General features: G+C 53.5%; 49 protein-coding genes, 1 pseudogene and 1 riboswitch (2 of these 51 only partly in view). Of the genes and pseudogenes, 24 read left to right on the top strand and 26 right to left on the bottom strand.

Translation table 11 applies throughout. The features are described from left to right. The 7 genes and pseudogenes from HHI26_RS25510 to HHI26_RS13600 form a co-directional block, all read right to left on the bottom strand. Positions 1–208 (bottom strand): annotated as a pseudogene (locus HHI26_RS25510) (HNH endonuclease); its annotated part reaches 17 nt to the left of the window's first position; the annotation flags it as partial. A 991-nt stretch (positions 209–1199) separates the two neighbouring features. After that, entirely contained in the window at positions 1200–1448 is a 249-nt protein-coding gene (locus HHI26_RS13625; RefSeq protein WP_133842365.1) for a hypothetical protein, read from the bottom strand. A gap of 2 nt (positions 1449–1450) precedes the next feature. After that, positions 1451–2551 (bottom strand): hypothetical protein, encoded by a 1101-nt coding sequence (locus tag HHI26_RS25505; protein ID WP_241008281.1) that lies wholly within the window; start codon positions 2549–2551, stop codon positions 1451–1453. Positions 2552–2630: 79 nt separating this feature from the next. Next, complete coding sequence (locus HHI26_RS25680; protein WP_159336871.1) at positions 2631–3617, bottom strand: fimbrial protein; 987 nt, start codon at positions 3615–3617, stop codon at positions 2631–2633. Between the two features lie 129 nt (positions 3618–3746). After that, on the bottom strand, positions 3747–6155 hold the full coding sequence (locus HHI26_RS13610) for a fimbria/pilus outer membrane usher protein (RefSeq protein ID WP_227535097.1): 2409 nt from the start codon (positions 6153–6155) through the stop codon (positions 3747–3749). Positions 6156–6202: 47 nt separating this feature from the next. Next, complete coding sequence (locus tag HHI26_RS13605) at positions 6203–6892, bottom strand: molecular chaperone (RefSeq protein WP_133842359.1); 690 nt, start codon at positions 6890–6892, stop codon at positions 6203–6205. A 34-nt stretch (positions 6893–6926) separates the two neighbouring features. After that, complete coding sequence (locus HHI26_RS13600; RefSeq protein WP_133842358.1) at positions 6927–7523, bottom strand: fimbrial protein; 597 nt, start codon at positions 7521–7523, stop codon at positions 6927–6929. Between the two features lie 434 nt (positions 7524–7957). Between HHI26_RS13600 and mog the strand changes: the two genes are divergently transcribed. From mog to nhaA, 6 genes are all read left to right on the top strand, one after another. Then, positions 7958–8545: a molybdopterin adenylyltransferase gene (mog, locus tag HHI26_RS13595; RefSeq protein ID WP_133842723.1), complete on the top strand. Its 588-nt coding sequence runs from the start codon at positions 7958–7960 to the stop codon at positions 8543–8545. A gap of 128 nt (positions 8546–8673) precedes the next feature. Continuing rightward, positions 8674–9978: an MFS transporter gene (locus HHI26_RS13590; RefSeq protein ID WP_133842357.1), complete on the top strand. Its 1305-nt coding sequence runs from the start codon at positions 8674–8676 to the stop codon at positions 9976–9978. A 237-nt stretch (positions 9979–10215) separates the two neighbouring features. Continuing rightward, complete coding sequence (gene dnaK, locus HHI26_RS13585) at positions 10216–12129, top strand: molecular chaperone DnaK (protein ID WP_133842356.1); 1914 nt, start codon at positions 10216–10218, stop codon at positions 12127–12129. 107 nt (positions 12130–12236) lie between these two features. Further along, a complete protein-coding gene (gene dnaJ, locus HHI26_RS13580) occupies positions 12237–13379 on the top strand; it encodes a molecular chaperone DnaJ (RefSeq protein ID WP_133842355.1) in 1143 nt (380 codons plus the stop codon). Positions 13380–13580: 201 nt separating this feature from the next. Next, complete coding sequence (locus tag HHI26_RS13575) at positions 13581–13871, top strand: Bor family protein (RefSeq protein WP_133842354.1); 291 nt, start codon at positions 13581–13583, stop codon at positions 13869–13871. Positions 13872–14092: 221 nt separating this feature from the next. Continuing rightward, entirely contained in the window at positions 14093–15268 is a 1176-nt protein-coding gene (nhaA, locus tag HHI26_RS13570; protein ID WP_159336873.1) for a Na+/H+ antiporter NhaA, read from the top strand. Between the two features lie 135 nt (positions 15269–15403). Here nhaA and rpsT read toward each other — a convergent pair whose 3' ends face one another. Then, positions 15404–15667 carry a 30S ribosomal protein S20 gene (gene rpsT, locus HHI26_RS13565; RefSeq protein WP_133842352.1) on the bottom strand — a complete coding sequence of 88 codons (264 nt, stop codon included), beginning with the start codon at positions 15665–15667 and terminating at the stop codon, positions 15404–15406. Between the two features lie 316 nt (positions 15668–15983). Here rpsT and ribF point away from each other — a divergent pair, with 316 nt between their 5' ends. From ribF to ispH, 5 genes are read left to right on the top strand one after another with little or no spacing between them, the layout of a single operon-like run. After that, a complete protein-coding gene (gene ribF, locus HHI26_RS13555) occupies positions 15984–16922 on the top strand; it encodes a bifunctional riboflavin kinase/FAD synthetase (RefSeq protein ID WP_133842351.1) in 939 nt (312 codons plus the stop codon). A gap of 36 nt (positions 16923–16958) precedes the next feature. Beyond that, positions 16959–19775 carry an isoleucine--tRNA ligase gene (gene ileS, locus HHI26_RS13550; protein WP_171149237.1) on the top strand — a complete coding sequence of 939 codons (2817 nt, stop codon included), beginning with the start codon at positions 16959–16961 and terminating at the stop codon, positions 19773–19775. Next, entirely contained in the window at positions 19775–20281 is a 507-nt protein-coding gene (gene lspA / locus HHI26_RS13545; protein WP_171149331.1) for a signal peptidase II, read from the top strand. The genes ileS and lspA overlap by 1 nt, the downstream gene beginning before the upstream one ends. 3 nt (positions 20282–20284) lie before the next feature. Next, the gene (fkpB, locus tag HHI26_RS13540) at positions 20285–20755 is read left to right on the top strand and encodes an FKBP-type peptidyl-prolyl cis-trans isomerase (RefSeq protein ID WP_159336875.1); all 471 of its coding nucleotides are present in this window, start codon (positions 20285–20287) and stop codon (positions 20753–20755) included. Then, positions 20736–21689: a 4-hydroxy-3-methylbut-2-enyl diphosphate reductase gene (gene ispH / locus HHI26_RS13535; RefSeq protein ID WP_133842347.1), complete on the top strand. Its 954-nt coding sequence runs from the start codon at positions 20736–20738 to the stop codon at positions 21687–21689. Before fkpB ends, ispH begins: the two co-directional genes overlap by 20 nt. A 79-nt stretch (positions 21690–21768) precedes the next feature. Here ispH and HHI26_RS13530 read toward each other — a convergent pair whose 3' ends face one another. Next, entirely contained in the window at positions 21769–22188 is a 420-nt protein-coding gene (locus tag HHI26_RS13530) for a hypothetical protein (RefSeq protein WP_133842346.1), read from the bottom strand. Then, on the bottom strand, positions 22182–22802 hold the full coding sequence (locus HHI26_RS13525; protein ID WP_167863354.1) for a peptidoglycan recognition family protein: 621 nt from the start codon (positions 22800–22802) through the stop codon (positions 22182–22184). The genes HHI26_RS13530 and HHI26_RS13525 overlap by 7 nt, the downstream gene beginning before the upstream one ends. A 269-nt stretch (positions 22803–23071) precedes the next feature. On the opposite strand from HHI26_RS13525, the gene dapB reads away from it, so the two are divergent. From dapB to HHI26_RS13505, 4 genes are all read left to right on the top strand, one after another. Next, on the top strand, positions 23072–23893 hold the full coding sequence (gene dapB / locus HHI26_RS13520) for a 4-hydroxy-tetrahydrodipicolinate reductase (protein ID WP_133842345.1): 822 nt from the start codon (positions 23072–23074) through the stop codon (positions 23891–23893). A 467-nt stretch (positions 23894–24360) separates the two neighbouring features. Then, positions 24361–25497, top strand: coding sequence for a glutamine-hydrolyzing carbamoyl-phosphate synthase small subunit (gene carA / locus HHI26_RS13515; protein ID WP_171149236.1), 1137 nt, complete (start codon positions 24361–24363; stop codon positions 25495–25497). 18 nt (positions 25498–25515) lie between these two features. Further along, the gene (carB, locus tag HHI26_RS13510) at positions 25516–28740 is read left to right on the top strand and encodes a carbamoyl-phosphate synthase large subunit (protein ID WP_167863355.1); all 3225 of its coding nucleotides are present in this window, start codon (positions 25516–25518) and stop codon (positions 28738–28740) included. Between the two features lie 205 nt (positions 28741–28945). Next, complete coding sequence (locus HHI26_RS13505; protein WP_133842342.1) at positions 28946–29689, top strand: phosphatase PAP2 family protein; 744 nt, start codon at positions 28946–28948, stop codon at positions 29687–29689. A 74-nt stretch (positions 29690–29763) separates the two neighbouring features. On the opposite strand, the gene HHI26_RS13500 is transcribed toward HHI26_RS13505, so the two are convergent. Continuing rightward, positions 29764–30081 (bottom strand): type II toxin-antitoxin system MqsA family antitoxin, encoded by a 318-nt coding sequence (locus HHI26_RS13500; protein ID WP_159336876.1) that lies wholly within the window; start codon positions 30079–30081, stop codon positions 29764–29766. 4 nt (positions 30082–30085) lie between these two features. Continuing rightward, positions 30086–30421, bottom strand: coding sequence for a toxin (locus tag HHI26_RS13495; RefSeq protein ID WP_133842340.1), 336 nt, complete (start codon positions 30419–30421; stop codon positions 30086–30088). Positions 30422–30701: 280 nt separating this feature from the next. On the opposite strand from HHI26_RS13495, the gene HHI26_RS13490 reads away from it, so the two are divergent. The 6 genes from HHI26_RS13490 to ugpC all read left to right on the top strand — a co-directional run bounded on the left by HHI26_RS13490 (position 30702) and on the right by ugpC (position 36777). Beyond that, complete coding sequence (locus tag HHI26_RS13490) at positions 30702–31421, top strand: FadR/GntR family transcriptional regulator (protein ID WP_133842339.1); 720 nt, start codon at positions 30702–30704, stop codon at positions 31419–31421. Further along, the gene (locus HHI26_RS13485; protein WP_133842338.1) at positions 31402–32559 is read left to right on the top strand and encodes a PLP-dependent transferase; all 1158 of its coding nucleotides are present in this window, start codon (positions 31402–31404) and stop codon (positions 32557–32559) included. The genes HHI26_RS13490 and HHI26_RS13485 overlap by 20 nt, the downstream gene beginning before the upstream one ends. Positions 32560–32581: 22 nt before the next feature. After that, the gene (locus tag HHI26_RS13480) at positions 32582–33868 is read left to right on the top strand and encodes a sugar ABC transporter substrate-binding protein (protein ID WP_241008280.1); all 1287 of its coding nucleotides are present in this window, start codon (positions 32582–32584) and stop codon (positions 33866–33868) included. 65 nt (positions 33869–33933) lie between these two features. After that, positions 33934–34857, top strand: coding sequence for a sugar ABC transporter permease (locus HHI26_RS13475; RefSeq protein ID WP_133842337.1), 924 nt, complete (start codon positions 33934–33936; stop codon positions 34855–34857). Between the two features lie 10 nt (positions 34858–34867). Further along, positions 34868–35695, top strand: coding sequence for a carbohydrate ABC transporter permease (locus HHI26_RS13470; protein WP_133842336.1), 828 nt, complete (start codon positions 34868–34870; stop codon positions 35693–35695). A gap of 5 nt (positions 35696–35700) precedes the next feature. Further along, positions 35701–36777 (top strand): sn-glycerol-3-phosphate ABC transporter ATP-binding protein UgpC, encoded by a 1077-nt coding sequence (ugpC, locus tag HHI26_RS13465; RefSeq protein ID WP_133842335.1) that lies wholly within the window; start codon positions 35701–35703, stop codon positions 36775–36777. A gap of 45 nt (positions 36778–36822) precedes the next feature. Here ugpC and HHI26_RS13460 read toward each other — a convergent pair whose 3' ends face one another. Further along, positions 36823–37437, bottom strand: coding sequence for a LysE family translocator (locus HHI26_RS13460; RefSeq protein ID WP_159336879.1), 615 nt, complete (start codon positions 37435–37437; stop codon positions 36823–36825). Between the two features lie 189 nt (positions 37438–37626). Between HHI26_RS13460 and folA the strand changes: the two genes are divergently transcribed. Next, a complete protein-coding gene (gene folA / locus HHI26_RS13455) occupies positions 37627–38109 on the top strand; it encodes a type 3 dihydrofolate reductase (RefSeq protein WP_171149235.1) in 483 nt (160 codons plus the stop codon). Between the two features lie 43 nt (positions 38110–38152). On the opposite strand, the gene apaH is transcribed toward folA, so the two are convergent. The 6 genes from apaH to lptD are packed head-to-tail and all read right to left on the bottom strand — an operon-like array spanning position 38153 to position 44899. Further along, positions 38153–38980, bottom strand: a complete 828-nt coding sequence (gene apaH, locus HHI26_RS13450) for a bis(5'-nucleosyl)-tetraphosphatase (symmetrical) ApaH (RefSeq protein WP_133842333.1) — start codon at positions 38978–38980, stop codon at positions 38153–38155. Positions 38981–38994: 14 nt separating this feature from the next. After that, on the bottom strand, positions 38995–39372 hold the full coding sequence (gene apaG / locus HHI26_RS13445; RefSeq protein WP_133842332.1) for a Co2+/Mg2+ efflux protein ApaG: 378 nt from the start codon (positions 39370–39372) through the stop codon (positions 38995–38997). Positions 39373–39374: 2 nt separating this feature from the next. Then, positions 39375–40196: a 16S rRNA (adenine(1518)-N(6)/adenine(1519)-N(6))-dimethyltransferase RsmA gene (gene rsmA / locus HHI26_RS13440; protein ID WP_133842331.1), complete on the bottom strand. Its 822-nt coding sequence runs from the start codon at positions 40194–40196 to the stop codon at positions 39375–39377. Further along, complete coding sequence (gene pdxA / locus HHI26_RS13435) at positions 40189–41181, bottom strand: 4-hydroxythreonine-4-phosphate dehydrogenase PdxA (protein ID WP_167863358.1); 993 nt, start codon at positions 41179–41181, stop codon at positions 40189–40191. The genes rsmA and pdxA overlap by 8 nt, the downstream gene beginning before the upstream one ends. Next, on the bottom strand, positions 41171–42466 hold the full coding sequence (surA, locus tag HHI26_RS13430; protein WP_133842329.1) for a peptidylprolyl isomerase SurA: 1296 nt from the start codon (positions 42464–42466) through the stop codon (positions 41171–41173). The genes pdxA and surA overlap by 11 nt, the downstream gene beginning before the upstream one ends. Positions 42467–42520: 54 nt before the next feature. Next, the gene (lptD, locus tag HHI26_RS13425) at positions 42521–44899 is read right to left on the bottom strand and encodes an LPS assembly protein LptD (RefSeq protein ID WP_171149234.1); all 2379 of its coding nucleotides are present in this window, start codon (positions 44897–44899) and stop codon (positions 42521–42523) included. A 172-nt stretch (positions 44900–45071) separates the two neighbouring features. Between lptD and djlA the strand changes: the two genes are divergently transcribed. Further along, positions 45072–45893: a co-chaperone DjlA gene (gene djlA, locus HHI26_RS13420; protein ID WP_133842327.1), complete on the top strand. Its 822-nt coding sequence runs from the start codon at positions 45072–45074 to the stop codon at positions 45891–45893. A gap of 94 nt (positions 45894–45987) precedes the next feature. Here djlA and rluA read toward each other — a convergent pair whose 3' ends face one another. The 3 genes from rluA to polB form a co-directional block, all read right to left on the bottom strand. Beyond that, complete coding sequence (gene rluA, locus HHI26_RS13415; RefSeq protein ID WP_171149233.1) at positions 45988–46641, bottom strand: bifunctional tRNA pseudouridine(32) synthase/23S rRNA pseudouridine(746) synthase RluA; 654 nt, start codon at positions 46639–46641, stop codon at positions 45988–45990. 40 nt (positions 46642–46681) lie between these two features. Continuing rightward, on the bottom strand, positions 46682–49588 hold the full coding sequence (gene rapA, locus HHI26_RS13410) for an RNA polymerase-associated protein RapA (protein WP_133842325.1): 2907 nt from the start codon (positions 49586–49588) through the stop codon (positions 46682–46684). A 141-nt stretch (positions 49589–49729) separates the two neighbouring features. Beyond that, positions 49730–52093, bottom strand: a complete 2364-nt coding sequence (gene polB, locus HHI26_RS13405; RefSeq protein WP_171149232.1) for a DNA polymerase II — start codon at positions 52091–52093, stop codon at positions 49730–49732. A gap of 170 nt (positions 52094–52263) precedes the next feature. Between polB and HHI26_RS13400 the strand changes: the two genes are divergently transcribed. Beyond that, on the top strand, positions 52264–53025 hold the full coding sequence (locus HHI26_RS13400; RefSeq protein WP_171149231.1) for a DedA family protein: 762 nt from the start codon (positions 52264–52266) through the stop codon (positions 53023–53025). Here the strand turns inward: HHI26_RS13400 and thiQ are convergent. The 4 genes from thiQ to sgrR form a co-directional block, all read right to left on the bottom strand. Beyond that, positions 53002–53718, bottom strand: a complete 717-nt coding sequence (gene thiQ / locus HHI26_RS13395) for a thiamine ABC transporter ATP-binding protein ThiQ (RefSeq protein ID WP_133842322.1) — start codon at positions 53716–53718, stop codon at positions 53002–53004. The two genes, HHI26_RS13400 and thiQ, sit on opposite strands and share 24 nt — an antisense overlap. Further along, positions 53702–55312 carry a thiamine/thiamine pyrophosphate ABC transporter permease ThiP gene (thiP, locus tag HHI26_RS13390; RefSeq protein WP_133842321.1) on the bottom strand — a complete coding sequence of 537 codons (1611 nt, stop codon included), beginning with the start codon at positions 55310–55312 and terminating at the stop codon, positions 53702–53704. Before thiP ends, thiQ begins: the two co-directional genes overlap by 17 nt. Continuing rightward, complete coding sequence (thiB, locus tag HHI26_RS13385) at positions 55288–56274, bottom strand: thiamine ABC transporter substrate binding subunit (RefSeq protein WP_133842320.1); 987 nt, start codon at positions 56272–56274, stop codon at positions 55288–55290. The genes thiP and thiB overlap by 25 nt, the downstream gene beginning before the upstream one ends. A gap of 35 nt (positions 56275–56309) precedes the next feature. Further along, positions 56310–56559: riboswitch (TPP riboswitch) on the bottom strand. Between the two features lie 35 nt (positions 56560–56594). Beyond that, positions 56595–57671 carry the 3' portion of an HTH-type transcriptional regulator SgrR gene (sgrR, locus tag HHI26_RS13380; protein WP_159336884.1) on the bottom strand. It continues 585 nt past the right edge of the window, so 1077 of the gene's 1662 nt are visible here — the last part of the coding sequence; its start codon lies beyond the right edge, outside the window; the stop codon is at positions 56595–56597.

Genomic DNA, 57671 nt, shown 5'->3' with positions numbered 1-57671 from the left:
CCCCTCGTGTTAGTGGGTTACGGGCCGTTTTAGCGAAAAGGACCGCCGCAGCTGCAATCATTGAACCTGACGTTTTTTCGTTCAGTATCTGGTCATATCCCTTAACCGCATCGCCCCCCAGCTGCTCTGCGGTTTTCCTGAATCCTGCGACATTTCCATTATACACACCACCGGCGGCCAGCAGTCGCCCGGCTGCTTTGCTGTTGAGCATTTTCCCCGGTGGGGATTGCTGGCCGGAGTCACCGATATAATGCTTTTTCAGGGTGGGGGCGGGTTTTGTGCCGTGATGACGTTTCAGACATTCTTCATAGGCTCTCCTGACTGCCTGCTCGAACGGTGAGTCGCGGAGATCCCTGGAACCGCCATAAACCAGATTGCTGTCTGCATCGAAATAAAATGGATGGTGAAAAGGATCCCAGCGTTCTGAAGTATCAATGCCGATAATCCGACCCCTTTCGAGGCTCTGCTCAGTGGCATCATAAATGGGATATACCCGTCATACTTCAAGTTGCAGGTGCGTTGGCTGCACTCAGTCACCCGAATCACTTACTCGAGTAAGTGATTCGGGATTCCTTCCCTTGCCGCCTTCCTGCAACTCGAATTATTTTGGGTATAGTAGCGACTATTGCCTGAGTACTTATTGGATGGGTTAAAGCGATCGTTATTGGCGGATTTTCGTTGCGGGAGATCGCCTGATACGTCTTGCCTCGCATAGCGCCGATAATCCATTTCATAATAAATCCGGGCATTGTCGAATGCTACACGGGGCGTCTGAACGAACTGAAAATCCCGTGGAGAAAGTCGCCTTCCGGCATCCTGTGCCTGATATAAACAGAACATGCATCCTCGCTTGTTTATCCATAAACAATGCAGGAATGTTCATCTATTTTGTGTACGAAAAGCAATCGCCTTTTATCCATAACGTTGCTATCTAATCATAAACAAAATTCACTACCGCACTTGTCCTGACGATCCCACAGGAGAGTGCGCTTCGGTTATAGATGTAGTACCAGGCATTCATCGGAATCGACAGTTTCTGATCTAATGGCTGATAGACTGGTAAGAAAACAGCGGGGTGGCAGTGCCCTGAGCGGTGGGTCAAAGGCTAAAAGCGTGAAGTTAGTTCCTGTGTCGGCAAACAATTTACTGTAGGCCAGACGGTAGCTCTGGCCACTATTTAAGGATTTTGCAATGTAATTTTACGATGTGGAATCGGATTTATTATACTCATCGCCGACAAGTTTTTGTTCAGCCTTTGATATTGCATCTCGAACCCATTCGACGTCCAGGACCTTTATCGTTGGAGAGAACTCAATTTTGAGCTTATCCTTCCCCTCTTCTTGTTGGACAAGAGCAATATATTCATCATCGCAATATATCTCAGCAATCAGATGCTCGTAGTCAACATCACTGGCAATAATGATTTTCAATCTACTGTTGTTTTCCATGATCATGGCTCCAAAAAACCTCTAAAACTTCCGTTTGAATCGAAGCGGCTTCCCTTCCCATCGGCTGATATAATATCAAAGCCACCAAAGCGATTACCTTCTTTTACAGTTGTACTAGGTGATTTTATGATTGAGTCTAGTATTTTCTTTCCCTGCTCATTCATTTTAGCGGGAGCGCCCCGGGCTACAGGAAATGCGCTATCTGGACGACTTCCGTGCTTCTGAAGCGCTCTACCTGCTACCGTCAGGTTACCCGACTTAACTGATGGATCAATTCGGCTTCCTGATTGAGATAATGCTTCAATAGAGAACTCTTTCCCATTGACCAAATATGCGAGTTTAGACGAGTAATTTTCTGTTTTAACAGCTTTTTCAGTTTTTACTGTTCCTTTTAAAGAATTTAATCTCGCTTTACCCAAGCCCCCTGCAATCGAAGCAACAGCAATCGCAGCGCCTTTGGTCGTCTCGTTCAGTACCTGGTCATATCCCTTAACCGCATCGCCCCCCAGCTGCTCTGCCGTTTTCCTGAATCCTGCGACATTTCCATTATACACACCACCGGCGGCCAGCAGTCGCCCGGCTGCTTTGCTGTTGAGCATTTTCCCCGGTGGGGATTGCTGGCCGGAGTCACCGATATAATGCTTTTTCAGGGTGGGAGCGGGTTTTTTGCCGTGATGACGTTTCAGACACTGTTCATAGGCTCTCCTGACTGCCTGCTCGAACGGTGAGTCGCGGAGATCCCTGGAACCGCCATAAACCAGATTGCTCTCTGCATCGAAATAGAATGGATGGTAAAAAGCATCCCAGCGTTCTGAAGTATCAATGCCGATAATACGACCCCTATTGAGGTCGCACTCTGTGGCATTATAAATAGGATCGTAGCCACTTATGCCTGAGTATTTGTCGGAAGGGTTAAAGCGATCGTTATTGGCGGATTTTCGTTGCGGGAGATAGCCTGATACGTCTTGCCTCGCATAGCGCCGATAATCCATTTCATAATAAATCCGGGCATTGTCGAATGCTACACGGGGCGTCTGAACGAACTGAAAATCCCGTGGAGAAAGCCGCCTTCCGGCATCCTGCGTCTGATATAAACAGAACATACATCCTCGCGTGTTTATCCATAAACAACACAGGGATATTTATCTATTTAGTGTACGAAAAGCAATCGCCTTTTATCCATTAGTCATAGACAAAATTCACCACGGCCGTGGTTCTGACGGAACCGCTGGAGAGCATCTGCTTGTTGTAGACGTAGTACCACGCATTCATCGGTAGCGATAGTTGCGAAGGTAATGCCTGGCTGGCGGTGTATGAGAACAGCGTGGTGGCATTTCCCTGCGTGGTTTCCGACGAACTAAAGGTGAGCGGGATATTATCGCTGGCTTTTGCCACCCGGATACCCACCCCTTTTGCACCGCCGGTGACGGGGGAGGTCAGCGTGGTACTATCGGATGCAAGAAGGTTATTGCTGCTCATAAATGCCCGAAGATTACGCCCGGCGATACCATTTTTCATGCCGTCACAGCTGAAATTAAGGGTAAACGCCTTTTTCCCATTCATTGCCCCGCTGGCGAGTGAGGCGATATCGATATTGTTTAGCACCACGGTTTTATTATCATCATCGAAGCTGCAGGTGGTCACGCGCTTCACGAACCTTATCTGCAGGGCTTTGTAGTAAATATCATAATTATGTTTTGGCCAACTCCAGTGGAAAATAAAATAGGCGAAGTCGCTGAGCATCCGGGCAATATTCTGCAGGAAAGTCAGCCCGGTACTGTCCTGAGCAAGTACAATCGGATTGATAGTGGCGATGTCACCATTAATGACCATCACGTTTTTGGTGGGAATATTGGCCAACAGCTTCAGGTTAACGGTAAAGGTGGAATCAATAGCTGAACCGTTGTTGGTACCCACTTTGGGATGAAACTCTTGCGGTGTGGGCTGCGTGACATTGACGCTGACATAAGCATCGCCGGGAAATTTTAAGTAGAGCGTGTTCTGGGAGTAGGGCGTTGAGTTATCAACCGTGTTCTTGCCACCAATAATCCCCCATGCCGGCATGCTACAGCTAAAAGTACCCGGATAAGCCGTTGTGGATGAAAACGATGCCCTGCCCGAGAGGTTTAACGCGCTGGTAGCATCGTAATACAAAAAGGGAGCATCCACGGGGGCATTCTGTATACAGTTAGCTCCTGCCCAGGAGGGTAAGAACAGTATCAAACTCAGGGTAACCACCTTGCCCGCTCTCTTGATACATCGGATGTGCGGTAGCATTTTCATTATTCTCTTCCCTGATTAGTGACAGTGATTCACATCACTGCCCAGATTGGTTTTCGGCTGGGTAATGCTGCATGTACTGTTGTCTTCCCCGGAAAAATGAACGATTACCCTGTCGGGTAGTTTTTCACTGTGGACAAACACCACGCTGCCCTGCCCGACATAACCAATTTCATTATTTTTGCTATCAGTGACCAGAGCCCCAAAGGGTAGGGGGGCGCTGTTACGATCTACCGCATGGAAAATGAAGCTTTTGCGCTGATCTGTTTCAAATTTCACATAGCTGATGGACCCGGCGTAAGGCACAACATCTTTACGGTTGCCCAGCAGCTGCACGTTATCACCGAGATTGGTGGTATCCAGCGTCATCGCATTCTTACGATAAGGTGACATGTAGGGAACCAGTGCTTTCCCCTGACGGTTAGTGATGATGGTCGCATCGCTATTAACCGCTGCATTGGCCACACCAGGAGCATCAATAATGGCAAAGGTGCTACCAACTTGATTGGCAAACAGCACGCCGCCCTGGTATGCCACCAGACTTCCCGTCATCCCCAGCCCTTCCTGGCTAAAGTTCGACGACTGGCTCCATGAGGCATTCATGGTAGTGGCCGAGGCACGATAGCCGACATTGGCATTGGTTGTGGTATTGCCGCCCCGACTGTTAGCCACGTCAACGTTATAGTTCCACTGGTTGGCCTTGCCTGCGGTTCCACTCAACCCGATATCACTGTTGCTATAGTGATTCTGTGTGAAGGATGAGTTAGTCGACAGATAGATAGGGGAGTCGAATACGCTGAAGGGGACGGAGAAACCAAGGTAGTAACGCATCTCTTCACGGTTATCATTATTTCGGGTACGGCTGGCAGAAACGTTGAAGGTGACGTTAGAGAGGGTATTCGAATAGCCTACTTGATACTCCTTGTTGCTGTTTGCCTCTCCCCAATAGTTCCTTAATGTACCAGATAGGAACAGCGATCCTGCCGAGCCACCGAGGTTCTGATTCACATTGAAGTTAAAGCTGTTTTTCTGATTAATGGTACCGCTATTGGCAATCGTGTTTTTCCCGCCGTTACTTTCCCTCTGCGCCGAATCTTCCATAGTCAAAAAGCCGCTGGTTGAGTAACGGTAAGCTGCCAGCGCAAAGTTGGTTCCGGTATCGGTGAAAAATTTGCTATAAGCAAGCCGATAACTCTGCCCGCTGCTGCTATCCACGTGTCTGTATGAAGCCTGACGTGCCTGAGTAACATCAAAGGACAATGCCCCTACAGGCAGGTTCAGCCCGGTCCCTACCAGTACTGAACCGTAGTGGCTGCTCCAGATCCCTCCTGCATAGGCAGTAAAGAGATTTGTCATCCCCCTGCGCCAGGTCCCCTGTATAAAGTCGGGGTGAACGCTGATCTGAGGTATCCGCACCTGGCCCATCGCCAGGTTATAGACGTTAACGCCGGGTTTCAGCATGCCGGGAACGGAGGAATAAGGTACGGTAAAGCGTTGAATGCGCCCATCGGCCTCGTCAACTTCAACGTTAAGATCGCCCCCGGAGCCGGTTGGTAAAATATCATTAATCGCAAAGGGTCCCGGGGAGACGTTTTGCTGATAAATCGTCACGCCATTCTGAATGATTTTAACCAGGGCGTTGGTCTGCGCCACGCCGTGAACGATGGGGGCGAATCCCTGCATCGCGTCAGGAAACATCCGGATATCTGTCCCCATGCTCACGCCACGAAAGCGATAAGAGTCAAAGAGGTCAGAAGGGGTATAGCTGTCGCCGATACGTAACTGGGAGTTGATGGTGCTGATATTTCGTTGCAAATAGCGGGTGTTATTTTGCCAGTCAGACTTACCCGTTCGTGAATAGTTATAGGAGCTGTTATCACGCAGCTGCCAGTTGAGCAGATTCAGTCCGGTATTTAATGAAATATAACCATTATCTTCATTCTGATGATTGTTAGAGGCCGAATGATAGTAGTTTGCCTGATAGGAGAGTGTCAGGCCTGGGATGCCTTCACTCCAGAATTTAGGATCGATATACCCCTGCCATTTTGTGTCCATCTCCTGCTGTGGAACACTCAAATCCAGTCTCATCTGACTGGCATCAAAACTGCTTTTTATTCCCGTTGAAAGAGCATAAACGTTAAGGAATTCATTCTTTACATTTTTCGGGTTATCAATAACTTTTCTTAATCCCATTCGAGTGAATTCCTTAACGTTTATACGGATGTCTGTTAGGCTGCTAACTACTTTTGCATCATACTTCCCCTTCCAGTCGCCATTGACGTAAATGTCAATGTCATAGTTGCCTGACGGTAAATCACTGTTTGTATAAAATCGTGACAAATCAGCATGGCTGGATTTCCCTGCCAAAAAATCAGTGTTAAACGTGAGTGCATAAGAGATGTGTTGCTTTAACAGGAGGGAGCACATTAACATCAAGTGTAATGTGACCCGGTTTATTTTAAATTTAGGCATTTTTACTGAATTTTTTTCCGCGATTCAATGCTGGCGCCATAATCATTGATATAGACGATGGAGACGGAGTTTTCGCTGGAAATAGGTGCGTTTGCTTTCAGTGATTTCTGAGAAAAGGGTTCCATCATCAGACCTTTTTTTAATATATTTCCTCCCTGGTTAACTCGTACGCCTGATAATGTTAAGTAATAGGGGCTGGCATTATGAAGCGTGATGCTATCCTTCTCATGAGTAAATGTCAGTTTATCTATTATGTTTTTAGGCTTTACTTTCAGTCCGGTGGGCCGGAAAAAAAGCTTAATACGGGACCGTATTGCCAGTTGCATTACGCTTTTTCCCTTAAGGTTCTCAGGGACGGGGGGAATATCCAGTATATTAAGATAAAAAACCGACTCGCGATCGACTGGCAAATTCCCACCCATATAGCGCACCTTTAGCTGTTGCCCGCTATGCGCGGACACCTTTACCACCGGTGGCATTAACAGAAACGGTACTTTTGCTGTCTCAGGGGTTGAGTCAGGATCGCCATTATCAATCCATGCCTGTACCAGTGAGGGGTCAGAACCGTTATTGAGCAATTGAACTGAGATCTCTTTCCTGTCGGAAGGGTAGATCTCACGCGTCGCACTGATAATGACATTCGCGTGACACAAAAAAGGTAATAATGCAGTTAACAGTAAAATTATTCTCATGAAACAATCGCTCAATAATAGGACTTATTGAAAATTAAAGATAAGTGACGCTATACGTTACCATCGTTCTGACCGTGCCGGCCTCCGCAGGCTGAGTTCCTACTTTGTAATATTTAGCATAGAAGTTCAGCGTTTCTGGTGATGATGATGTGCCTCCCAGTTTGGTATCCAGTATCTGATTAAGTGGGATAGGCTGCGTTTCCGTATTTTGTAAAACAATAGCGACACCCACATTTCGAGGATTACCCTGAGGATCATTTTCCTGGTTGATCAGGTATTTCCCATCATTAGATATGGTGTTAGGTGATGAGAACTGCATTTGAAGATTGGGCGTCGTTGGTGTTTCCCCATTGCCCGTATTCACTATATTTGCTGATGAACAGTTGGAGAAGTCCAGTGAAAATGCTTTCTTACCAACATCAATTAACCCTTCTGACGTTCCTGCCTGTTCGGTACTTATCGGATTGAGCACGACGGAAAGGTCGGCAGAATTATTACCATTGATAGTACAGGTTGCATCTGTCACTGCACCTGTAAAATTAATGGTTCCGCCTGAAACGCTGGTTTCGGAATAGCACATTGAACTGAATATTAACGTGGGTAGTACAGTGCCAATAATGACCTTTTTCATTTTTCCCTCTGTAAGTTTTCTATTGATAAATAATCGGGTTTTTTAATTGCACAGGCCGTCCATCCTCGATTTTTCTCGTGGCTGTCGGTTGGCGATAGTTAATGCAGGGGGCGTTTATAGCAGGTGTTTAACGATAATTACTTCCTTGTGCCTGATGAGATTTCGCGAATTCTAGTGGTTTTTACTAGTTATAAATTCACAAAAAAAGCGAAATAAAATGAGTCCTGTTTTTTCTTAAATATGATGAGCCTGTGATTTTTAATCTATAGTGTGTGATTGTTCTGTTTTATTTTTCATTCTATTTCCGTTGTCATCATTAGCAAAATGTCTGTTTGCCTCTTTGCCAATATTCCTGAATTCAGTGTATTCTTGTGAAAACACGCTTACCCCCACCGGCCGTACTGATGTTGCCGGGTATGAATGGCGAGAACATGATGAATACATTACGCATAGGTTTGATTTCCGTTTCGGATCGCGCCGCAAATGGCATCTATCAGGATCAGGGATTACCGGCCCTTGAGGCGTGGCTGTCTGAGGCGTTAACTACGCCATTTGAAATTGAAAAACGTCTGGTGCCTGATGAGCAGCCGATGATTGAGCAGGCGATCTGTGAACTGGTCGATGAGTTGTTCTGCCATTTGGTGCTTACCACCGGGGGAACCGGCCCGGCCCGGCGCGATGTCACACCGGATGCGACGCTGGCGATTGCTGACCGGGAAATGCCGGGGTTTGGTGAACAGATGCGACAGATTAGCCTTAACTTTGTACCCACCGCGATCCTTTCACGCCAGACGGCAGTAATCCGTAAACAGTCGCTGGTGATCAACCTGCCGGGACAACCTAAGTCGATTCAGGAGACGCTGGAAGGTCTGAAAGACAGCGAGGGTAATACGCAGGTACATGGCATCTTTGCCAGTGTCCCGTACTGTATTCAGCTGCTGGAGGGGCCCTACATGGAGACTGATCCGAAGGTCGTAGCAGCATTTCGTCCTAAAAGCGCACGGCGCGAAACAAACAACTAAAAAATCGTTTTTTCAGGCATAAGATCCAGCGTCCACTGCTGTGGCAGAAAATTGACGGTATAGTCATCTCAGCTTTACAAACGTTAACTATACGGCTTTCTTCTGACTCTGGATTTTCGTGAATAATTATGTCCCATGATCATGCGCGTCACCTCAACCGGCACGACTACAAGACGTTAACTCTGGCTGCGCTGGGTGGCGCACTCGAATTTTACGACTTTATTATCTTCATTTTTTTCGCCAGCGTGATCGGCGACCTGTTTTTCCCTTTAGGTCTCCCTGACTGGTTGCGTCAGTTTCAGGCCTATGCGATTTTTGCTGCCGGTTATCTTGCCCGCCCGCTGGGCGGCCTGATTATGGCGCACTTCGGGGATAGCCAGGGACGCAAGAAAATGTTCAGCCTGAGCATCTTGATGATGGCATTGCCCACGCTGGCGATGGGGTTGCTGCCCACCTACGCCTCCATCGGTATTGCTGCGCCGATACTCCTGCTACTGCTGCGTGTGTTGCAGGGGGCTGCCATTGGCGGTGAAGTACCGGGTGCCTGGGTGTTTGTCGCCGAACACGTGCCGGAGAAACGGATTGGTTTTGCCTGCGGAACGCTGACCGCCGGCCTGACCTTCGGTATTCTGTTGGGGTCGCTGGTGGCAACATTGATTACCACCACCATGAGTGCGCAGGCCGTCGCTGAAACCGGCTGGCGTATTCCCTTCCTGCTGGGCGGCGGCTTTGGCCTGCTGGCGATGTACCTGCGCCGCTGGCTGCATGAAACGCCGGTCTTTCTCCAGATGAAGCAGCGTAAAACGCTTTCAGCCGAGCTGCCGTTGATCACGGTGTTATTCCGTCATAGCCATGGCGTGGTGGTGTCGATGCTGCTGACCTGGCTATTGTCGGCCTGTATTGTCGTGGTCTTGCTGATGGCACCCGCATTACTGCAAAAGTTACATGGCCTGCCCGCCGCGTTGACGCTTCAGGCGAACAGCCTGGCAACGGTGATGCTGATTTTTGGCTGTATTATTGCCGGGGCCTTGGTGGACCGTATCGGTGCTGCCACTACCCTGATAGTGGGAAGCCTGTTAATGGCCGCTTCCAGTTGGGCGTTTTTCCATGTGGCTGCGCAGTCGCCGGAATATCTCTTTATTGCCTATGCGGTCGCCGGGTTGTGTGTCGGTGTGGTGGGCGTGGTGCCGTTCGTGATGGTGAGTGCGTTCCCGGCAAAAGTGCGTTTTACCGGTATCTCCTTTTCTTATAATTTCGCCTACGCCTTTTTCGGCGGACTGACGCCGATGGCGCTGACGCTGATGCTGAAGCTGTCACCAATGTCACCTGCTTACTATGTGCTGGCACTGGCGGGGATAGGCGTTCTGGTCGGCTGCTGGCTGCGAGGTGAAGCCGGGCAACAGGCGCTATTAAAGCAGATCAGCGCACAATAACGCGCAATCATAGCGTTTTACGGGTCAGCTCAGGCTGGCCCGTTGTCTTTTTAGGGCAAAGTGAAAATTTTTTTCTCTCTCCCCCTTGATGCCGCGTTGCCCGGCCCCATCTTAGTTGGCATCCGAAGCTACGGACCTGGAAAAAAAAGCGTAGGGCGAGCAGTTGAAACTGTAAAAAATGCCCGCATTAATGGTTCATAAGCTGATTTGAATTGAATTTAAGTGGGAGATGTTTAAATGGGTAAGATTATTGGTATTGACCTGGGCACAACGAACTCTTGTGTAGCTATCATGGATGGCGGCAAAGCGCGTGTACTGGAGAATGCAGAAGGCGATCGTACAACACCTTCGATTATTGCTTACACCCAGGATGGTGAAACGCTGGTAGGTCAGCCTGCTAAACGTCAGGCCGTGACTAACCCGCAGAATACTCTGTTTGCGATTAAGCGCCTGATTGGCCGTCGCTTCCAGGATGAAGAAGTGCAGCGTGACCTGAAAATCATGCCATTCAAAATCGTGGGTTCTGAAAACGGTGATGCATGGCTGGACGTGAAAGGCCAGCGCGTGGCTCCGCCACAGATCTCAGCAGAAGTGCTGAAAAAAATGAAGAAAACGGCTGAAGACTATCTGGGTGAACCAGTGACTGAAGCGGTTATCACTGTACCGGCATACTTCAACGATGCACAGCGTCAGGCAACTAAAGATGCCGGTCGTATCGCTGGTCTGGAAGTAAAACGTATCATCAACGAACCAACCGCAGCGGCTCTGGCCTACGGTCTGGATAAAGGTCAGGGTAACCGCACTATCGCGGTATATGACCTGGGTGGTGGTACTTTCGATATCTCTATCATCGAAATCGATGAAGTTGATGGCGAAAAAACCTTCGAAGTTCTGGCAACCAACGGTGATACCCACCTGGGTGGTGAAGACTTCGACAGCCGTATGATCAACTACCTGGTGGCTGAGTTTAAGAAAGATCAGGGCATCGATCTGCACAACGATCCACTGGCGATGCAGCGTCTGAAAGAAGCGGCAGAAAAAGCGAAGATCGAGCTGTCTTCTGCCCAGCAAACTGACGTAAACCTGCCGTACATCACTGCTGATGCGACAGGTCCTAAACACCTGAACATCAAAGTGACCCGTGCGAAGCTGGAATCACTGGTAGAAGATCTGGTTGCTCGTTCTATCGAGCCGTTGAAAGTGGCTCTGCAAGATGCAGGTCTGTCCGTCTCTGAGATCAACGATGTGATCCTCGTTGGTGGCCAGACACGTATGCCAATGGTTCAGGCGAAAGTGACCGAGTTCTTCGGTAAAGAGCCACGTAAAGACGTGAACCCGGACGAAGCTGTTGCTGTTGGTGCAGCGGTTCAGGGTGGCGTATTGGCGGGTGAAGTAAAAGACGTTCTGCTGCTGGACGTTACCCCGCTGTCGCTGGGTATCGAAACCATGGGCGGTGTGATGACGTCGCTGATCACTAAGAACACCACTATCCCAACCAAGCACAGCCAGGTGTTCTCAACCGCTGAAGACAACCAGTCTGCCGTGACCATCCATGTTGTGCAGGGTGAGCGTAAACGTGCAGCGGATAACAAATCTCTGGGTCAGTTCAACCTGGACGGTATCCAGAGCGCACCACGTGGTATGCCTCAGATCGAAGTGACTTTCGACATCGATGCCGATGGTATCCTGCATGTGTCAGCGAAAGACAAGAACAGCGGTAAAGAGCAGAAAATCACCATCAAGGCCTCTTCCGGTCTGAACGACGAAGAGATCGAAAAAATGGTGCGTGATGCGGAAGCAAATGCTGAATCTGACCGTAAGTTCGAAGAACTGGTTCAGGTACGCAACCAGGGCGATCAGCTGTCACACAGCACACGTAAGCAGCTGGACGAAGCGGGCGACAAACTGCCAGCGGATGACAAAGCGCCTATCGAAGCCGCATTGACCGAACTGAACGCGGCGCTGAAAGGCGAAGATAAAGCGGATATCGAAGCCAAGATCCAGGCTCTGATGGAAGTGTCCAGCAAGCTGATGGAGTTCGCTCAACAGCAGCAGGCCGCTGGCGGCGCAGCAGATGCGACCGATGGTGCGAAGAAAGACGATGATGTTGTCGACGCTGAATTTGAAGAAGTGAAAGACAACAAAAAATAATCGCCCTTGAGCGGGCAAGGTGGCGCGTCATGCGCCATTGATTACCAGCACGGGCGTCGGAGAAATCCTACGCCCGTGCATGCATGTTAAGGGCAGGATCAATAACAATGGCGAAGAGAGACTATTACGAGGTTTTAGGCGTTTCCAAATCAGCGGAAGAGCGTGAAATCAAAAAGGCTTATAAACGCCTGGCAATGAAGTTTCACCCCGATCGTAACCAGGGTGAAGGTGCCGAAGAACAATTTAAAGAGGTCAAAGAAGCCTACGAAATTCTGACCGATGCGCAGAAACGTGCGGCTTACGATCAGTACGGCCATGCAGCCTTTGAACAGGGCGGTATGGGCGGTGGCGGTCATGGCGGCTTCGGCGGCGGTGGCGGTGCTGACTTCAGTGATATCTTTGGCGACGTATTCGGCGATATCTTTGGCGGAGGCCGCCGTCAACAGCGTGCTGCACGCGGCGCAGATTTACGCTACAACATGGAGCTGTCGCTGGAAGAAGCGGTACGCGGCGTGACCAAAGAGATCCGCATTCCAACGCTGGAAGAGTGTGATGTTTGCCACGGTAGTGGCGCGAAAGTCGGTACCAAACCGCAAACCTGTTCAACCTGTCACGGTGCTGGCCAGGTACAGATGCGTCAGGGCTTCTTCACCGTACAGCAAGCTTGTCCGACCTGTCATGGTCGTGGCTCGGTGATTAAAGATCCGTGTAACGCCTGCCGCGGTCATGGCCGGGTTGAGCGTTCGAAAACCCTGTCGGTGAAAATTCCGGCGGGTGTGGATACCGGTGACCGCATTCGTCTGACCGGCGAAGGGGAGGCGGGTGAGCACGGCGCGCCATCAGGCGATTTGTATGTTCAGGTTCAGGTGCGTAAGCACAATATCTTTGAGCGTGAAGAGAACAATCTGTACTGCGAAGTCCCGATCAACTTTGTGATGGCTGCGCTGGGTGGAGAGATTGAAGTACCGACGCTGGACGGCCGCGTGAAGTTGAAAGTGCCTGCGGAAACGCAGACGGGCAAACTGTTCCGTATGCGCGGTAAGGGTGTGAAATCAGTACGTGGTGGTGCGCAGGGTGACCTGTTATGCCGCGTGGTGGTGGAAACGCCAGTCAGCCTGAGTGAGAAGCAGAAATCGCTGTTACGCGAACTGGAAGAGAGCTTCGGCGGCCCATCCGGTGAGAAGAACAGCCCGCGTTCTAAAAGCTTCTTCGATGGCGTGAAGAAGTTCTTTGACGATCTGACCCGTTAATCGCAACGGCTCCCTGGTCATTCAGGGAGCCGAAACATCAATAAATCCCCTGTATTTTTCCATTTTTCAGCTCTTTTATCTCTCTTTCAGGAAAATTTTTGGTGGAATCTCTTTGAAAGTATCAATGTTGTTTCTTAATATTGCATTGAGTATCTGATTGTTATTAGATGTCGCTTCAATTTATCTAATGGAATTGGGTTCATGAAAAAGATTCTGGCAATTGCCGCCTTCGCTGTTCTGCTTTCTGGTTGTGCTCAACAAACTTTCCAACTGAAACATAATCAGGTTGCTGCGCCTAAGCAGGTGACCACTCACCACTTCTTCGTGTCGGGTATCGGCCAGAAAAAAACACTGGATGCTGCGGCAATTTGTGGTGGTGAGGATAAAGTCGATCGCGTTGAAGTTCAGCAGACTTTCGTCAACGGCCTGCTGGCTGTAGTGACTTTCGGTATTTATACCCCACGTGAAGCACGCGTTTACTGCGCACTGTAAGTTGTTATCAATGTGCCAAGAAAGCCGCTTCGTGCGGCTTTTTTTACGTCCTTAGCCTGCCTGATATTCGCATTTTCCTGCTCCTTATTTTTCATTTCATCTCAATAACTCGTCAATATCGAGGTGTCGTGAGGGCATAAACTGTTTTTTTCCAGCGGTTTAAACACGTATGCTATCGGTCATCTGAAGCTTATTTACTGAGATTAACAGCGGAGTCTGTCATGAACCTCTTTTTCAAAAAACTCTTAAAAAACGATGCCACGGGCGGTGTGGTGCTGATTATCGCCGCTGCCGTCGCTATGTTCCTCGCCAATAATGCCAGTACTCAGCAGGCTTATCAGGCCGTTCTGGCAATGCCGGTGCAGTTCCGTTTCGGTGCCCTGGATATCAATAAAGATCTGCTGTTATGGATCAATGATGCATTAATGGCACTGTTTTTCCTGATGATTGGCCTGGAAGTGAAACGCGAACTGATGATGGGGTCGCTGAAGGGCCGGGAGCGCGCGATGTTCCCGTTGATTGCCGCCTTAGGCGGTATGTTGGCCCCGGGACTGATCTATGCGGCTCTGAATCATAATGACGCGCTGGCGATCCACGGCTGGGCGATACCTGCTGCCACCGATATTGCTTTTGCGCTGGGTATTCTGGCGCTACTGGGTAGCCGCGTGCCACCGGCGTTGAAAATGTTCCTGATGGCATTGGCCGTCATCGATGATTTGGGTGCCATTGTCATTATCGCTTTCTTCTACACCAGCGATCTGTCATTGGTCTCACTGGGGGTTGCTGCAGCGTCTATCGTTGCTCTGGCCCTGTTGAACCTGTGTGGTGTGCGTAAAACCTCAGTCTATCTGCTGGTCGGAATGGTGCTGTGGGTGGCAGTGCTGAAGTCGGGCGTGCATGCCACGTTGGCGGGGGTGATTGTCGGTCTGTTTATTCCGCTGAAAAAACAGGATGGACACTCGCCGTCGATTGAACTGGCGCATGGTCTGCACCCCTGGGTGAGCTGGCTTATCCTGCCGCTGTTTGCCTTTGCCAATGCCGGTGTTTCCCTGACGGGTGTCTCAGTTGAAGGATTGTTCTCGATGGTACCGCTGGGGATTATTCTGGGTCTGCTGGTGGGTAAACCGTTGGGGATCACGCTGATTTGCTGGCTGTCGGTGAAGCTGAAGATTGCCGTGTTGCCGGAAAACACCAAGATGGTGGATATTGCCGCTGTGGGTGTGCTGTGTGGCATCGGCTTTACCATGTCTATCTTTATCGCTTCACTGGCATTTGACGCCGCGCATGAGGAGATGGTCACGCTGGCCAAGCTGGGGATTCTCACCGGATCTGTACTGTCTGCTGTGGTGGGATATAGTCTTCTGCGGGTTAAATTGCCTGCACAATCATCGCATTAATGACGTAGTGATTGATGGAAAGGTAGGGGCGGCCTTTTTCAGGTCGCACCTGCTTGCGGGGTGTACCCTCAAAAAAAAGACATAAAAAAACCGCCGGAGCGGTTTCTTTATCAAAGCTCGATTAACACGCTGACATTAAGCCAGTTTGCTGATCTGTGCAGCCAGATTTGCTTTATGACGTGCAGCTTTGTTTTTGTGGATCAGGCCTTTAGCTGCCTGACGGTCCACAATTGGTTGCATGTCATTAAATGCATTCTGCGCAGCTGCTTTATCGCCAGTAGCGATAGCCGCGTAAACTTTCTTGATGAAAGTACGCAACATTGAGCGACGGCTAGCGTTGTGCTTGCGACGGTTCTCAGATGTTACGGCGCGTTTCTTAGCTGATTTGATATTAGCCAAGGTCCAACTCCCAAATAGTTCTATGAGGACAATTCAAAGGCCGAGGAATATGCCCTTTTCGCCTTCGGTTGTCAATGGATTTGTGCAAATAAGCGCCGGTCAAACAGTGGCACTTGATTACGTTTCGATGGCGCAAGATTCTACCAGCTTCATCCAGGCGAATACAGCTTATTCACAAGAAAAATATCATACCACGCTGGATCAGCACCCTACAGAGCGAAATGGGGAGAAGAAAGCATGAAAGCCCGAATTCGTGGGTTAACCTTCACGGCTGTACAAGGTATAATCCGCCGATTTCCACAAATTTGAGCCAGCCATGAAGTTTATCCGCGGCATACATAACCTTAGAGAGCAGCATCGCGGCTGCGTACTGACTATCGGGAATTTCGATGGCGTACATCGCGGTCATCAGGCGCTGCTGGCGCAACTGTGCAAAGAAGGGCGTCAGCGCAATTTGCCAGTGATGGTCATGCTGTTTGAACCTCAGCCGCTGGAACTGTTTGCGGCGGAAAAAGCCCCTGCGCGGCTGACACGCCTGCGGGAGAAAGTGCGTTACCTCGAACAGGCCGGCGTCGATGCCGTGCTGTGCGTGCGTTTTGATCGCCGTTTTGCGGCCAGGACGGCACAGAGTTTTGTCGCCGATCTTCTGGTCGATAAGCTGGGCGTTGAGTTCCTGGCTGTTGGGGATGATTTCCGCTTTGGCGCTGGTCGCCAGGGCGATTTCCTGTTATTACAGAATGCGGGTGTCGAATATGGCTTTGATGTCATCAGTACCCAGACATTCTGCGATGACGGAAAACGCATCAGCAGCACGGCGATTCGCCAGGCGCTGGCAGAAGATAACCTGTCGATGGCCAATGCCCTGCTGGGGCGTCCTTTCAGCATTTCTGGCCGTGTAGTGCATGGCGATGCGCTGGGCCGCACCATTGGTTTCCCTACGGCTAACCTGCCGCTGCGGCGCACCGTCTCCCCGGTCAAAGGGGTGTATGCCGTGGAGGTTTTGGGGCTGGGTTCACATCCGTTAGCCGGTGTGGCAAATATCGGCACCCGACCTACCGTTGCAGGGCTGCGTCAGCAGCTGGAAGTACATCTGCTGGATGTCTCTATCGACCTTTACGGGCGCCATATTGAAGTGGTACTGCGTGATAAAATACGTAACGAGCAGCGCTTTGCCTCGCTCGACGCACTGAAAGAACAAATTGCAAACGATGTGGTGACTGCCCGAACTTTTTTTGGGCTGAAGACATCGGTTTAAGTTTACATAGAACCGACATACGGAACCGAGAATCTGATGAGTGACTATAAATCTACCCTGAATTTGCCGGAAACGGGGTTCCCGATGCGTGGCGATCTGGCCAAACGCGAACCGGGCATGCTGCAACGTTGGTATGATGACAAGCTGTACGGCATCATTCGCGAAGCCAAGAAAGGGAAAAAAACCTTTATTCTGCATGATGGCCCTCCCTACGCGAACGGCAGCATTCATATTGGTCACTCCGTTAACAAGATTCTGAAAGACATTATCGTTAAGTCGAAAGGCATGGCGGGCTATGATTCGCCGTACGTTCCAGGCTGGGACTGTCACGGTCTGCCTATCGAGCATAAAGTTGAGCAGATGATCGGTAAGCCGGGCGAGAAAGTCAGCGCATCCGAATTCCGTGCTGCCTGCCGTAAATATGCCGCCGAGCAGGTGGAAGGGCAGAAAGCCGACTTTATCCGCCTCGGAGTGCTGGGTGACTGGGATCGTCCGTATCTGACGATGAACTTCCAAACCGAAGCCAACATCATCCGTGCCCTGGGTAAGATCATCGGCAACGGTCACCTGCACAAGGGCGCAAAGCCGGTGCACTGGTGCCTGGACTGCCGCTCTGCGCTGGCTGAAGCGGAAGTGGAGTATTACGACAAAACCTCCCCGTCTATCGATGTGATGTTCAATGCCGTCGATAAAGACGCGGTGCAGGCGAAATTTGGCGCAGGCCACGTTGATGGCCCGATTGCCCTGGTGATCTGGACTACCACGCCGTGGACGATGCCGGCTAACCGCGCCATCTCTCTGCATCCTGAATTTGACTACCAGCTAGTGCAGATTGAGGGCCGTGCCCTGATCCTCGCTAAAGACATGGTCGAGAGTGTGATGAAGCGTGTTGGCGTGGCTGCATGGACCGTGCTGGGTGAAGCGAAAGGCGCTGACCTCGAACTGATGGGCTTCCAGCATCCTTTCCTCAGCCACACCTCTCCGGTGGTGCTGGGTGAGCACGTGACGCTGGAAGCCGGTACCGGTGCCGTTCACACTGCGCCTGGCCACGGCCCGGACGACTATGTGATTGGCCAGAAGTACGGTATTGAAGTCGCTAACCCGGTCGGCCCGGACGGCAGCTTCCTGCCAGGCACATACCCGACGCTGGACGGCGTTAACGTATTTAAAGCCAACGATATGATCGTTGAGTTGCTGCGCGAGAAGGGCGCTCTGCTGCATGTTGAGAAACTGCATCACAGCTACCCACACTGCTGGCGTCACAAAACGCCGATCATCTTCCGTGCAACTCCGCAGTGGTTTATCAGCATGGATCAGAAAGGCCTTCGTGCGCAGTCGCTAAAAGAGATCAAAGGCGTGCAGTGGATCCCGGACTGGGGCCAGGCGCGTATTGAGTCGATGGTGGCTAACCGCCCTGACTGGTGTATCTCCCGTCAGCGTACCTGGGGCGTGCCGATGGCGCTGTTCGTCCACAAAGACACTGAGCAGCTGCACCCGGATTCTCTGGAACTGATGGAGAAGGTAGCGAAGCGGGTTGAGCAGGACGGTATCCAGGCATGGTGGGATCTCGATGCCCACGATCTGATGGGTGCTGATGCTGACAACTACGTTAAAGTGCCGGATACCCTGGACGTATGGTTCGATTCAGGATCGACCAGTTACTCGGTGGTTGATGCGCGCCCTGAGTTTGGCGGTAACGAACCTGATTTATATCTGGAAGGTTCGGATCAGCACCGTGGCTGGTTTATGTCCTCGCTGATGATCTCCACTGCGATGAAAGGCAAAGCGCCATACCGCCAGGTACTGACGCACGGCTTCACCGTCGATGGTCAGGGCCGCAAGATGTCCAAATCCTTGGGCAACACCGTCAGCCCACAGGACGTGATGAACAAGTTGGGTGCCGATATCCTGCGTCTGTGGGTGGCATCGACCGATTACTCCGGTGAAATTGCTGTCTCTGACGAAATCCTTAAGCGTTCTGCCGACAGCTATCGTCGCATCCGTAACACCGCGCGTTTCCTGCTGGCGAACCTCGCCGGTTTCAACCCGGAAACCGATCTGGTGAAACCGGAAGAGATGGTCATCGTTGACCGTTGGGCTGTGGGCCGCGCACTGGCCGCACAGAATGATATCGTCGCTTCTTACGAAGCCTACGATTTCCATGAAGTGGTACAGCGTCTGATGCAGTTCTGCTCGGTTGAGATGGGTTCATTCTATCTGGATATCATCAAAGATCGTCAGTACACCGCGAAGTCAGATGGCCTGGCGCGTCGTAGCTGCCAGACCGCGCTGTGGTACATCGTGGAAGCGCTGGTGCGTTGGATGGCACCAATCATGTCCTTTACCGCCGATGAAATCTGGGGCTATCTGCCGGGCAAACGCAGCCAGTACGTGTTTACCGAGGAGTGGTTCGACGGGTTGTTCAGCCTGGAAGACAACCAGCCAATGAATGACAGCTACTGGGCTGAACTGCTGAAAGTACGCGGTGAAGTCAATAAGGTGATCGAGCAGGCGCGTGCTGATAAGCGTATCGGTGGTTCTCTGGAAGCCAGCGTAACGCTGTACGCTGATGCTGACCTGGCAACCAAGCTGACAAGCCTGGGTGAGGAACTGCGCTTTGTGCTGCTGACCTCAGGGGCTAAGGTCGCTGACTATGCACAGGCAACCGACGATGCGCAGCAGAGTGATGTGGTGAAAGGTCTGAAAATTGCTCTGCAGAAAGCAGAAGGTGAGAAATGCCCACGCTGCTGGCATTACACTAGCGATATCGGCCAGAACGCCGAACACGCTGATGTCTGCGGTCGTTGTGTCTCTAACGTCGCGGGCAGCGGCGAACAGCGTAAGTTTGCATGATGAGCAGACCTGTTCTCTCAACCGGATTGCGCTGGCTGTGGCTGGTGCTGGTGGTGATTGTCATTGATTTCGGCAGCAAGCAGTGGATTATGAATAATCTGATGCTGCACGAATCGATGCCAGTGATGCCGTACTTTAACTTCTTTTATGCTCACAACTACGGCGCGGCGTTCAGCTTCCTCGCCGATAAAGGTGGCTGGCAGCGCTGGTTCTTTGCCGGTATTGCCATTGCCATTGTTGTGGTGCTGCTGGTGATGATGTACCGCACCAGCGCGAGCAATAAACTGAATAACATCGCCTATGCGCTGATTGTGGGTGGCGCAGTGGGCAACCTGTTTGACCGGTCATATCATGGCTTTGTGGTGGACTTCATCGATTTCTATGTCGGTGACTGGCACTTTGCCACGTTTAATATTGCCGACTGCGGTATCTGTATTGGTGCCGCGCTGATCGTGCTGGAAGGGTTCCTGAGCCCGAACGGCAAACAGGCTAAGAATAAAGGGTAAGGCATGACCGATTCTGTACAGCGTGACAGCGAAGTGCTGGTGCATTTCACCTTAAAACTGGCGGATGGTTCCACAGCGGAATCCACGCGCAGTCACGGTAAACCGGCGTTGTTTTGCCTCGGCGATGGTAGCCTGTCAGAAGGGCTGGAAAGTCATCTTCTCGGACTAAAAACGGGTGAAGCGTGTGCTTTTTCGCTGGACGCAGACGATGCGTTCGGCGGTATCAGCCCGGACCTGATCCAGTATTTTTCGCGCCGTGACTTTGTGCAGGCAGGAGAACCGGAAATTGGTGCCATCATGCTGTTCAGCGGCATGGATGGTAACGAGATGCCTGGTGTGATCCGTGAAATCTCTGGTGATTCGATCACCGTTGATTTCAATCACCCACTGGCCGGGCAGACCATTCACTTTGACGTAGAAGTGCTGGAGATTGATCCGGTACGGGAGACGAGCAATGCAGATCCTGTTGGCTAACCCGCGCGGTTTCTGCGCAGGCGTTGATCGCGCTATCAGCATTGTGGAGCGTGCGCTGGAGATGTATGGCGCACCTATCTACGTGCGGCATGAAGTGGTGCATAACCGTTATGTGGTCAACAGCCTGCGCGAGCGCGGGGCGATCTTTATTGAAGAGATTGCTGAAGTGCCGGATGGTTCTATCCTGATCTTCTCTGCACATGGCGTGTCTCAGGCCGTTCGTGCTGAAGCCAAAGCGCGCGAGCTGACCATGCTGTTTGATGCCACCTGTCCGCTGGTCACCAAGGTGCATATGGAAGTGGCGCGTGCCAGTCGAAAAGGAACGGAAGCGATCCTGATTGGTCATGCGGGCCACCCGGAAGTGGAAGGGACAATGGGCCAGTACAACAACCCGAAAGGGGGGATGTATCTGGTGGAAGCGCCAGCAGATGTGTGGAAACTTCAGGTTAAAGATGAAGACAATCTGTGCTTTATGACGCAAACCACGCTGTCCGTCGATGACACCTATGAAGTGATCGATGCGCTGCGTGCCCGTTTCCCCAAAATTGTTGGTCCGCGTAAAGACGACATCTGTTACGCCACCACTAACCGGCAGGAAGCGGTGCGTACGCTGGCCCGTGACGCTGATGTAGTGCTGGTGGTCGGTTCGAAAAACTCTTCGAACTCAAACCGTCTGGCAGAGCTTGCACAGCGTGCCGGCAAGCTGGCACGTCTGATCGACTCCGCTGATGATATTCAGGAAGAGTGGGTCAGAGGTGTGGGATGTGTTGGCGTCACCGCAGGTGCTTCGGCACCGGATATCCTGGTGCAACAGGTGATCGAACGGCTGAACTCACTGGGTGGCGTCGATGCCATCGAGCTGATTGGTCGCGAAGAGAACATTGTGTTTGAAGTACCGAAAGAGCTGCGCGTGGAAGTTCGTCAGGTCGAGTAGGGCGCATTTTCTCCTGTCTTGGGCGACCTTTTTTCCGGTCGCCTTATTCCCTTAAGTTGTGCAATTTCAGTTATTTCAATTACTTATCATCATATCCGCCCTCATTCGGATCGTACCATGTGTTGTGTTCATAAAAGAGGTTAACTGAGTTTTCATCGTTCAGAACCAAAGTCGCAATCCCACTTGAATATAACATCCATTTTCCAGGTAGCTGGTCGCCATATTTGATGTCGCCTTGTGCGTAGCAGGATGAGTAGCGGGTATCTATAGCGAAATGATTATCAACCGGATAGGCGTGATTAAAGAAGTTGATCACCTGCTCTGTGGTTGGTGTGAACTTTTTACAGGCCTTAATTTCACTGGGATTGGTGACTGCTTTCAGCGTCTGCCCACTACTGACGATGCTGACGGATGTGACCGGATTGGCGTAGCTGGAGCCGATAAGAAACAATGAGACCAGCAAGATGCCAGTATTTAAGCAAAAGGGTTTGATTACCATTTGGCTGAACTCGCTTCAGTGATATTTTTTCTGGCAATTTCAGGATGCCTGAAGATTTCACTCGTACTAATCTTCAACGTGCTTTTTAATTCTCTGACTAGCCACTCAAGTGATTCTGACTGGTGCTGATTTACGGCCTCAAAAATTCTACCATCAGGATATTCCTTTAAATCCTCTGTCTTGAAAGCCTCTCCAACAATCTCAATACCAATTGCATCCGTGTTTGCCGGAAAGCGGTCGGGCCAGGGTTTTTGCCTCTCCCTGTCTGATATTTCTTTGGTGCGCCAGGCGTTTTCCAGTTGAGTGGCTTTTTTGAGTTCAGCGGGTTCACATTTTTGCGTGATCAGGCAGCGCGATTTCATCCTGCCAACATGGTAAGTCATTTTGAACAGCGAGGCCGTCTGATAAATGGTGCCATCTTTATCAATGATAAAATGGGCCCCGTTGGCATTGGCGTGCTGGTAGCTGTTAAAGGTACTTTGTAACGTTGCGGCCCCGGTCTGATGAACGACAATGCCGTTAACATGGCCCATGTTACCGTGATGAAGGGAGTGAAAAATCTTTTTGGTAATCCTGACCGCATCGATATAGCCATTGGCATCGATATACAGCATGGTTCATCCTTGGTTTGATTAACAATCAGCTTTTGTAGGTTATATAGCCAGTTCTGCTTGAGCAAGGATGCCTGCCAATTTTCGTAGTTTATCCACTCAACGGCCATCCCATTTCCCTTCCCCAATCCTTACAAAATCTGTTTTACTGATAATCCTCACGCGCTGGCGTAAAATTCTTATTATCTGGTTTTAATTGTGGCGCAGACGTTAACCGCTGGTTAATCTGTATGCGGCTTGAATGAATAGAAATCTGTCAGGAATGAATAAATATGAGTAATACAGAAATCCGTATCGCCATTGTGGGAGCCGCAGGGCGTATGGGGCGTCAGCTAATTCAGGCAACGGTTCAGTCTGAAGGTGCGCGTTTGGGCGCCGCGCTGGTGCGTTCAGGTTCGTCGCTGACGGGCGCAGATGCCGGAGAGCTGGCTGGTTGTGGCGCACTGGGCATTAAAGTGACGGATAACCTTGATGCGGTGGTGAATGATTTCGATGTGTTGATCGATTTCACCCGCCCGGAAGGCACGCTGCATTATCTGGAATTTTGTCGTCAGCATAAAAAAGCGATGGTTATTGGTACCACCGGATTCGATGAGGACGGTAAAGCCGCCATCAAAGCCGCTTCTGCTGATATCGGCATCGTGTTTGCCGCCAACTTTAGTGTGGGCGTTAACCTGGTGCTGAAACTGCTGGAGAAAGCCGCCAAAGTGATGGGTGACTACGCGGATATCGAGATCATCGAAGCGCATCACCGTCATAAAGTTGATGCACCATCGGGTACCGCGCTGGCGATGGGGGAAGCGATTGCTGATGCGATGAACTGGAACCTGAATGAGCATGCGGTCTATAGCCGTGAAGGTTACACCGGTGAGCGTGAAGCACAGACCATCGGTTTTGCCACTGTACGTGCCGGAGATATCGTCGGTGAGCATACAGCGATGTTTGCAGATGTTGGCGAGCGGGTAGAGATAACCCACAAGGCTTCAAGCCGTATGACCTTCGCTAATGGCGCAGTTCGTGCAGCAATATGGTTGAAAGCGCATAAAACAGGGCTTCATGATATGCGCAGTGTCCTGAATCTTGATGATTTATAAGTGTTGTGTACCATCGTGATGTGGTTATTTCAATCATAACTTTTTGATTGGATGGGCAATAATTTTATTGCCCTTTTTATTTTGTATAAATAGCCATTTAAGTTATTTTTTTATAGGTTCCACTTATAAGTTGATCTTATCTCTGTTTTTCACCCTCCGTAAGCGCTATTTTTGACCATTTGGTCCACTTTTTTACTCCCCACCCCCTGAAATTATGCACAAGCGCTCAGGCAACCGATTTTATGACCAGGATGTGTCATGCTTTCAGGGTAAATCTTCCGGATTTACGCTCAGTTAGTTAAAAAACGCAGAAAAACATCCTCGCAGGGTAGACAATAGAGAGGGCGATCATTAGAATGCGCCCAATTTGCCAAAAACTGAGCAGTCAGGCAGTTTTTGCATTGATTTTGGGGTCATTCCTGAATTAATATGCATATATTGTGACTGTTTATTCCCTGGAGGATGTTTTGATTAAGTCAGCGCTATTGGTTCTGGAAGACGGAACCCAATTCCACGGTCGGGCCATCGGGGCAACCGGGTCGGCAGTGGGAGAAGTTGTTTTCAACACGTCAATGACCGGTTATCAAGAAATCCTCACTGATCCTTCCTATTCCCGCCAGATCGTCACTCTTACTTATCCCCATATCGGCAATGTCGGCACCAACTCCGCTGACGCAGAATCTTCTCAGGTACATGCATCGGGCCTGGTTATCCGTGATTTACCGCTGATTGCCAGCAACTACCGTAATGAAGAAGGCCTGTCTGATTACCTGACTCGCCACAACATTGTCGCTATTGCCGATATCGATACGCGTAAGCTGACCCGTCTGCTTCGCGAAAAAGGGGCACAGAATGGTTGTATCATCGCGGGCGATGCGCTGGATGCCGCTGTAGCACTGGAAAAAGCCAAAGCGTTCCCGGGCCTGAAAGGCATGGACCTGGCGAAAGAAGTGACCACTAAGGATGCGTATCAGTGGCTGCAGGGGAGCTGGACGCTGGAAGGTGAGCTGCCTGCGCCGAAGACTGATGCAGACCTGCCGTTCCATGTTGTCGCGTATGATTACGGCGTGAAGCGTAACATCTTGCGTATGCTGGTGGATCGCGGCTGCCGTCTGACCGTTGTTCCGGCGCAGACTTCCGCGGAAGACGTGCTGAAGCTGAATCCGGACGGGGTGTTCCTCTCTAACGGTCCTGGCGACCCGGAGCCGTGTGACTACGCGATTACGGCGATCAAACGCCTACTGGAAACCGACATTCCGGTGTTCGGTATCTGCCTCGGCCACCAGTTACTGGCGCTGGCCAGCGGTGCCAAGACCGTGAAGATGAAACTGGGCCACCACGGTGGTAACCACCCGGTGAAAGATCACGATAACAATACCGTGATGATTACCGCCCAGAACCACGGTTTTGCCGTTGACGACAGCCAGCTGCCTTTTAATCTGCGTGTGACCCATACTTCACTGTTTGACCATACGGTACAGGGTATTCACCGCACCGATAAAGCCGCTTTCAGCTTCCAGGGGCACCCGGAAGCCAGCCCAGGCCCGCACGATGCTGCGCCCTTGTTCGATCATTTTATCGAACTGATTAAAAAAGCTATTTAAGGTCGGGAGAGAAAGACAATGCCAAAACGTACAGACATAAAAAGTATCCTGATCCTCGGTGCTGGCCCGATTGTTATCGGCCAAGCCTGCGAATTTGACTACTCGGGTGCGCAGGCGTGTAAAGCGCTGCGTGAAGAGGGTTACCGCGTTATCCTGGTGAACTCCAACCCGGCCACCATCATGACCGACCCGGATATGGCCGATGCGACCTATATCGAACCTATCCACTGGGAAGTCGTGCGCAAAATCATTGAGAAAGAGCGCCCGGATGCCGTGCTGCCAACCATGGGCGGCCAGACTGCGCTGAACTGTGCGCTGGAGCTGGAACGTCAGGGCGTGCTGGCTGAATTTGGTGTCACGATGATCGGCGCCACCGCTGATGCGATCGATAAAGCGGAAGACCGTCGTCGTTTCGACGTTGCGATGAAGAAAATCGGCCTCGATACCGCACGTTCCGGTATCGCACACACGATGGAAGAAGCGCTGGCGGTTGCCGCTGACGTGGGCTTCCCGTGCATTATCCGTCCGTCATTCACAATGGGTGGCACAGGTGGCGGTATCGCTTACAACCGCGAAGAGTTTGAAGAGATTTGCGAGCGCGGCCTCGACCTGTCGCCGACCAATGAGCTGCTGATTGATGAGTCACTGATTGGCTGGAAAGAGTACGAGATGGAAGTGGTGCGTGATAAAAACGACAACTGCATCATCGTCTGTTCGATTGAAAACTTCGATGCCATGGGTATTCACACCGGTGACTCCATCACCGTTGCGCCAGCACAGACGCTAACCGACAAAGAGTACCAGATTATGCGTAACGCCTCGCTGGCGGTACTGCGTGAGATCGGTGTGGAAACCGGCGGTTCAAACGTACAATTCTCGGTAAATCCGGAAAATGGTCGCCTGATTGTCATTGAGATGAACCCGCGCGTATCACGTTCTTCAGCGCTGGCATCCAAAGCGACCGGTTTCCCGATTGCGAAAATCGCCGCCAAGCTGGCCGTCGGTTTTACGCTGGATGAGCTGACCAACGACATCACCGGTGGCCTGACTCCGGCCTCCTTCGAGCCGTCCATCGACTACGTTGTGACGAAGATCCCTCGCTTTAACTTCGAGAAATTTGCCGGTGCCAATGATCGTCTGACCACACAGATGAAATCTGTGGGTGAAGTGATGGCAATTGGTCGCACCTTCCAGGAATCGATGCAGAAAGCCCTGCGCGGTCTGGAAGTGGGCGCCCATGGTTTTGACCCGAAAGTGGGCCTTGACGACCCGGAAGCGCTGACGACCATTCGTCGCGAGTTGAAAGATGCTGGCTGCGACCGCATCTGGTACATCGCTGATGCCTTCCGTGCTGCGATGAGCGTGGAAGATGTCTTCGCGCTCACCAATGTTGACCGCTGGTTCCTGGTGCAGATTGAAGAGCTGGTGAAGCTGGAACAGCAGGTAGCAGACCAGGGCATTAACGGCCTGAACTATGACTTCCTGCGTGCCCTGAAGCGTAAAGGTTTTGCCGATGCACGCCTGGCCGATGTGGCCGGTGTCTCTGAAGCCGAAATCCGTGCGCTGCGTGAGCAGCATAACCTGCACCCGGTCTACAAACGTGTTGATACCTGTGCGGCAGAGTTCTCCACCAATACCGCCTACATGTACTCCACTTATGAAGAGGAGTGCGAAGCGAACCCTAACCAGGACCGTGACAAAATCATGGTGCTGGGCGGTGGTCCAAACCGTATCGGCCAGGGCATTGAGTTCGACTACTGCTGCGTACACGCCTCACTGGCGCTGCGCGAAGACGGGTTCGAAACCATTATGGTCAACTGTAACCCGGAAACCGTCTCTACCGATTACGACACCTCCGACCGTCTGTACTTCGAACCGGTGACCCTGGAAGATGTGCTGGAAATCGTGCGCATCGAGAAGCCTAAGGGTGTGATCGTACAGTACGGTGGCCAGACGCCACTGAAACTGGCGCGTGCGCTGGAAGCCGCAGGCGTGCCGGTTATCGGTACCAGCCCGGATGCCATTGACCGTGCAGAAGATCGTGAGCGTTTCCAGCAGGCAGTTGATCGCCTCGGCCTGAAACAGCCGGCTAACGCCACCGTGACGGCCATTGAAATGGCCGTCGAAAAAGCAGCACTGATTGGCTACCCACTGGTGGTGCGTCCGTCTTACGTGCTGGGCGGCCGTGCGATGGAAATCGTATACGACGAAATCGACCTGAAGCGTTACTTCAACACGGCGGTTTCCGTCTCTAATGATGCGCCGGTTCTGCTGGACCGTTTCCTGGATGACGCCGTCGAAGTTGACGTAGATGCCATCTGTGACGGTGAGCAGGTGCTGATTGGCGGCATTATGGAACACATTGAGCAGGCGGGCGTTCACTCCGGTGACTCAGCCTGTTCACTGCCAGCGTATACGCTGAGCCAGGAAATCCAGGATGTGATGCGCGACCAGGTGAAAAAGTTGGCCTTTGAACTGGGCGTACGCGGTCTGATGAACGTGCAGTTTGCAGTGAAAGACAACGAGGTTTACCTGATTGAGGTGAACCCACGTGCTGCGCGTACCGTACCGTTTGTTTCTAAAGCGACCGGGATGCCGCTGGCGAAGGTTGCCGCACGCGTGATGGCGGGCAAAACGCTGGCTGCTCAGGGTGTGACGAAAGAGATCATCCCACCGTATTACTCCGTGAAAGAAGTCGTGCTGCCGTTTAACAAGTTCCAGGGCGTTGACCCTATCCTTGGCCCGGAAATGCGCTCCACCGGGGAAGTGATGGGTGTGGGCCGTACCTTCGCAGAAGCTTTCTGCAAAGCGATGCTGGGCGCACAGAGCAACATGAAGAAGAGCGGTCGTGCGCTGCTGTCAGTGCGCGAAGGCGATAAGAAACGCATCGTTGAGCTGGCTCGTCGCCTGCAGGATTCTGGTTTTGAACTGGATGCTACTGCGGGTACTGCTGAGGTGTTGAAAACTGCCGGGATTGAGGTGCGCCAGGTGAATAAGGTGCATGAAGGTCGTCCGCATATTCAGGATCGGGTGAAAAACGGCGAGTACGCCTATATCGTTAACACCACCGCAGGCCGCCAGGCGATTGAGGATTCCAAACTCATCCGCCGCAGTGCGTTGCAGTACAAGGTGCACTACGACACCACACTGAATGGTGCTTTCGCCACCACCACGTCACTGAATGCCAGCGCCACTGAGCAGGTGATCTCCGTGCAGGAAATGCACGCGCAGATCAACGCTTAACGCCGGTCATCGTGACAGCAACAAACCCCGCCTCGGCGGGGTTTTTTTTGGGGCGCGATTCGGCAAAAGTCGTTTCTGATTATCGGTTTTGTGATCGCACAGGTTGCAGCATTGTCAGGGTTCGTTAGGATGACTGGCGCTGGGTTTTACATTATGTATTGAAAAACAGCCACTTTTTACACCAATGATTATAGGGAAATTAACCATGAAAAGAATTGTTCTGGCGATGCTGGTTGGAGCGGTAATGGCTCAATCTGCGTATGCGGCCAAAGATGTCACCACGCAACCTGACGTTTACTTTCTGAAAGAATCACAGTCCATCGACAGCCTGGCGTTGCTGCCACCCCCTCCGGCGATGGACAGCATCGAGTTTTTGAATGATAAAACCCAGTATGACGTGGGTAAAATGCTGCGTGACACGCCAAGAGGCAAGCAGGCCTGGAAAGATGCTAACGTTGAGGGCGATGGCGTAGCAGAGGCATTCTCCGAGGCTTACGGCATGGAAATTACGCTGGAGAAAACGCCGGAACAGTATCGACTGGTGAAGAAAATGCGCGAAGATGCGGGCGACCTGGCCACACGCAGCGCCAAGCAACACTACATGCGCATCCGTCCTTTTGCTTTCTATCATGAAGCCACCTGCCGTTCCGATGACGAAGGCAAGCTCTCAACCAATGGCTCCTATCCTTCAGGCCACACCACCATTGGCTGGGCCACTGCGCTGGTGCTGGCTGAGATCAATACCGACCGCCAGGGGCAAATTCTGCAACGTGGCTATGAGATGGGCCAGAGCCGAGTGATTTGCGGTTATCACTGGCAGAGTGACGTCACCGCGGCTCGCGTGGTGGCCTCGGCGATTGTGGCACGTCTGCACGCTGAACCGACCTTTGTCAGCCAGCTGCAAAAAGCCAAAGATGAATTCAAGCGTCTGAAAGGCAGCGCGCTTTAAACGAATAGCCCCCCGTAGTGGGCGACCTTTTTTACGGTCGCCCTTTGAGAGATTCTTTTCCAGTTACACTTTTCTTAAGCCAGTTTTGCCAGTATTTCCAGCGTAGTAGACTCATTTTCAATTAAGCGGATCAGCAAAATGGCCTGTTTATTCGGCTTTGCCCGCCCCTGCTCCCAGTTCTGATAGGTGGTTAATCCGGTCTGTAAGTACTGTGCGAAGACCGCCTGAGAAAGCTGTAAGTTTTCACGGATAGTGCGCAATTCCTCCGGGGCAAGTACCACCTCAGCTTTTGCCGCCAGGCGATGCGTCTTCAGCGTTTTCTTGCCCTGGTGATGTTCAGCCAGCGCGGTAAACCCCTCGACCAGTTCATGGTAAAGATCGCGTTTTTCCATAAAATCACCCTCCTTTAGTCAGGTTTGCCAGCAGCGAACGTAAGCTGTCGCGCTGTGCCGGGGAGAGATCGCTTGCCTCTCCTTTGCTGTAAACAGTGAACAGCAGAAAGTGTGCCTGTTCCTGCCACCAGTAATAAATCACCCGTGAACCTCCGCGTTTTCCCTTATGGCGATGGGCATCGCCTACTCTGAGTTTACGCAGCCCTCCGGTGTGCTGGATAACATCACCGCAGGTGGGACAGAGCATTAACAGATTCTGCAAACTGCGAAATGCATCGTCAGAAAAATAATCGACACGGTGACGTGCGAAAGGCGGAAGTTCAATAAAGATAGCATCCACTGCTGTATCTCCTGATGGGCTTAAACTATCCCCAATAATGAGTTAGTTCAAGTGAATTTTGTTGGTTTTTTGAACCTGATGATTTTGCCTCCTTCCTGCTGATATGTCCCATGACTTGCTCATTCCCTGCGCAACGCCTCGCAAATCTGCACTGTTAACGCTCAGAAGATTTGCTTATTTCTCAGTTAAAATCATTTGAATCAATAGCTTGATTTTTTGGCATCAAAATTGCGTTACCTGAAAGAGGTTGAGTTGTTGGGCCAATTTATCAGGGGGCAGGATGTCATCATTAAACGCCAGTTTGTCGCCGATTGCGGTACAGCACAGCGATGTGTTGGTGCTGGACGCGTTGACGCGCTATGTGGCGCAGTCCGGGACTCAGATTGGTGAACGTTTGCCGCCAGAGCGTGTACTGGCAGAGCAACTGGGGGTGAGCCGTAACACGGTACGTGAAGCGCTGAAACGCTGGGAGGCACTGGGCATTATTGTGCGCCGCAAAGGCAGCGGCACCTTCCTGCATGCCGAGGTCACCAGCAATGACAGTTTCCTCTCCCTGCGCTTTAAGAACGACTCACAGAACATGCTGCATGCGCTGGAGGTGCGACGCATCATCGAGGCCGAATCCTGTGGCCTGGCGGCGATCCGCGCCAGCCGTGAAGACCTGCTGCTGATAGAACAGCGGCTGGTGGAGATGGAGCGGGTACATCTGTCCATAGGTTCTGCCGGGGCCGAAGACTGGGCGTTTCACGCCAGCATCTATCAGGCCGCCCATAACCCGTTACTGCTACATATGGTGGTCGGTTTATACGACACCCTGCACGCGTTCTTCGAATCTCCCCCCGAACAGGCACTGTTCAGCGACTCCTTTCCGCTGCACCGCACGCTGTTCGAAGCCATTGCACGCCGTGATGCCATTGAGGCGACGCGCGTCAGCCATTTAATTCTCGATATCACCGAACGTGACATGAAGGACGTGATCCATGCAGCCAGAAAAATATAAAGACCAGACCCAGCTAACGCACGATGTCCGCCATGATAAAGGCGCGGTATCGCCACCGATTTACCAGTCGTCGTTGTTCAGCTTCAGCGACTACGACAGCATGATCGCCCGTTTTCGCGGTGACAGTGACCAGCCGCTCTATTCACGCGTGGACAACCCAACGGTCAAAGCGTTGCAGGACAAAGTGGCCTTGCTGGAACAGGGGGAAGCCTGTCTGGCCTTCAGTAGCGGGATGGCGGCCATCAGCAACGCCATTCTCAGCGTGGTGTCACCGGGCGATAAAGTGGTGTGTATCAACCACGTTTATCCGGATACCTACCGCTTTCTACGTGGCTTCTGCCAGCGTTTTAACATCAACAGCGAGTTTGTAGACGGTGATTCTCTCGCGGCGGTAGAAGCCGCGCTGCCGGGGGCAACGCTGCTCTATCTTGAAAGCCCGAGCAGCTGGGTGATGGGTGAACAGGATCTGCGTGCGCTGGTCGCTCTGGCCAAACGTTATGGCGTGATCACGATGATTGATAACAGTTGGGCATCGCCGCTGTTCCAAAAACCGCTGACCCTGGGCGTGGATATTGTGGTGCATTCTGCCTCGAAATATATCAGTGGCCACAGCGATGTGGTGGCCGGGCTGGTGATTGCCAGCCGTGAGCACATCATGGCCATTACCCGCGGCGTCAGCCCTTTCCTCGGCGGTAAGCTCTCTGCCAACGAAGCCTGGCTGCTGATCCGCGGCCTGCGCACGTTGCCACTGCGTATGCGCCAGCACCATCACAGCGCCCTGACGATTGCGCAGCAACTGCGGGATCATCCACAGGTCACCCGGGTTTATCACCCAGGGCTGGATCCGCAGCCCTTCTCAACACTGAGTGGTTACAGCGGCCTGTTCTCCTTCGAACTCGATGACTCGGTGGATATCCCGCGTTTCTGTAATGCCCTGAATCTTTTCCATATGGGCGTTAGTTGGGGCGGCTTCGAGAGCCTGGTGATGCCGGCTATTTCGGTGCTGAATCAGGCCGGAGAGTTTAACTCAGCGCGCGATTTTGGCGTGTCTCCGCGCGTTGTCCGTATTTCTATCGGCCTGGAAGAGACCGATGACCTGTGGCTCGACTTGCAGCAGGCGATCGCTGCTGCCCGCTAACTTCACCCGACAAGAGGACAGTATGATGCAACATCCTTTGCGCTCTGCATTATTCAAAAGCGTGGTATTGAGCCTGGGAATGACCACCGCCTTCGGCAGTATCGCCGCCACTAAGCTGACGCTGGTGGAAGTGATCACCAGCCCGGCGCGGACAGCCGTGCTGCAAACCATGCTGACGGAGTATAAAAAACAGCATCCGGATACGGAAATTGAAGTGATCTCGCTGCCGTGGGGCCAGGCGTTTGAAAAACTGGGCACCATGCTGCAAAGCGGGCAGGTGCCGGATGTGGTGGAGATGCCGGATACCTGGCAGGGATTGTATGCCAGTAACAATATGCTGGAGGATCTTGAGCCACGCCTGAAAAGCTGGCAAAGCACGCCAGAGCTGACGGATAAAGCGCTGACGATGGCGCGTGCCGCCAACGGTAAAGCCACGATGATGCCGTACGGTTTCTATCTGCGCGCCATGTTCTGGAACAAGAAGCTGTTCCAGCAGGCCGGGCTGAGCGAAGCACCGAAAACCATGGATGAGTTCGTCGCGGACGCGAAGAAAATTACCGCACTGGGTAATGGCATCAGCGGCTACTGCATGCGTGGTGGCGTTGGAGGCACCAATGCCTGGATGATGTTTATGGCAGCGATGAACGGCTCTCCAGACTTCTTCGATAAGCAGGGTAACAGTACGCTCACCCAGCCTGGTGCACTGAAGGGCGCACAGCTGCTGGTGGATTTGTACAAAAGCGGCGGCGCACCGAAAGACAGTGTGAACTGGGGCTTTAACGAGATCGTATCCGGGTTCTACTCGGGTAAATGCGCGATGCTTGACCAGGATCCGGATGCGCTGATCGCAATTAAAAACAGCATGCCAGCGGACGATTTCGCGGTAGCACCGATGCCGGTAGGGCCATCGGGTAAAGCCTTCCCGACGATAGGTTATACCGGCTGGTCGGTGTTTAAGCAGGCGAAACAGAAGGATCAATCCTGGCAGTTGATCCAGTTCCTCAGTAACAAAGAGAACAACCTCACCTGGTCGAAGTTCGTCGGTACGCTGCCCATCTATAAAGGCGCAGAAAGCGACCCTTACTACCATTCACCGCAGTTCGCAGGCTGGTTTGCCGAACTGAATGACCCGAAATATGTGCCGCTGACCATGCCGACCCATCTGAAAGGCTGGGGCTACTTTAACTCGGTGATCGTCAAAGAGAGCAGCCAGGAAACATTACTCGACCAGAACGATACCGAATCGATGGTTCAGGACTGGGCGAAGTATCTGACAAAAGAGCAGAAAGCCTGGCTGGCTGCGCAATAACCTGGTGATCGGGCCGATCGGAACAGACGATCGGCCCCCCGCCAACCTCATACCGGAGACGCCCTATGATGCTTGACGCCACCACCGAACCCGCCGATCGAGCGCCACGCTTTTTGCGCCTGCGTATGCTGGCGGAACCCTGGCTTTACCTCACCCCAACGCTGGTGTTGATAGGGCTGTTTATTTTTGTACCGATGATGATTGGCATCTCGTATGCCTTCCAGAATATCCAACTGCTGAACCCGATGGACAGTGGCTGGGTCGGTCTGGATAATTTCCGCACTATGTTCGATGACCGACGTTTCTTTAAGGCGCTGGGCCATACGGTGAACTGGACGCTGACCTCGCTGACGTTGCAATTCTTCCTTGGTCTGGGGTTGGCGCTGCTGCTAAACCGCGAATTCCCGTTACGGCGCTGGGCACAGGCACTGGTATTCCTGCCGTGGGCGGTGCCTGCGTTTCTCTCCGGTCTGACGTGGTCATGGTTGCTGAATCCGGTGATCGGTATTCTGCCGCACTGGATGGTGGATCTGCATCTGATCAGCGAACCGTACAACATCCTGTCCGATCCCACCCTCGCGTTATACGGCCCCGTGATTGCTAACGTCTGGTTTGGTATTCCGTTTTTTGCCATCACCCTGCTGGCAGCGTTGCAATCCATTCCAAAAGATCTCTACGAGGCGGCATCCATGGACGGTGCCAGCGGCTGGCAGCAGTTTAAGCGCGTCACGCTGCCATTTCTTGCACCGATGATTGCGATTACCGTCATGCTGCGCACCATCTGGATTGCCAACTTTGCCGACCTGATCGTGGTGATGACCGACGGTGGCCCTGCGGGATCCACCTCAATTCTCTCCAGCTACATCTTTACCACTGCCTACCGCAAGCTCGACTTTGGTTACGCCTCAGCGATGGCGGTGTTCCTGCTGGTACTGATGACCTGTTATGCATTGGTGTTACTGCGTATTCGCCATCAGTTGTTGAAATAAGGAGAGGTCGATGAACGCACTGTTACGTTTGATTGGGCACCGCGCCGGTATCCTGTTCTACCTGCTGTTTGCGCTGTTCCCGCTCTACTGGGTGATTAAAATTGCCTTTACGCCCGACGCGTTGTTGTTCAGCGAAGGGGTGACAATGTGGCCGGCTGCGCTGACTCTTGACCATTTTAAACGCGTGCTGGTGGAGAGCGATTTCCCGACCTTTTTTACCAACAGTCTGATTGTGTCGTTTGGCACCGCCGGTTTGTCGACGGTGGTGGCAGCGGCTGCGGGCTACGCGTTTTCACGCTTTGGTTTCCGTGGAAAAACGGTGATGGCGGCGCTGCTGCTGTTTACGCAGATGTTCCCGCTGGTGATGATCCTGGCCCCAATCTACAAAGTGATGGCACCGCTCGGGCTGACCAACAGCCTGCTGGGCCTGATCCTGGTCTACAGCGCATTTAACGTGCCGTTTGCCACTTTTTTGATGCAGTCATTTTTCGATGCAATCCCGAAAGATCTGGAAGAGTCCGCCATGCTGGAAGGCTGCACACGTTTTCAGGCGCTGTACCGCGTACTGGTGCCACTGACACTGCCGGGCATGGCTGCCACGCTGGGATTTGTGTTCACTGCCGCGTGGAGTGAGCTGCTGTTCTCACTGATGCTGATCAACCAAAACGATGTGATGACCTTCCCGGTAGGATTGCTGAGCTTCGTGTCGAAATTCGCCGTTTCCTGGGGAGATATGATGGCTGCCGCCGTGCTGGCACTGATCCCCGCGTGTCTGTTTTTCGCCTTCATTCAGCGCTACCTGATCCAGGGGCTGACGGCTGGCGCAGTAAAAGGATAATCCTGATGGCTCAAATTTCTCTGCGACAAATCCAGAAGCAGTACGGCAATGTTGAAGTGCTGCGTGATATTAACCTGACCATCGCCGATGGTGAGTTTGTGGTGCTGGTGGGGCCTTCGGGCTGCGGGAAGTCGACGCTGCTGCGTACCATCGCCGGACTGGAACTGGCGAGCAGCGGTGACATCCGTATTGGCACGCGGCTGATGAATGAGGTGGCACCGAAAGATCGTGATATTTCCATGGTGTTTCAGAGCTATGCGCTCTATCCGCACCTGACCGTGGCGCGCAATATGGGCTTCAGCCTGGAAGTGCAAAAGCGGCCCAAAGCAGAAATTGAGGCCGCGGTGCAGCGTGCGGCGGAGATCCTCAGCCTGACGCATTTACTCGACCGGCGGCCAAAAGAGTTATCCGGTGGCCAGCGCCAGCGCGTGGCGATGGGGCGGGCGATTGTGCGGCAGCCGCAGGTCTTTTTGTTCGATGAGCCGCTGTCGAACCTTGATGCCCAGCTGCGCGGTCAGATGCGCGTGGAGATCAAAAAGCTGCATCAGCAGATGAATAATACCATTGTTTATGTGACCCACGATCAGGTCGAGGCCATGACGCTGGCGGATCGCATTGTGGTGCTCAATCACGGTGTGATCCAGCAGGTAGGCAGTCCGCTGGAGCTGTATGACACACCGGCGAATAAATTCGTCGCCAGCTTTATCGGTTCACCGCCGATGAACTTTATCAGCGGTACCGTGCGTGCCGGGGATCGTGGTCCTTGCGTCGAGGTTAGCGCACCGCTGGTGCTGCCCTTGAGCGATCGCGGCTTGCTGCCACAGGGGAAGGCGGTGACGTACGGCATCCGCCCGGAAAATATCACGTTATGCGATCTGGCGGATGAAGGGGCGTTGCCGTTGCAGGTGTCGCTGATCGAACCGACAGGGCTATCCGAGCTGATCCACGGAACCCTGTACGGTGAGCCGGTGATGATCTACAGCACGTTGCGTTCGGATTGCCGGGCGGGGGAGACGGTGGGCATGAAGATCGATGTGGATCGCGTGCTGCTGTTTGATGCGGACAGTCAGGTGCGGCTTTAGGTGCGGGCTATATATAGCCCGCACCGGGTCAGGCGTGCCTGACCCCTACGACAGCGCGACTTTAATCCCCAGTGCAATCAGTACGCCACCCAGCAGTTTGTCAACGATGCGCTGGGCTTTGGCCAGGCCACGACGTACCGGGGCGCTCTGGATCAGCACCACTAATAGCGGCCACCATAGCGTCGACAGGCCGAGGATAATACCCGCATACAGCAGCTTTTCATGCACACTGGAGCCAACGCTCAATACCTGGGTAAAGATCGACAGGAAAAACAGCGTAGCTTTGGGGTTCAGCAGGTTGCACAGATAACCCTGCATAAAGGCTTTCTTCAGCGAGGTGTGCTCAGGGGCCACGTTACTGAGATCCATTTTACTGCTGCCACGGGAACGCAGTGCCTGGATACCGATATAAATCAGGTAACCGGCACCGGCATATTTCAGCAGCATAAACAGCCACGGCGTGGTGGTGATCACCACGGCCAGCCCGGCAACGCAGTAAGCCATATGCGTGGCAACGGCGCAGTTCACGCCCATCGCGGTCATCATGGCCGCGCTGCGGCGGTAGCGGGCAGCATTTTTGATAATCAGGAAAAAATCAGGGCCGGGAGAAAGCATCCCGAGCGCCGCAATGGTGGCGACAAATAAACTGGTTTCTAACATAACGAAGGTCTGTAGCTGAACGAGCCGAGAATTCTATCATGCCTCTGGGGTTAATGTGGGGGAAAAACAGGCAGAAGGTGACGCAACCGATACCCTGTAAACCTTTACTGAATATCCTCCGGTTAGCTATCGACGAAAGTTTCGCCTTTCCGTATGATGGCGCCAATTTTACCCCCTGCTGAGTTTTATATGATGATTAGCCTGATTGCGGCCCTTGCGGCCGACCGTGTGATTGGGATGGAAAATGCCATGCCATGGCATCTGCCGGCCGACCTTGCATGGTTTAAGAAGCATACTCTGAATAAACCCGTGATCATGGGCCGCCGTACCTGGGAGTCCATTGGACGCCCGTTGCCAGGTCGCCTGAATATTGTGATCAGCAGCCGTAAAGGGGATGCCGACGGTGTGACCTGGGTGACTTCTATTGATGAGGCGTTAAAAACCGCAGGTGATGTGGAAGAGCTGATGGTGATTGGCGGCGGGCGCATTTATGAGCAGATGCTGGCACGTGCTGACCGTTTGTATCTGACGCATATTGATGCCGAAGTGGAAGGGGATACGCATTTCCCGGACTACGAGCCGGATGAGTGGCAGTCAACCTTCAGCGAGTTCCATGATGCTGATGAGAAAAACTCGCACAGTTTCTGCTTTGAGATTTTAGACCGTCGTTAAAATAATACGGGTCGGGCATGCCCGACCCGAACAACGGTGTCTTTTACAATATTTCGCTTTTCCGGTTCGATACCTGCACAAACACCCGCTTGTCTTCCCAGCGTAGCATTGTCAATGTTCCTCCCCAGCAACAACCGGTATCCAGGGCGAGAATCCCTTCCGGCGTTCCTTTTCCTTCCAGCGATGCCCAGTGACCAAACGCAATGGTGTAATCATTCGATACCGGTCCGGGAATGGTGAACCAGGGTTTTAGCGGTGGGGGAGCGCTGTCCGGGGCTTCTTTCGCGATCATATCCAGCTGACCATTTGGAAAGCAGTAACGCATTCGCGTCAGGGCATTGGTACTGAAGCGTAAACGCGCCAGACCGCTGAGCTCCGGTGTCCAGTTATTGGGCATATCGCCATACATCGCATCCAGAAACAGCGGATACGTATCGCTGCTGAGGACCGATTCCACTTCACGCGCGCAGCTTTTCGCTGTCTCGATATCCCACTGCGGAGTGATCCCGGCGTGGGCCATCACCAGCTTTTTTTCTTCATCAACCTGTAACAGCGGCTGGCGGCGTAGCCAGTTGATCAGCAGGTCAGCATCAGGGGCTTCCAGCAGCGGTGTAATGCGATCTTTAGGTTTATTGCGACTGATACCGGCGTAGACCGCCAGCAGATGCAGGTCATGATTGCCCAGCACCATTTTTACGCAGTCCCCGAGGTAACGAACATAACGCAGAACTTCAAGCGAAGCTGGCCCACGCGCGACCAGATCGCCGGTCAGCCAGAGCTGATCAACCTGAGGATCGAAGGCGACCTGGTTAAGAAGCGATCGCAATTCTTCGTAGCAACCGTGGACATCACCGATTAAATAAGTGCTCATGCAAAAAGGCCGGATTAGTGAATATGGGTGGCAATCGCCAGGCGGAAGACCGGGATATCAACGGTGAACGGTTCGCCGTTGGCATCGATCATCTGATAGTGACCCTGCATGGTGCCCATCGGGGTTTCAAGAACGGCCCCGCTGGTGTACTGAAACTCGCCGCCAGGCTCGATGTGCGGCTGTTCGCCAACCACACCTTCGCCCTGAACTTCGGTTTCACGGCCGTTACCGTTAGTGATGAGCCAGTAACGGCCAATGAGCTGAGCCGGGATACGCCCCAGATTACGTATCGTGATGGTGTAAGCAAACACATAACGTTCTTCTTCAGGTGCAGACTGTGACGCAATATAGGCACTTTGTACCTGAACACAGACTTTGGGCGTATCGTTCATACTCAGTTCTCCTGCGGCTGAGGATGCGCAGTCAACCAGTTCGCCATACGGCAATATTGTGCAACGCTGATATTCTCTGCACGCAACGTCGGGTCAATCTCCATTTCTGCCAGTGCTTCCGCAGAGAAAAGATGGCCGAGGCTGTTGCGCAGGGTTTTACGGCGTTTACCGAAGGCTTCCGTGGTGATGCGGCTCAGGGCACGAATGTCGTCAACCGGGTGTGGGATCTGTGCATAAGGCATCAGACGCACCACGGCAGAGTCGACTTTCGGTGCCGGGGTAAAGGATTCGGGTGGCACTTCCAGCACCGGGATCACCTGGCAGTAATACTGTGCCATGACGGTCAGACGACCGTAGGCTTTGCTGCCAGGCCCGGCAACCAGGCGGTTAACCACTTCTTTTTGCAACATAAAGTGCATGTCCTGAATGGCACCGGTATAGCTAAACAGATGGAACATCAGGGGAGTGGAGATGTTATACGGCAGATTACCGAACACACGCAGCTTTTGACCTTTTTCCTGCGCATAGGCGGCGAAGTCAAAGGCCATCGCATCCTGCTGGAAAATGGTCAGTTTTGGGCCAAGGAACGGATGAGTTTGCAGACGCGCGGCAAGATCGCGGTCAATCTCAATCACTGTCATGGCGTCCAGACGCTCGCCTACCGGCTCGGTAAGTGCAGCAAGGCCTGGGCCGATTTCGACAACCGCCTCGCCCTTTTGTGGGTGGATGGCATTGACGATGCTTTCGATAATGTACGGATCGTTAAGGAAGTTCTGTCCAAAACGTTTGCGGGCGAAGTGGCCCTGGTGAACGCGACTATTCATTACTGCTCTTAATCATGGTAATGGCGAGGTTAAGCGCCGTCTTAAAGCTGCCCGCATCAGCCTGGCCGCTTCCAGCCAGCTCGAGAGCTGTGCCGTGGTCAACAGACGTACGGATAAATGGCAGACCGAGGGTGATATTCACCGCCCGACCAAACCCCTGATATTTTAGCACTGGAAGCCCCTGATCGTGATACATCGCCAGCACCGCATCAGCATGTTGCAGATATTTGGGCTGGAACAGGGTATCCGCTGGCAGAGGTCCAGTCAGTTGTATACCGCGCTGGCGGAGTTCATCCAGCGCCGGGATAATCACATCGATCTCTTCACGGCCCATATGGCCGCCTTCGCCTGCGTGGGGGTTCAGACCGCAAACAAAGATATGCGGTGAAGCCAGACCAAACTTGCTTTGCAGGTCGGCGTGGAGGATGGTGATCACTTCATGCAGGCTGTTGCGGGTAATGGCGGCCGCCACATCTTTCAGCGGCAAATGGGTGGTCGCCAGCGCAACACGCAGCTCCTCCGTTGCCAGCATCATCACCACGCGCTCACAGTCAGCGCGCTCGGCGAAGAACTCGGTATGCCCGCTAAACGGGATGCCGGCATCGTTGATGACACCCTTGTGCACCGGTCCGGTGATCAGGGCGGCGAATTCGCCGCTCAGACAGCCGTCACAGGCGCGTGCAAGGGTTGCCAGTACATAGTGACCATTATCCACGCAAAGCTCGCCTGCAACCGCTGGCTGGGCCAGCGGCACGGGCAGAACGGTGAGCGTTCCTGCCTGCTGGGATTGCACCGGGCTTCCCGGTAGATACTCGCGCAGGGTCAGGGGTAAATGCAAAGCTGCCGCGCGGGTGCGCAGCAGCTCGGGGTCAGCACAGACAACCAGTTCAACCGGCCAGGCAAGCTGTGCCAGTTGAACGATTAAATCGGGACCAATCCCGGCGGGTTCGCCGGGGGTGATCACCACACGTTGATTACTGAGCATTCGCATCCAGAATTTTCACGTAGGCAGCAGCACGTTGTTCCTGCATCCAGGTTTGTGCTTCTTCCGAGAATTTACGGTTGAACAGCAGGCGGTAAGCACGCTCTTTTTTCGCCGCATCAGTTTTATCCACCTTGCGGGTATCCAGCAACTGGATCAGATGCCAGCCGAAGGAAGAGTGAACCGGGCCGCTCACCTGGCCTTTTTGCAGACGCAGCAGGGCATCACGGAAAGCAGGATCGTACACTTCCGGTGAGCTCCAACCCAGATCGCCGCCCTGGTTCGCTGAACCCGGATCCTGCGACAGTTGTTTAGCAGCGTCGGCAAAGGTCAGCTTGCCACTTTTGATCTCAGCGGCCACTTCTTGCAACTTCTGACGGGCCTGATCGTCAGTCATGATCGGGGATGGTTTGAGCAAGATATGGCGTGCATGTACTTCAGTGACTGAAATGCTCTGGTTATCACCGCGCATATCGTTCACTTTCAGAATATGGAAACCCACACCGGAGCGGATCGGACCAATGATATCGCCTTTTTTCGCTGTCACCAGCGCCTGAGCAAACAGGGATGGCAGCTCCTGAATACGGCCCCACCCCATGTTGCCGCCCTTCAGCGCCTGTGGGTCAGCAGAGTAGGTGATAGCCAGTTTACCGAAATCCGAACCGGATTTGGCTTCACCTGCCAGCTGTTTTGCCAGGCTTTCCTGATCGTCAACCTGCTGCTGGGTCGGGTTTTCCGGCAGTGGCAACAGGATGTGGCTGAGGTTCAACTCAGTGCCAGCATCATTCTGCGATGCCATCTGCGTTGCCAGCTGATCCACTTCCTGAGGCAGGATCGTGACACGACGACGCACTTCGTTGTTACGGACTTCTGAGGTGATCATCTCTTTGCGGATCTGCTCGCGGTAGGTGGCATAGTTCATGCCATCGTACGCCAGACGGCTACGCAACTGATCAACACTCATTTTGTTCTGCGCGGCGATGTTACCAATCGCCTGATCCAGCTGCGCATCACTCACCTGAATTCCGGCCTGTTTGGCCATCTGTAGCAGGATATTATCCATCACCAGACGTTCAACGATCTGGTGACGCAGGGTTTTATCATCCGGTAACTGCTGGCCGGCTTGCTGCGACTGGCCTTTCACGGACTGCATCATGCCGTCCACGTCACTTTCTAACACTACGCCGTTATTCACGATGGCGGCAACTTTATCAACAACTTGCGGGGCTGCGAACGCAGTGTTGGCTGTCAGGGCTGCACCGAGGATCAGCATTCTCCAGTTCTTCATACTTTTTCCATTCTTCTATCCGCACTGCGGGTTTGCATACCAAACATTACAACATCAGAAAGCGCGTTGATAAGGCAGGATGCCCTGACGCAGCATTTGACCGGTGCCTAAGCCATAGCTTGGGCTGAGGCCACGCAGTTCAATGTTGAACGAGATTTTATTGTCATATTTACTGCTGTCGTTTTCCCAGCTGGTGATTTTACGTTCATAGCCCAGACGGAGTGCATAACAACAGGAGCTGTACTGTACACCGAGCAGTTGATCGGCAGCCTGGTTTGCTTTGGTATCGTAATACCATGCACCGACCACTGACCATGCATCAGCGATAGGCCAGCTTGCTGTTGCACCAACCTGCGAAATTCCTTTCTGGTACAACGCATTGTTGTACTGGGTCAGCGTTTGCTGAACATACTCCTCGCTGGTATAGCGGTAGTTCAACTGCACCATACGGTCAGCATCACGACGCCATTCCAGCACGGCGTTACCCTGAGAAACGTTATTCAGACGGGTGTCGTATTGCAATCCACCGCGTGCTGACCAGTTGTCACTCACCCTCCAGTAAGTGTCGCCAGCCCACACCAGGCTGCCGCGGTCGTCGTCATCCGTGTTGTTCAACCCGGTACGAGCAGGGGTGAACGAGTAGATTTGACCAATGGAAGCATTAAAACGTTCAACCAGATCGTTATCAAAAATTCGCGAGGTTACACCGGTAGTGACCTGGTTGGCTGAAGCGATGCGATCCAGGCCGCTGTAGGTACGGTCACGGAACAGGCCAGTGTAGTCACTTTGCAGCAGGGTGGAGTCGTAAGCGCGGATATCGCTCTGATCACGATAAGGCGTGTAGAGGTACTGCACGCGCGGTTCCAGCGTCTGCGTGTAACCCGGTGACCAGTTCATATCCCGGTCAAATACCATCTTGCCGTCGACTTTAAACTGCGGCATGACGCGATTCACCGAGTCTTTCAGCTGATTATTGCTACTGGTGCTGAGCGAGTTGTAATAATCAACGTCGTTCTGCTCGTAATGCGTGGCCAGCAGTTTGGCTTCGGTATTGATGCTGCCCCAGCCGTTGGAGAGCGGCAGGTCAATGGTCGGTTCAAGATGCAGACGCGTGGCGTCTGGCAAGCGCTCATTCACGTTAGTGAATTTTACTGCCTGTGCATAGACGTGCGTATCGAACGGTCCGATATCGTTACTGTAATAATTGAAGTCGAACTGCGGTTCGGCGCGATACACATCGTTATTGGCGTTGGTGGAGAAAATCTGGAACTGTTTGGTCGACAGCGTGGCATCCCAGTTTTGTTCCGCATACCCAATGCTGAACTTCTGCGTAACGTAGCCATCAGTGGTTGAACCATACACCGAGTCGAGATCGGTGAAATAGTAAGGATCGCTGACTTTGGTGTAATCGGCGTTGAACCGCCAGTGCTGATCGTAAACGCCAGAATGACGCCAGTAGAACAGCCAGCGATTGGCGTCTTTATCATCCGGATGATCGCTGTTATAGACGCGGTCTGAATTCAGATAGTCGAACTCCACCAGACCTGTACCTGCGCCAGTCAGATAACGGAATTCATTCTGCCACTGCATGCCACGGCGGCTGATATAGTGCGGTGTCAGCGTGGCATCGGCCTGCGGTGCAATGTTCCAGTAGTACGGCAGCATAAACTCGAAGCCGCTGTTACTGCCGTATTTTGCATTCGGGATCAGGAAGCCGGAACGGCGCTTATCGCCCACCGGGAGCTGTAAATAAGGGCTGTAGAATATCGGCACCGAGCCCAGTTTGAAGCGGGCGTTCCAGATTTCAGCCAGCTGTTCATCGCGGTCATGAATAATTTCAGAGCCGACCACGCTCCAGCTATTCTGACCCGGCAGACAGGAGGTAAACGTGCCGTTTTCCAGAATGGTGTAGCGGTTATCATCACGCAGTTTCATCTGGTCAGCATCACCGCGCCCCTGGCGGCCTACCATCTGGTAGTTACCATTCCACACGTTGGTGTCTTTGGTATTCAGGTTTGACCAGGCTTTCGGACCTTTCAGGATGACCTGGTTGTCATCGTAGTGCACATTACCCAGTGCATCGACGGTACGCGTTGGCGTTGTCTGCCCACTGAGCATTTTTTGATGCAACTGAACTTCGTCGGATTGCAGACGGCTATTGCCCTGACGAATATCCACATTACCGGTAAAGACTGCATCATCGGGATAATTGCCTTTGGCACTATCGGCATCAATCGTTACGGGTAATTGGTTGGTTGCCTTTCCCTGTACCAGCGGACGGTCGTAACTGGGCACCCCGAGCATACATTGGGATGCGAGGTCATCAGCCAGCCCTTGATGGCTGTAGAGTGCTGAACCAATCAAGGTGGCCAGCAACGTAGGTAGTCTTTTATTCATACGCGGTATCGAGAATTCCGTAATCACTGGCATCATGCCGACAAACGGTCAGAGACTAACGTACTCAACTGCATTGCGCTAGTCATACCCTGCATCTTTTATGACAGGTATACTTCTGGTTGTCTGGCCGCGTACCAATAGGCTGTGAGAGAAATGACAGGTATGATAATGCAATTTTTAGCCTTCAGCATGGCGAATTGAGGAGTATATGCGCTATTGGGGAAAAGTATTGGGTCTTGTGCTGGGTTTCTTATCGGGTGCGGGCTTCTGGGGTGTGCTTTTTGGCCTTGTGGCCGGGCATCTGATAGATAAAGCACGTTCGCCGGCACGGCAGGGCTATTTTGCGAATCAACAGACGCGTCAGGCGCTGTTTTTCCGCACCACCTTCCAAGTGATGGGGCATCTGACAAAGTCAAAAGGCCGGGTGACGGATGCCGACATTCAGATGGCATCGCTGCTGATGGATCGTATGCAGTTGGACAGTAACGGCCGTATTGCCGCGCAGCAGGCTTTCCGCGAAGGCAAAGAGGGCGATTATCCTCTGCGGGACAAGCTGCGTGAGTTGCGTAGCGCCTGTTTTGGCCGTTTCGATCTGATCCGTATGTTCCTGGAAATTCAGATTCAGGCTGCGTTTGCCGACGGTTCACTGCATCCCAATGAGCGCCAGGTGCTGTATGTGATTGCCGAGGAGCTGGGAATTTCGCGCGCGCAGTTCGATCAGTTCTTACGGATGATGGAGAGCGGTCAGCAGTTTGGCGGTGGTTCGCACTATAGTGGATCGTCTCAGGGCGGATTTACGGGGGCGCAGCGTGGACCCACGCTGGAAGATGCCTGTAGCGTGCTGGGGGTGAAAAGCACTGACGATGGCACCACCATCAAACGCGCTTATCGCAAGCTGATGGGGGAGCATCACCCGGATAAGCTGGTGGCGAAAGGCTTACCGCCAGAGATGATGGAGATGGCGAAGCAGAAAGCGCAGGAGATTCAGGGCGCGTACGATCTCATCAAACGCGAGAAAGGGTTTAAATAGTTATCAGGCTGGCTGGCCGGGCATGCCCGGCCACTACGAAACACACATTGTAGGGGGCGGGCATGCCCGCCCCGTGCAGATGAATGGCAATAAATCAGAAATCCGCCGGTTGCCTGAACGTCATCGGCGTACCGAACTGTGGATGGGTAATGCTCAGGCTCTCGGCATGCAGCTGCAGGCGACGAGCCATCGCTTTTGCCTCGTCGTGCGCATAGAAGTTATCACCGAGGATCGGATGGCCAAGCGCCAGCATATGCACGCGTAGCTGGTGCGAGCGCCCGGTAATCGGTTTTAACTGTACGCGGGAACTGTTATCACTGGCGTAATCCAGCACCTGATATTCCGTTTGTGCAGACTTACCGGTTTCAAAACAAACTTTCTGCTTCGGCCGGTTCGGCCAGTCACAAATTAACGGTAGATCGACCAACCCTTTTTCTGGCTGCGGATGTCCCCAGACGCGCGCCACATAGTTTTTCTGCGGTTCACGTTCGCGGAACTGCCGCTTCAGCTCACGCTCGGCGGCTTTTGTCAGTGCCACCACAATCACACCGCTGGTGGCCATATCCAGGCGATGGACCGATTCCGCAGCTGGATAATCACGCTGTACGCGCGTCATTACGCTGTCTTTGTGCTCTTCCAGACGACCGGGAACGGAAAGGAGTCCACTGGGCTTATTCACCACCATGATGTGGTCATCCTGATAGAGAATATGCAGCCAGGGTTCTTGTGGTGGGTTGTAGGGTTCCATAACTCTCTCGTAAGGGCCGGCGTGCGCCGGCCCTGTCTCGTTACTGATGTGTGACAACGATCAGGCGCAGCGCGTCCAGGCGCCAGCCCGCTTCGTCCAGATTCGCCAGCACCTGCTCACGGTTGTTTTCCAGCGCATCCATTTCATCCTGGCGGATGTTTGGGTTGACGGCGCTTAATGCTTGCAGACGTGACAGTTCGGCACTCAGTTTCTCATTCGCTTCTGCGCGTGCTGCATCGATCAGCTTGCGGGCTTCGACGGCCGCCTCATCTTCCGACAGTTTGATGATCTCATGGACATCCTGCTGTACGGCATTGACCAGCTTGCTGCCGGTGTGGCGGTTGACCGCGTTAAGCTGACGGTTGAAGCTTTCGAATTCCACCTTCGCGGCCAGATTGGTGCCTTTGCGGTCAACCAGCATGCGCACCGGCGTAGGCGGCAGGAAGCGCGTCAGTTGCAGATGCTTCGGCGCCTGAGCTTCCACCACGTAGATCAGCTCCAGCAGCAGGGTACCAACCGGCAGCGCTTTGTTTTTCAGCAGTGAAATCGCGCAGCTGCCGGTATCACCGGAGAGGATCAGATCCAGACCGTTACGGATGATCGGGTGCTCCCAACTGACATACTGGGCATCTTCACGTGACAGCGCCTGATTACGGTCGAAGGTGATAGTACAGCCATCTTCTGGCAGGCCAGGGAAGTCTGGCACCAGCATATGATCGCCTGGGGTCAGGATAATCAGGTTATCGCTGCGATCTTCCTGATTAATGCCCACGATATCGAACAGGTTGAGTGCGAAGTTCACCAGCTCAATATCGTTATCCTGCTCGGAGATCAGGTTCGCCAGCGCCTGAGCTTTTTCGCCGCCGTTGGAGTTCAGTTCCAGCAGGCGATCGCGGCCATGCTCCAGCTGTATTTTCAGGGCATCATGCTGTTTACGGCACTGATGGATAAAGTCATCCAGCCCTTCGGTATTTTCCGGCGCGGCCAGGTACTCAATCAGGGGCGCATAAACGCTGTCGTAAACGGTACGGCCGGTCGGGCAGGTATGCTCAAACGCATCCAGCCCTTCGTGATACCACTGTACCAGCACCGACTGCGCGGTTTTTTCCAGATAAGGGACGTGGATCTGGATATCGTGTGCCTGACCAATACGGTCAAGACGGCCGATACGCTGCTCCAGCAGGTCCGGGTTAAAGGGCAGGTCGAACATCACCATCTGGCTGGCGAACTGGAAGTTACGGCCTTCTGAACCGATTTCCGAACACAGCAGCACCTGAGCGCCATCTTCTTCCGAGGCAAACCATGCCGCTGCGCGGTCACGTTCGATGATCGACAAACCTTCGTGGAACACGGCGGCACGAATACCTTCGCGCTCACGCAGTACCTGCTCCAGTTGCAGGGCGGTGGCTGCCTTGGCGCAAATCACCAGCACTTTTTTGTCGCGGTTGCTGGTCAGGAAGCCCATCAGCCACTCTACACGCGGGTCGAAGTTCCACCAGGTGCCGCTGTCGCCTTCAAATTCCTGATAAATCTGCTCTGGGTAGAGCATATCGCGTGCGCGCTCATCCGCTGATTTACGGGCGCTCATAATGCCGGAGACTTTGATTGCCGTCTGATACTGCGTCGGCAGTGGCAGACGGATCTGATGCAGTTCGCGTTTCGGGAAGCCTTTCACACCGTTACGGGTGTTACGGAACAGCACGCGGCTGGTGCCGTGGCGGTCCATCAACATGCTGATCAGCTCCTGACGAGCTTCCAGCTTGCCTTCACGGTCGCTGTTGGCGGTTTGCAGCAGCGGCTCAATATCCTGTTCACCCATCAGATCATTGAGCAGATTCAGCTCATCGTTACCGATGGTTTTGTCGGCCAGCAGCATCGCGACGGCATCAGCAATCGGACGGAAGTGCTTCTGCTCTTCAACAAACTGTGCGAAGTCGTGGAAACGATTGGGATCCAGCAGACGCAGACGCGCAAAGTGGCTTTCCATCCCCAGCTGTTCCGGGGTAGCGGTCAGCAGCAGGATGCCCGGGATCTGCTCGGCCAGTTGCTCAATCACCTGATACTCACGGCTTGGTGCTTCTTCAGACCAGACGAGGTGATGGGCTTCATCCACAACCATCAGGTCCCACTCGGCATCGGCCAGTTTTTCCAGACGCTGCTTATTGCGGCGGACAAAGTCGAGCGAACAGATAATCATCTGCTCGGTTTCAAACGGGTTGTCGCTGTCGTGCTGGGCTTCGGCGTAACGGTCATCATCAAACAGGGCAAAGCGCAGGTTGAAGCGACGCAGCATCTCAACCAGCCACTGATGCTGCAACGTTTCTGGCACAACAATCAGAATACGTTCGGCGCGGCCCGCCAGCAGTTGCTGGTGGATGATCATCCCGGCTTCGATGGTTTTCCCTAAGCCCACTTCATCGGCCAGCAGCACGCGCGGCGCATGACGGCGGCCGACATCGTGAGCGATATGCAACTGGTGGGGGATCAGGCTGGTACGCATACCGCGCAGGCCGCTGGTGGCCAGGCGGTACTGCTCACTCTGATATTTACGCGCGCGAAAACGCAGCGCGAAACGGTCCATACGATCCAGTTGTCCGGCAAACAGGCGATCCTGTGGTTTACCAAACACCAGTTTGCTGTCGAGCATCACCTCACGCAGGACGACGTTTGCTTCTTCGGTATCAAGCCGGGTTCCGACATAGCTGACAACGGCATTGTCGGTTTTTACCTCGTCAACGACCATTTGCCAACCTTCATGGCTGGTAATGGTGTCGCCAGGATTGAACACCACACGAGTGATGGGAGAATCATTTCTGGCGTAGAGACGGTTTTCGCCCGTGGCAGGAAAGAGCAGGGTGACCATACGTGTATCTACGGCAACCACAGTTCCCAATCCCAGTTCGCTTTCCGTATCGCTTATCCAGCGTTGACCAAGTGTAAAAGGCATAAATATTCGGCTCGATTCTCGTCTAGTTTGTTTCAGGCAATAGCACTGCTGCCCGGTAAAAAAGTACCTGGCGGTGAATTCAGAACGATTGATACTTAGGAGGAGCGCTATGGTACTGGAAGGTCGCCCATTCGTCACCTGTCAAAAAAGCCCCAGCTGTCCTGTTACCAGTGTAGCAAAGTCATCCTGCATAAACGGCAGGATACCCTCGGCCACCGGTTGTAACTGGCGCGTCAGATAGTGATCGTAGTCCAGTGGCGTGATCCTCGCTTCCAGCGGTTCCGGGCCAGAGGTGGCCATCACATAGCGGATTTTCCCGCCTTTCTGGTAGAGCAGTGGCCGGCCAAGCTTCTGGTTTTGTTCATCAGCGATACGTGCGGCACGCACGTGCGGGGGCACATTTCGTTGGTATTCACCCAGCGGGCGACGCAGCCTTTTACTGTAAGTGAGCTGATCGTCCAGTTCCCCCTCCAGCAGCTGGCGCACGGTTTCCCGGATATAGTCCTGATAGGGTTGCCCGGTAAAAATGCGCAGATAGAGCTCCTGTTGAAATTTTTGTGCCAGCGGCGTCCAGTCGGTACGCACCGTTTCTAATCCTTTAAAGACCATACGCGGCTTCTCACCGCTGCGTATCAGCCCCGCATAGCGCTTCTTGCTGCCTTGTTCGGCACCCCGGATGGTTGGCATCAGAAAACGGCTGAAGTGGGTTTCATACTCCAACTCCAGTGCGCTTTCTACGTTGAATTCTGCGCGCAGATGCTGTTGCCACCATTGATTGACGGTGTCCACCAGACGGCGGCCAATCTCCGCTGCGCGCGCTTCGTCGTGAGCCGATTTTAGCCAGACGAAGGTGGAGTCGGTATCGCCGTAAATCACATCAAAACCCTCGGCTTCAATCAGTTCCCGGGTCTGACGCATAATATCGTGACCGCGCATGGTGATGGAGGAGGCAAGACGCGGATCGAAGAAACGACAGGCGCTGGTGCCCAGTACGCCATAAAAGGCATTCATAATGATTTTCAGCGCCTGCGACAGCGGCTTATTGCCCTGCTTTTTGGCTTCTTCCCGTCCCTGCCAGATCTGATTCACAATGGCGGGCAGGCAGTGGTTGGTGCGGGAAAAACGTGCACCGCGATAGCCTGCGACAGAATGGGCCTCATCCGGCTGTGCCATGCCTTCAACCAACCCGACCGGGTCAATTAAAAAGGTGCGGATAATCGACGGATACAGGCTTTTATAATCCAGCACCAGCACTGAGTCATACAGGCCGGGCTGTGAGTCCATCACATAGCCACCAGGGCTGGCCTCTGGCGCGACATCCCCCAGATTTGGGGCCACAAAACCGGCACGATGCATACGCGGCAGGTAGAGGTGACCAAATGCGGCCACCGAACCGCCGTGGCGATCGACGGCCAGGCCATTTACCGATGCGCGTTCCAGCAGGAACGGCATCAGTTCAGTGTGCTGGAAAATACGCGTCACCAGTTCGCAGTCTTTCAGGTTGTAGTGGGCCAGGGCGGGCTTATCTTCCGCAAAGCGTTGATCAATCTCTTCCATACGCTGCCAGGGATTATTGATGGCTTTCCCTTCCCCCAGCAGTTCGCGTGAAACCGCTTCAAGGCTGAAGGATTCAAAGTTCCAGAAGGCAGATTTCAGGGCTTCAATGCCGTCAATAATCAGCCGTCCGCTGGCCTGGGCGAAGAAAACACCCGGCTTAAACCCGTGCTCGCGCCACTCCAGCGCCGGGCTGTAACCCCGCCCCAGATTCAGTGGAATGCCGTAGCGTTCGGCATGTTTTTGCAGCACACGCAGGTCGAACTGCACCACGTTCCAGCCGATCAGCACATCGGGGTCATGACGGGCAAACCAGGCGTTGAGTTTTTCCAGCAGCAGCGGGCGGCTGGCGACATATTCCAGATTAAAATCGAGGTGGCTGGCATCGCCGTTTTCCGGGCCAAGCATGTAGACATCCCGCTGGCCGCACCCTTCCAGGCCTATGCAGTACAGCTCGCCGTGACGCGTTGTTTCGATGTCCAGCGATACCCATTTCAGCGGCGGGCGATAATCCGGGTGTGGTTTCAGACGGGTTTGTGTCAGTCGGTCCCCGGAGGGCTGACCGCTGAACCAGACGGGAGCGGTGATAAACCGCTCCATCAGGAAGCGCTCCGGCGGACGTACATCCGTTTCATACAGCGTGATGCCATTCTCACGCAGCAGTTTATCCAGCTTTTGTAGCTGACGTTGCTGTCGGCAATACAGGCCAACCACCGGACGCTGGCGAAAATCTTTCAACTCAAGCGGGGCAAAACGCCAGTCGCGCTCACCCGCTAACAGCCGCGTGGCTGCTGCCTGCTGTTCAGCTGGAATAAACGCCACGGACTCCTGCGGCGGCAGCACCACCATCTGCGGGCCAGCATCCGTCGCCAGCCAGAGTGTGATTTCACTGCCAGCGGGTGTATCCCGCCAGTGGCGTGTGAGTAGAAAGCCTGCCTGTGCGTCGTTCACACTGTCTCCCGGGGGTGATGAAGTGTTAATATTAGCATGTTTATTTATACAGTGTTCATCTCCTGAATCCAGACCTTTACTCCGTTGCTACGTTCCCATACAAAACAGACCTTGACGCTTTCCTGCCGCCTCTGGACAATCCGGGGTTCTGCTCATTTTTTTGGAATGTTATGGAAGCCTGGCTGCAACATTTAATCACCCAATCTTTGGCCTGGTCACTGCTGGCCGTTGGGCTGGTGACTTTTTTTGAATCGCTGGCGCTGGTCGGGTTGCTGTTACCGGGTACGGTATTGATGGCGTCATTTGGCGCACTGATCGGCAGCGGGCAGATTGGGCTGTATCCTGCCTGGGCCGTTGGCACATTGGGTTGTCTGCTGGGCGACTGGATTTCCTATTTTATTGGCTGGCAGTTCAAAGGGCCGCTGCACCGCTGGTCGTTTATTAAAAAACACCAGAAGCTGATGGATAAAACGGAGCACGCGCTGCATGAGCACAGCATGTTTACCATCATCGTTGGCCGCTTTGTGGGGCCAACACGCCCGCTCATCCCGCTGGTCGCCGGAATGCTTGAACTGCCAGTCCGCAAGTTTATTCCCCCGAATATCATCGGCTGCATTCTGTGGCCGCCGCTTTACTTATTGCCGGGGATCCTCGCCGGGGTGGCGATTGATGTGCCAAAGGATGCCAGCAGCGGACTGTTTAAGTGGCTGCTGTTAGGCGTTGCGATACTGGTATGGCTGGGCTGCTGGCTGGGTTGGCGCTGGCTGCGTTCCAGGAAGCAGAACGACTGGGCCACGCCGTATCTGCCCTTGACGCGTCTGCGCTGGCTGGCGCCGCTGATGATACTGCTGGCAGTTGTGAGCTTTACGGCGATCCAGTTCCATCCAATGATGCCGATTTTCCGTCACTTATTGTGGGATGTGTTCTTCTAAGGCGATGCCCAATATCGCCGCTTCTGGCACTGCACCGCGCTGTAACTGCGCGGTGCTGCCATCCCAGTAAACCCGCCCATCAACAATCAGCAGGCTACGCGGCGCAATGTGCGCGGCGTCTTCAATACTGTGCGACACCATCAGCAGGGTGATATTGCGTTCGGTACAGACGTCATCCACCAGGCCTAACATCTCTTTACGCAGCGCCGGATCCAGCGCTGAGAAGGGTTCGTCCAGCAGCAGGATCGGCTGCTGACGCACCAGACAACGGGCGAGCGCCGCACGCTGGCGCTGACCGCCTGAAAGCTGATGGGGCAGACGCTGTAAGTGGTCCGTCAGACCGACGCGCTGGGCGATATTCTGTAACTCATGTTTCTGCTGGTGGTTAAGCTTCAGGCCAGGGTGCAGCCCCAGCCCGATGTTCTGTGCCACGGTGAGATGCGGGAACAGGTTATTTTCCTGAAACAGCATCGATACCGGGCGTTGTGCTGGCGCGCTGTCGCGATGTTCGCTGCCGTTCAGCTGTAATTCACCACTTTTCACCGGTAAAAATCCGGCGACCAGGCTCAGTAAGGTGCTTTTTCCCGCCCCGCTTGGGCCGAGGATCGCCAGGCGTTCACCCGCCTGCACGCTGAAGGTAAAGCGCATTGGCAGGTGGTGATACAGATAAGTCAGATTAGTCAGGTTTAACATGGCGCCCCGGCAGTTTTTCAATCAGGGTAAACAGCAGGAAACAGAGCAACAGCAGTAACAGGGCGGTGACCGCACCGTCGCTGCTGCGATACGAGCCTATCTGCTGATAAAGGTAAAAGGGCAGTGTGCGAAAGTTTTCATTACCGAACAGCGCCACCACGCCAAAATCACCAATCGACAACACGCAGGCAAAGGCCAGCGCCTGTGCCAGTGGGCGTTTCAGCGCGCGTAGTTCAATCAGCCGCAGGCGGTTCCAGCCACGAATATCCAGCGACAGACACAGCAGGCTATAGCGCCCGGCAATATCGCGCAGCGGGTTTTCCAGCACTTTCATCGCATAGGGAACGGCCATCAGTGCGTTGGTGGCGATCACAATCCCTTCTGCTGACTCGGGCAGCCCGATGGTCTGGTTGAGCAACAGGAAAAAGCCCGTTGCCAGCACAATCCCCGGCATGGCGAGGATCAGCATGCCGCTCATTTCCAGCGTTTGTCCCCACAGCGGGCGCTGACGCAGGCGCAGCTCACGACTGCTCCACAGTAGCATCATCGTCAGAACCACGCTGAGTATCCCCGCGCCCAGCGCAATGCGCACAGAGGTTAACATTGCCTGCCACAGCGCAGACTGATGCAGTACCGTGCTGAACCCCTGATTCAACCCGTCGATCACCACGGCCAGCAGCGGTGGCAGGATCAGCAGTAATACGGCGGCAATCAGCAACAAATCCAGTATGCGAGCACGGCAGCTATCCTGCGGATTGCGCCAGCCGCCCAGGCTGTCGCTGCCCGCTGGGATCGCTTTACTCAGACGCTGGCTGAGCATAACCAGCCCCAGGCAGCACAGCATCTGTAACAGCGCCAGCAGGGCTGCGCGCCCGGGATCGTAATCGAAACTCAATGCCTGGAAGATCGCCAGCTCAATGGTGGTCGCCTGCGGACCGCCGCCCAGCGACAGTACGGTGGCAAAGCTGGCAAAGCACAGCATAAAGATCAGCGCTGCGGCGGGCAGGATCTGGCGCCGCAGCCATGGCCATTCGACAATACGAAAATGTGCCCAGCCACTCAGGCCTAGCTGTGCAGCGATCTGCCGCTGTTCGCCGGGGATCTGCTGCAGTGCCTGCAGCAGCAGGCGGGTGGCCAGTGGCAGGTTGAAAAAGACGTGGGCCAGCAGGATACCTTGCAGGCCGTAAGGCGAGAAGGTGTAGTCAACGCCAAGCAGGGCGCACAGCTGCGCCAGCCAGCCGCTGCGACCATATACGCTGAGAATACCAAATACCGCCACCAGTACCGGTAACACCAGCGTCATGGCACACAGCCGCAGCAGCGTGCTGCGGCCAGGGAAGCGGCGGCGGTAAAGGGCCCGGGCCAGAGGAATGGCGGGCAACACCGAGAGCAGCGCGGACAGCAGTGCCTGCCAGAAGGAGAAGCGCAGCACGTGCCACAGATAGCTATCCTGCCAGAGGCCGCGCCAGTCGGTGGTGGGCGCATTCTGCCAAAGGGCAAAAAACGCCAACGAGGCCACGCTGACCAGCAGCATCGCAGCCAGCACGCCGGGCACTAACCAGCCGGGAATTAGCGGCTGACGGCGCGTTGCCATGCACTAATCCAGTTGCTGCGCTGTGTTGCCACGTCCTGTGGGCTGTATTGCAGTGAGGTCGTGGGGACGGTCAGGGTATTGAAGCCCGCCGGTAGCGTCGTGCTGATTGCCGGGTACATCCAGTTGCCGGTGGCGATGGTGTCCTGGAACGCTGGAGTCATCACAAACTGCATAAACTGCTGCGCCAGCTTCGGTTGCTTGCTGGACTTCAACTGACCGGCGACTTCCACCTGTAAATAGTGCCCTTCGCTGAAGTTGGCGGCGGCGTACTGATCTTTCTTCTCTTCAATCAGATGATAAGCGGGAGAGGTGGTGTAGCTGAGCACCATATCGCTTTCGCCCTTGAGGAACAGGCCATACGCCTCGCTCCAGCCTTTAGTGACGGTCACCGTTTTCTTTGCCAGCTTCTGCCAGGCTTCCGGGCTTTTATCGCCAAACACCTGCTGCATCCACAACAGCAGGCCAAGGCCCGGGGTGCTGGTGCGCGGATCTTCGTAGATCACCTTCAGGGGACGATCGCTCTCGACCAATTCTTTCAGGCTTTTCGGCGGGTTCTGTAGCTTGGTTTTGTCATAGACAAAAGCAAACCAGCCGTAGTCATAAGGGACAAACGTCGTGTTCTTCCAGCCGCCGGGGACGGTACTGTGGGACGTATCGGTGTTTGAGGCGGCGAACAGCCCGGTTTTTTCTGCGGCATCCAGCAGGTTGTTATCCAGGCCCAGCACTACATCCGCTTTGCTGTTTTTGCCTTCCATGCGCAGCCGGTTTAACAGCGAGACGCCATCTTCAAGGGCCACGAATGTCAGTTCACAGTGACACTGTGCTTCAAAGGCTTTCTTGATGGCTGGACCCGGTCCCCATTCGGCAGAGAAGGAGTCGTAGGTGTAAACCGTCAGGGTTTCTTTGGCCGCGAGGGCAGGCAGGGAAAACAGCACCAGCAGAGGTAAATATTTTTTCAACACTTTGCGTTCCTTGAAGGTATGCGCAAAGGATCTGAGTCAGTGACACTCTCAAATCCCTACGCCGGTATGATCCGGGTCAGGTTCGACGGGTTTTATCTCAGCGAAAACGTGCTGCGCAGGCAGTGATCCGGCGTCGGGCAGTGCGCGCCATCCTCACATACTGATGTATGCTGCGGTGGCTGTGCGCTGGCCTTCACCGGCTGAATGCTTGCTCGCAGCGTTTTAAAGTGCTGCGCAGGCAGTGATCCGGCGTCAGCAGATGTCTTCGCACCCCGTTGAGAACGGCTCATTCTAGTGGTTTCGTCTTTGTTACGAAAGCGTCATGATTCGGGGGGAGCGAACCAGGCAGATTTAAAGTCGAACCAGCCCAGCGTGTTCATGCGTACACCGCGCATACTGCGCTGTCCATGCAGCAGGAGCCAGTGGTGGAACAGCGGATGGAGGAAGTTGCTGTCGATCAACTGCTTGCTCCAGTCGGCCAGCGAGAGTTTCTGCTCGCGCCAGAGTCGGGCATCGCTTTCCCAGTCAGTCGGCACACAGTGGTGCATCAGCGGGATCTCATACAGCAGGGCAAACAGAGAGAACTCCAGCGGCAGGGTAAAGTTGGCGCTGCCCAGCCAGATATCGCTTTTAGCCTCGCCGCGATACCAGCTTTCATAATCAATTTCCTGAGTGATCAGCTCAACGCCGTGTGCGGCAAGGATCGGTCCGAGCGCGTTGGCAATGCCCTGGTGTTCAATATGATCGCTGTACCAGGTGATGGTCAGTGAGGTTAGCCCGGCGGGTTTCTCTGCAATGGCCATATCGCGGCGATGATGCCAGCGTGGCAGCAGGCCGTAGGCCGGGAACCAGTAGCGCTGGTAGGCAATACCGCTGTGGTTCAGCAGGGCGATAGGGTTGAAAATGGTGCTGATCCAGCGGCGCAGCTGTTCGTTACATCCGTGCTCAGAACGCTGATCAAACATCAGGAAATAGCAGCCCTCTTCCAGTCGGCTCTCTTCGGATTTTTCATCAGTGTTTTCGCTTTGCAGTTTGACACCGGAGTAGACCAGTTCGTCGCTGATCTCCGGCAGCACCCAGATATTGACCTCATCAATCAATGCGCGATAACCAAAGTAGTCATCAAAGGCGGCAATGCGCAGCTGGCTGTGTTGGTTGCGTTCCACCTCGTAGGCGCCGGTGCCCACCGGCTGACGGGCAAAATTACGCATATGCGGCCACTCTTTCGGCAGGATCATGGCGCTGACACTGCCCAGCAGCCAGGGTAGCCAGTTATCCTGCTGGCTGAGATGAATATCCAGCGTCCAGGGCGTGTGGCATTCAATACGTTCGAGGTGGCTGAAAAGCGGTTGCTCTTGTAAGCGTACGAGCGTGGCAATGACGTCCTCAACCTCCAG

The organism is Erwinia sp. JH02, from assembly GCF_013074405.1.
Lineage (GTDB): Bacteria > Pseudomonadota > Gammaproteobacteria > Enterobacterales > Enterobacteriaceae > Erwinia > Erwinia rhapontici.
This window is presented reverse-complemented; position numbering and strand designations above follow the sequence as displayed.

What these genes read in the sequence shown, in the direction of transcription:
- HHI26_RS13625 (WP_133842365.1), bottom strand. Translation starts at nt 1,448, where the DNA reads ATGGAAAACAACAGTAGATTGAAAATCATTATTGCCAGTGATGTTGAC.
- HHI26_RS25505 (WP_241008281.1), bottom strand. Translation starts at nt 2,551, where the DNA reads ATGTTCTGTTTATATCAGACGCAGGATGCCGGAAGGCGGCTTTCTCCA.
- HHI26_RS13610 (WP_227535097.1), bottom strand. Translation starts at nt 6,155, where the DNA reads ATGTGCTCCCTCCTGTTAAAGCAACACATCTCTTATGCACTCACGTTT.
- HHI26_RS13605 (WP_133842359.1), bottom strand. Translation starts at nt 6,892, where the DNA reads ATGAGAATAATTTTACTGTTAACTGCATTATTACCTTTTTTGTGTCAC.
- HHI26_RS13600 (WP_133842358.1), bottom strand. Translation starts at nt 7,523, where the DNA reads ATGAAAAAGGTCATTATTGGCACTGTACTACCCACGTTAATATTCAGT.
- mog (WP_133842723.1), top strand. Translation starts at nt 7,958, where the DNA reads ATGAATACATTACGCATAGGTTTGATTTCCGTTTCGGATCGCGCCGCA.
- HHI26_RS13590 (WP_133842357.1), top strand. Translation starts at nt 8,674, where the DNA reads ATGTCCCATGATCATGCGCGTCACCTCAACCGGCACGACTACAAGACG.
- dnaK (WP_133842356.1), top strand. Translation starts at nt 10,216, where the DNA reads ATGGGTAAGATTATTGGTATTGACCTGGGCACAACGAACTCTTGTGTA.
- dnaJ (WP_133842355.1), top strand. Translation starts at nt 12,237, where the DNA reads ATGGCGAAGAGAGACTATTACGAGGTTTTAGGCGTTTCCAAATCAGCG.
- HHI26_RS13575 (WP_133842354.1), top strand. Translation starts at nt 13,581, where the DNA reads ATGAAAAAGATTCTGGCAATTGCCGCCTTCGCTGTTCTGCTTTCTGGT.
- nhaA (WP_159336873.1), top strand. Translation starts at nt 14,093, where the DNA reads ATGAACCTCTTTTTCAAAAAACTCTTAAAAAACGATGCCACGGGCGGT.
- ribF (WP_133842351.1), top strand. Translation starts at nt 15,984, where the DNA reads ATGAAGTTTATCCGCGGCATACATAACCTTAGAGAGCAGCATCGCGGC.
- ileS (WP_171149237.1), top strand. Translation starts at nt 16,959, where the DNA reads ATGAGTGACTATAAATCTACCCTGAATTTGCCGGAAACGGGGTTCCCG.
- lspA (WP_171149331.1), top strand. Translation starts at nt 19,775, where the DNA reads ATGAGCAGACCTGTTCTCTCAACCGGATTGCGCTGGCTGTGGCTGGTG.
- fkpB (WP_159336875.1), top strand. Translation starts at nt 20,285, where the DNA reads ATGACCGATTCTGTACAGCGTGACAGCGAAGTGCTGGTGCATTTCACC.
- ispH (WP_133842347.1), top strand. Translation starts at nt 20,736, where the DNA reads ATGCAGATCCTGTTGGCTAACCCGCGCGGTTTCTGCGCAGGCGTTGAT.
- HHI26_RS13530 (WP_133842346.1), bottom strand. Translation starts at nt 22,188, where the DNA reads ATGGTAATCAAACCCTTTTGCTTAAATACTGGCATCTTGCTGGTCTCA.
- HHI26_RS13525 (WP_167863354.1), bottom strand. Translation starts at nt 22,802, where the DNA reads ATGCTGTATATCGATGCCAATGGCTATATCGATGCGGTCAGGATTACC.
- dapB (WP_133842345.1), top strand. Translation starts at nt 23,072, where the DNA reads ATGAGTAATACAGAAATCCGTATCGCCATTGTGGGAGCCGCAGGGCGT.
- carB (WP_167863355.1), top strand. Translation starts at nt 25,516, where the DNA reads ATGCCAAAACGTACAGACATAAAAAGTATCCTGATCCTCGGTGCTGGC.
- HHI26_RS13505 (WP_133842342.1), top strand. Translation starts at nt 28,946, where the DNA reads ATGAAAAGAATTGTTCTGGCGATGCTGGTTGGAGCGGTAATGGCTCAA.
- HHI26_RS13500 (WP_159336876.1), bottom strand. Translation starts at nt 30,081, where the DNA reads ATGGAAAAACGCGATCTTTACCATGAACTGGTCGAGGGGTTTACCGCG.
- HHI26_RS13490 (WP_133842339.1), top strand. Translation starts at nt 30,702, where the DNA reads ATGTCATCATTAAACGCCAGTTTGTCGCCGATTGCGGTACAGCACAGC.
- HHI26_RS13485 (WP_133842338.1), top strand. Translation starts at nt 31,402, where the DNA reads ATGCAGCCAGAAAAATATAAAGACCAGACCCAGCTAACGCACGATGTC.
- HHI26_RS13480 (WP_241008280.1), top strand. Translation starts at nt 32,582, where the DNA reads ATGATGCAACATCCTTTGCGCTCTGCATTATTCAAAAGCGTGGTATTG.
- HHI26_RS13475 (WP_133842337.1), top strand. Translation starts at nt 33,934, where the DNA reads ATGATGCTTGACGCCACCACCGAACCCGCCGATCGAGCGCCACGCTTT.
- HHI26_RS13470 (WP_133842336.1), top strand. Translation starts at nt 34,868, where the DNA reads ATGAACGCACTGTTACGTTTGATTGGGCACCGCGCCGGTATCCTGTTC.
- ugpC (WP_133842335.1), top strand. Translation starts at nt 35,701, where the DNA reads ATGGCTCAAATTTCTCTGCGACAAATCCAGAAGCAGTACGGCAATGTT.
- HHI26_RS13460 (WP_159336879.1), bottom strand. Translation starts at nt 37,437, where the DNA reads ATGTTAGAAACCAGTTTATTTGTCGCCACCATTGCGGCGCTCGGGATG.
- folA (WP_171149235.1), top strand. Translation starts at nt 37,627, where the DNA reads ATGATGATTAGCCTGATTGCGGCCCTTGCGGCCGACCGTGTGATTGGG.
- apaH (WP_133842333.1), bottom strand. Translation starts at nt 38,980, where the DNA reads ATGAGCACTTATTTAATCGGTGATGTCCACGGTTGCTACGAAGAATTG.
- apaG (WP_133842332.1), bottom strand. Translation starts at nt 39,372, where the DNA reads ATGAACGATACGCCCAAAGTCTGTGTTCAGGTACAAAGTGCCTATATT.
- rsmA (WP_133842331.1), bottom strand. Translation starts at nt 40,196, where the DNA reads ATGAATAGTCGCGTTCACCAGGGCCACTTCGCCCGCAAACGTTTTGGA.
- pdxA (WP_167863358.1), bottom strand. Translation starts at nt 41,181, where the DNA reads ATGCTCAGTAATCAACGTGTGGTGATCACCCCCGGCGAACCCGCCGGG.
- surA (WP_133842329.1), bottom strand. Translation starts at nt 42,466, where the DNA reads ATGAAGAACTGGAGAATGCTGATCCTCGGTGCAGCCCTGACAGCCAAC.
- lptD (WP_171149234.1), bottom strand. Translation starts at nt 44,899, where the DNA reads ATGATGCCAGTGATTACGGAATTCTCGATACCGCGTATGAATAAAAGA.
- djlA (WP_133842327.1), top strand. Translation starts at nt 45,072, where the DNA reads ATGCGCTATTGGGGAAAAGTATTGGGTCTTGTGCTGGGTTTCTTATCG.
- rluA (WP_171149233.1), bottom strand. Translation starts at nt 46,641, where the DNA reads ATGGAACCCTACAACCCACCACAAGAACCCTGGCTGCATATTCTCTAT.
- rapA (WP_133842325.1), bottom strand. Translation starts at nt 49,588, where the DNA reads ATGCCTTTTACACTTGGTCAACGCTGGATAAGCGATACGGAAAGCGAA.
- HHI26_RS13400 (WP_171149231.1), top strand. Translation starts at nt 52,264, where the DNA reads ATGGAAGCCTGGCTGCAACATTTAATCACCCAATCTTTGGCCTGGTCA.
- thiQ (WP_133842322.1), bottom strand. Translation starts at nt 53,718, where the DNA reads ATGTTAAACCTGACTAATCTGACTTATCTGTATCACCACCTGCCAATG.
- thiP (WP_133842321.1), bottom strand. Translation starts at nt 55,312, where the DNA reads ATGGCAACGCGCCGTCAGCCGCTAATTCCCGGCTGGTTAGTGCCCGGC.